The 56,825-nt window shown below is 73.3% G+C and carries 51 protein-coding genes and 3 pseudogenes (1 of these 54 running past the window's edge); 31 read left to right on the top strand and 23 right to left on the bottom strand.

Features of this window, described 5'->3' with window-relative positions:
* The 9 genes in view from pafA to ACYVID_RS11915 are tightly spaced (at most 56 nt apart) and all read left to right on the top strand, a layout consistent with a single transcriptional unit that may run on beyond the window.
* On the top strand, positions 1-810 hold the 3' portion of the coding sequence (gene pafA / locus ACYVID_RS11955; RefSeq protein ID WP_460737279.1) for a Pup--protein ligase. It extends 552 nt beyond the left edge of the window; the window shows 810 of its 1,362 coding nt (coding positions 553-1,362); its start codon lies beyond the left edge, outside the window; it ends in the stop codon at positions 808-810.
* 43 nt (positions 811-853) lie between these two features.
* The gene (locus tag ACYVID_RS11950) at positions 854-1,942 is read left to right on the top strand and encodes an FKBP-type peptidyl-prolyl cis-trans isomerase (RefSeq protein ID WP_460737277.1); all 1,089 of its coding nucleotides are present in this window, start codon (positions 854-856) and stop codon (positions 1,940-1,942) included.
* A gap of 7 nt (positions 1,943-1,949) precedes the next feature.
* Positions 1,950-2,921, top strand: a complete 972-nt coding sequence (locus ACYVID_RS11945) for a helix-turn-helix transcriptional regulator (protein ID WP_460737275.1) — start codon at positions 1,950-1,952, stop codon at positions 2,919-2,921.
* Positions 2,918-3,964: a helix-turn-helix transcriptional regulator gene (locus ACYVID_RS11940; RefSeq protein WP_460737273.1), complete on the top strand. Its 1,047-nt coding sequence runs from the start codon at positions 2,918-2,920 to the stop codon at positions 3,962-3,964. Before ACYVID_RS11945 ends, ACYVID_RS11940 begins: the two co-directional genes overlap by 4 nt.
* A 56-nt stretch (positions 3,965-4,020) precedes the next feature.
* Positions 4,021-4,296, top strand: a complete 276-nt coding sequence (tatA, locus tag ACYVID_RS11935) for a twin-arginine translocase TatA/TatE family subunit (RefSeq protein WP_460737271.1) — start codon at positions 4,021-4,023, stop codon at positions 4,294-4,296.
* A 15-nt stretch (positions 4,297-4,311) separates the two neighbouring features.
* Positions 4,312-5,142 carry a twin-arginine translocase subunit TatC gene (tatC, locus tag ACYVID_RS11930; RefSeq protein WP_460737270.1) on the top strand — a complete coding sequence of 277 codons (831 nt, stop codon included), beginning with the start codon at positions 4,312-4,314 and terminating at the stop codon, positions 5,140-5,142.
* A 10-nt stretch (positions 5,143-5,152) separates the two neighbouring features.
* Positions 5,153-5,599, top strand: coding sequence for a hypothetical protein (locus ACYVID_RS11925; protein WP_460737268.1), 447 nt, complete (start codon positions 5,153-5,155; stop codon positions 5,597-5,599).
* A 37-nt stretch (positions 5,600-5,636) separates the two neighbouring features.
* Positions 5,637-6,551: a diacylglycerol/lipid kinase family protein gene (locus tag ACYVID_RS11920; protein WP_460737266.1), complete on the top strand. Its 915-nt coding sequence runs from the start codon at positions 5,637-5,639 to the stop codon at positions 6,549-6,551.
* A 9-nt stretch (positions 6,552-6,560) separates the two neighbouring features.
* Entirely contained in the window at positions 6,561-9,365 is a 2,805-nt protein-coding gene (locus ACYVID_RS11915) for a DEAD/DEAH box helicase (protein WP_460737264.1), read from the top strand.
* 17 nt (positions 9,366-9,382) lie between these two features.
* Here the strand turns inward: ACYVID_RS11915 and ACYVID_RS11910 are convergent, their stop codons facing one another.
* Together ACYVID_RS11910 and ACYVID_RS11905 are read right to left on the bottom strand one after the other, a co-directional pair.
* Positions 9,383-10,039 (bottom strand): SDR family oxidoreductase, encoded by a 657-nt coding sequence (locus ACYVID_RS11910; RefSeq protein WP_460737262.1) that lies wholly within the window; start codon positions 10,037-10,039, stop codon positions 9,383-9,385.
* Positions 10,040-10,089: 50 nt separating this feature from the next.
* The gene (locus tag ACYVID_RS11905) at positions 10,090-11,016 is read right to left on the bottom strand and encodes a 5'-3' exonuclease (protein WP_460737260.1); all 927 of its coding nucleotides are present in this window, start codon (positions 11,014-11,016) and stop codon (positions 10,090-10,092) included.
* Positions 11,017-11,056: 40 nt separating this feature from the next.
* Between ACYVID_RS11905 and ACYVID_RS11900 the strand changes: the two genes are divergently transcribed.
* A complete protein-coding gene (locus ACYVID_RS11900) occupies positions 11,057-11,515 on the top strand; it encodes an Lrp/AsnC family transcriptional regulator (RefSeq protein ID WP_460737258.1) in 459 nt (152 codons plus the stop codon).
* Positions 11,516-11,536: 21 nt separating this feature from the next.
* On the opposite strand, the gene ACYVID_RS11895 is transcribed toward ACYVID_RS11900, so the two are convergent.
* Together ACYVID_RS11895 and ACYVID_RS11890 are read right to left on the bottom strand one after the other, a co-directional pair.
* Positions 11,537-13,003 (bottom strand): KamA family radical SAM protein, encoded by a 1,467-nt coding sequence (locus tag ACYVID_RS11895; protein ID WP_460737256.1) that lies wholly within the window; start codon positions 13,001-13,003, stop codon positions 11,537-11,539.
* A gap of 102 nt (positions 13,004-13,105) precedes the next feature.
* Positions 13,106-14,638: a potassium/proton antiporter gene (locus tag ACYVID_RS11890; RefSeq protein WP_460737254.1), complete on the bottom strand. Its 1,533-nt coding sequence runs from the start codon at positions 14,636-14,638 to the stop codon at positions 13,106-13,108.
* Between the two features lie 204 nt (positions 14,639-14,842).
* On the opposite strand from ACYVID_RS11890, the gene ACYVID_RS11885 reads away from it, so the two are divergent.
* Positions 14,843-15,649: an SDR family NAD(P)-dependent oxidoreductase gene (locus ACYVID_RS11885; RefSeq protein WP_460737253.1), complete on the top strand. Its 807-nt coding sequence runs from the start codon at positions 14,843-14,845 to the stop codon at positions 15,647-15,649.
* A 41-nt stretch (positions 15,650-15,690) separates the two neighbouring features.
* Positions 15,691-16,892: pseudogene (locus ACYVID_RS11880) on the top strand (NAD(P)/FAD-dependent oxidoreductase).
* Here ACYVID_RS11880 and ACYVID_RS11875 read toward each other — a convergent pair.
* The 4 genes from ACYVID_RS11875 to ACYVID_RS11860 are packed head-to-tail and all read right to left on the bottom strand — an operon-like array spanning position 16,882 to position 21,270.
* On the bottom strand, positions 16,882-17,487 hold the full coding sequence (locus ACYVID_RS11875; RefSeq protein ID WP_460737251.1) for a GNAT family N-acetyltransferase: 606 nt from the start codon (positions 17,485-17,487) through the stop codon (positions 16,882-16,884). The pseudogene ACYVID_RS11880 and the gene ACYVID_RS11875 overlap by 11 nt on opposite strands.
* Positions 17,474-19,096, bottom strand: coding sequence for an amidohydrolase (locus tag ACYVID_RS11870; RefSeq protein ID WP_460737249.1), 1,623 nt, complete (start codon positions 19,094-19,096; stop codon positions 17,474-17,476). The genes ACYVID_RS11875 and ACYVID_RS11870 overlap by 14 nt, the downstream gene beginning before the upstream one ends.
* Positions 19,083-20,531 carry an AMP-binding protein gene (locus ACYVID_RS11865; RefSeq protein WP_460737247.1) on the bottom strand — a complete coding sequence of 483 codons (1,449 nt, stop codon included), beginning with the start codon at positions 20,529-20,531 and terminating at the stop codon, positions 19,083-19,085. The genes ACYVID_RS11870 and ACYVID_RS11865 overlap by 14 nt, the downstream gene beginning before the upstream one ends.
* Positions 20,524-21,270 (bottom strand): enoyl-CoA hydratase/isomerase family protein, encoded by a 747-nt coding sequence (locus ACYVID_RS11860; RefSeq protein WP_460737245.1) that lies wholly within the window; start codon positions 21,268-21,270, stop codon positions 20,524-20,526. Before ACYVID_RS11860 ends, ACYVID_RS11865 begins: the two co-directional genes overlap by 8 nt.
* A 526-nt stretch (positions 21,271-21,796) precedes the next feature.
* On the opposite strand from ACYVID_RS11860, the gene lnt reads away from it, so the two are divergent.
* Genes lnt through ACYVID_RS11845 form a run of 3 tightly spaced genes read left to right on the top strand, consistent with a single transcriptional unit; the run spans position 21,797 to position 24,619 of the window.
* A complete protein-coding gene (lnt, locus tag ACYVID_RS11855) occupies positions 21,797-23,320 on the top strand; it encodes an apolipoprotein N-acyltransferase (protein WP_460737243.1) in 1,524 nt (507 codons plus the stop codon).
* A 19-nt stretch (positions 23,321-23,339) separates the two neighbouring features.
* Entirely contained in the window at positions 23,340-24,089 is a 750-nt protein-coding gene (locus ACYVID_RS11850; RefSeq protein ID WP_460737241.1) for a polyprenol monophosphomannose synthase, read from the top strand.
* Complete coding sequence (locus ACYVID_RS11845; RefSeq protein WP_460737239.1) at positions 24,086-24,619, top strand: FxsA family protein; 534 nt, start codon at positions 24,086-24,088, stop codon at positions 24,617-24,619. Before ACYVID_RS11850 ends, ACYVID_RS11845 begins: the two co-directional genes overlap by 4 nt.
* 10 nt (positions 24,620-24,629) lie before the next feature.
* Here ACYVID_RS11845 and ACYVID_RS11840 read toward each other — a convergent pair whose 3' ends face one another.
* From ACYVID_RS11840 to ACYVID_RS11825, 4 genes are all read right to left on the bottom strand, one after another.
* Positions 24,630-25,013 carry an RNA polymerase-binding protein RbpA gene (locus ACYVID_RS11840; protein WP_460737237.1) on the bottom strand — a complete coding sequence of 128 codons (384 nt, stop codon included), beginning with the start codon at positions 25,011-25,013 and terminating at the stop codon, positions 24,630-24,632.
* A gap of 155 nt (positions 25,014-25,168) precedes the next feature.
* Positions 25,169-26,524, bottom strand: a complete 1,356-nt coding sequence (locus tag ACYVID_RS11835; protein WP_460737235.1) for an MFS transporter — start codon at positions 26,522-26,524, stop codon at positions 25,169-25,171.
* Complete coding sequence (locus tag ACYVID_RS11830; RefSeq protein WP_460737333.1) at positions 26,521-27,354, bottom strand: glycerophosphodiester phosphodiesterase; 834 nt, start codon at positions 27,352-27,354, stop codon at positions 26,521-26,523. The genes ACYVID_RS11835 and ACYVID_RS11830 overlap by 4 nt, the downstream gene beginning before the upstream one ends.
* A 71-nt stretch (positions 27,355-27,425) precedes the next feature.
* Positions 27,426-28,952 (bottom strand): helix-turn-helix domain-containing protein, encoded by a 1,527-nt coding sequence (locus ACYVID_RS11825; protein WP_460737233.1) that lies wholly within the window; start codon positions 28,950-28,952, stop codon positions 27,426-27,428.
* A 101-nt stretch (positions 28,953-29,053) separates the two neighbouring features.
* Here ACYVID_RS11825 and ACYVID_RS11820 point away from each other — a divergent pair, with 101 nt between their 5' ends.
* Positions 29,054-30,091, top strand: a complete 1,038-nt coding sequence (locus ACYVID_RS11820) for a zinc-dependent alcohol dehydrogenase family protein (protein WP_460737231.1) — start codon at positions 29,054-29,056, stop codon at positions 30,089-30,091.
* A gap of 31 nt (positions 30,092-30,122) precedes the next feature.
* The gene (locus ACYVID_RS11815) at positions 30,123-31,901 is read left to right on the top strand and encodes an alkaline phosphatase D family protein (protein WP_460737229.1); all 1,779 of its coding nucleotides are present in this window, start codon (positions 30,123-30,125) and stop codon (positions 31,899-31,901) included.
* On the opposite strand, the gene ACYVID_RS11810 is transcribed toward ACYVID_RS11815, so the two are convergent.
* Entirely contained in the window at positions 31,888-32,064 is a 177-nt protein-coding gene (locus tag ACYVID_RS11810; protein WP_460737227.1) for a hypothetical protein, read from the bottom strand. The two genes, ACYVID_RS11815 and ACYVID_RS11810, sit on opposite strands and share 14 nt — an antisense overlap.
* 183 nt (positions 32,065-32,247) lie before the next feature.
* On the opposite strand from ACYVID_RS11810, the gene ACYVID_RS11805 reads away from it, so the two are divergent.
* The 3 genes from ACYVID_RS11805 to ACYVID_RS11795 all read left to right on the top strand — a co-directional run bounded on the left by ACYVID_RS11805 (position 32,248) and on the right by ACYVID_RS11795 (position 35,271).
* The gene (locus ACYVID_RS11805; protein WP_460737225.1) at positions 32,248-33,072 is read left to right on the top strand and encodes an alpha/beta fold hydrolase; all 825 of its coding nucleotides are present in this window, start codon (positions 32,248-32,250) and stop codon (positions 33,070-33,072) included.
* Positions 33,073-33,168: 96 nt separating this feature from the next.
* The gene (locus ACYVID_RS11800) at positions 33,169-34,377 is read left to right on the top strand and encodes a sensor histidine kinase (protein ID WP_460737223.1); all 1,209 of its coding nucleotides are present in this window, start codon (positions 33,169-33,171) and stop codon (positions 34,375-34,377) included.
* A gap of 9 nt (positions 34,378-34,386) precedes the next feature.
* A complete protein-coding gene (locus ACYVID_RS11795) occupies positions 34,387-35,271 on the top strand; it encodes an aldo/keto reductase (RefSeq protein WP_460737221.1) in 885 nt (294 codons plus the stop codon).
* Positions 35,272-35,277: 6 nt separating this feature from the next.
* Here the strand turns inward: ACYVID_RS11795 and ACYVID_RS11790 are convergent, their stop codons facing one another.
* On the bottom strand, positions 35,278-35,340 hold the full coding sequence (locus tag ACYVID_RS11790; protein WP_460737331.1) for a hypothetical protein: 63 nt from the start codon (positions 35,338-35,340) through the stop codon (positions 35,278-35,280).
* Between the two features lie 506 nt (positions 35,341-35,846).
* Positions 35,847-36,080, bottom strand: a pseudogene (locus tag ACYVID_RS11785) (DNA-formamidopyrimidine glycosylase family protein); the annotation flags it as partial.
* A 95-nt stretch (positions 36,081-36,175) separates the two neighbouring features.
* Here ACYVID_RS11785 and ACYVID_RS11780 point away from each other — a divergent pair.
* The gene (locus ACYVID_RS11780; protein ID WP_460737219.1) at positions 36,176-36,691 is read left to right on the top strand and encodes a CHRD domain-containing protein; all 516 of its coding nucleotides are present in this window, start codon (positions 36,176-36,178) and stop codon (positions 36,689-36,691) included.
* 329 nt (positions 36,692-37,020) lie between these two features.
* On the opposite strand, the gene ACYVID_RS11775 is transcribed toward ACYVID_RS11780, so the two are convergent.
* On the bottom strand, positions 37,021-37,557 hold the full coding sequence (locus tag ACYVID_RS11775; RefSeq protein ID WP_460737217.1) for a GNAT family N-acetyltransferase: 537 nt from the start codon (positions 37,555-37,557) through the stop codon (positions 37,021-37,023).
* A gap of 189 nt (positions 37,558-37,746) precedes the next feature.
* Between ACYVID_RS11775 and ACYVID_RS11770 the strand changes: the two genes are divergently transcribed.
* Together ACYVID_RS11770 and ACYVID_RS11765 are read left to right on the top strand one after the other, a co-directional pair.
* Positions 37,747-39,171, top strand: a complete 1,425-nt coding sequence (locus ACYVID_RS11770) for an HNH endonuclease (protein ID WP_460737215.1) — start codon at positions 37,747-37,749, stop codon at positions 39,169-39,171.
* Between the two features lie 77 nt (positions 39,172-39,248).
* Entirely contained in the window at positions 39,249-39,623 is a 375-nt protein-coding gene (locus ACYVID_RS11765) for a hypothetical protein (protein WP_460737213.1), read from the top strand.
* Positions 39,624-39,670: 47 nt separating this feature from the next.
* Here ACYVID_RS11765 and ACYVID_RS11760 read toward each other — a convergent pair whose 3' ends face one another.
* Positions 39,671-40,075: a hypothetical protein gene (locus ACYVID_RS11760; RefSeq protein WP_460737211.1), complete on the bottom strand. Its 405-nt coding sequence runs from the start codon at positions 40,073-40,075 to the stop codon at positions 39,671-39,673.
* A gap of 101 nt (positions 40,076-40,176) precedes the next feature.
* Here ACYVID_RS11760 and ACYVID_RS11755 point away from each other — a divergent pair, with 101 nt between their 5' ends.
* Positions 40,177-41,640, top strand: coding sequence for an MFS transporter (locus ACYVID_RS11755; protein WP_460737209.1), 1,464 nt, complete (start codon positions 40,177-40,179; stop codon positions 41,638-41,640).
* 12 nt (positions 41,641-41,652) lie between these two features.
* Here ACYVID_RS11755 and ACYVID_RS11750 read toward each other — a convergent pair.
* Positions 41,653-41,973: pseudogene (locus ACYVID_RS11750) on the bottom strand (LLM class flavin-dependent oxidoreductase); the annotation flags it as partial.
* Between the two features lie 104 nt (positions 41,974-42,077).
* Here ACYVID_RS11750 and ACYVID_RS11745 point away from each other — a divergent pair.
* Together ACYVID_RS11745 and ACYVID_RS11740 are read left to right on the top strand one after the other, a co-directional pair.
* A complete protein-coding gene (locus ACYVID_RS11745) occupies positions 42,078-43,154 on the top strand; it encodes an alanine racemase (RefSeq protein ID WP_460737207.1) in 1,077 nt (358 codons plus the stop codon).
* A gap of 44 nt (positions 43,155-43,198) precedes the next feature.
* Positions 43,199-43,930: a peptidylprolyl isomerase gene (locus tag ACYVID_RS11740; protein ID WP_460737205.1), complete on the top strand. Its 732-nt coding sequence runs from the start codon at positions 43,199-43,201 to the stop codon at positions 43,928-43,930.
* An 11-nt stretch (positions 43,931-43,941) separates the two neighbouring features.
* Here ACYVID_RS11740 and ACYVID_RS11735 read toward each other — a convergent pair whose 3' ends face one another.
* Both ACYVID_RS11735 and ACYVID_RS11730 read right to left on the bottom strand, forming a co-directional pair.
* Entirely contained in the window at positions 43,942-44,826 is an 885-nt protein-coding gene (locus ACYVID_RS11735) for an SDR family NAD(P)-dependent oxidoreductase (protein ID WP_460737203.1), read from the bottom strand.
* On the bottom strand, positions 44,823-45,362 hold the full coding sequence (locus tag ACYVID_RS11730; RefSeq protein ID WP_460737201.1) for an OsmC family protein: 540 nt from the start codon (positions 45,360-45,362) through the stop codon (positions 44,823-44,825). The genes ACYVID_RS11735 and ACYVID_RS11730 overlap by 4 nt, the downstream gene beginning before the upstream one ends.
* 140 nt (positions 45,363-45,502) lie before the next feature.
* On the opposite strand from ACYVID_RS11730, the gene ACYVID_RS11725 reads away from it, so the two are divergent.
* Together ACYVID_RS11725 and ACYVID_RS11720 are read left to right on the top strand one after the other, a co-directional pair.
* On the top strand, positions 45,503-45,787 hold the full coding sequence (locus tag ACYVID_RS11725) for a HesB/IscA family protein (protein ID WP_460737199.1): 285 nt from the start codon (positions 45,503-45,505) through the stop codon (positions 45,785-45,787).
* A 55-nt stretch (positions 45,788-45,842) separates the two neighbouring features.
* On the top strand, positions 45,843-46,850 hold the full coding sequence (locus ACYVID_RS11720) for an NADP-dependent oxidoreductase (RefSeq protein WP_460737197.1): 1,008 nt from the start codon (positions 45,843-45,845) through the stop codon (positions 46,848-46,850).
* A gap of 51 nt (positions 46,851-46,901) precedes the next feature.
* On the opposite strand, the gene ACYVID_RS11715 is transcribed toward ACYVID_RS11720, so the two are convergent.
* Positions 46,902-48,701: a SpoIVB peptidase S55 domain-containing protein gene (locus tag ACYVID_RS11715; RefSeq protein ID WP_460737195.1), complete on the bottom strand. Its 1,800-nt coding sequence runs from the start codon at positions 48,699-48,701 to the stop codon at positions 46,902-46,904.
* Between the two features lie 211 nt (positions 48,702-48,912).
* Between ACYVID_RS11715 and pepN the strand changes: the two genes are divergently transcribed.
* Both pepN and ACYVID_RS11705 read left to right on the top strand, forming a co-directional pair.
* On the top strand, positions 48,913-51,423 hold the full coding sequence (gene pepN / locus ACYVID_RS11710) for an aminopeptidase N (RefSeq protein WP_460737193.1): 2,511 nt from the start codon (positions 48,913-48,915) through the stop codon (positions 51,421-51,423).
* A complete protein-coding gene (locus ACYVID_RS11705) occupies positions 51,420-52,265 on the top strand; it encodes a formate dehydrogenase accessory sulfurtransferase FdhD (RefSeq protein ID WP_460737191.1) in 846 nt (281 codons plus the stop codon). The genes pepN and ACYVID_RS11705 overlap by 4 nt, the downstream gene beginning before the upstream one ends.
* 295 nt (positions 52,266-52,560) lie before the next feature.
* Here ACYVID_RS11705 and ACYVID_RS11700 read toward each other — a convergent pair whose 3' ends face one another.
* Positions 52,561-53,043 (bottom strand): DUF4383 domain-containing protein, encoded by a 483-nt coding sequence (locus ACYVID_RS11700; protein WP_460737189.1) that lies wholly within the window; start codon positions 53,041-53,043, stop codon positions 52,561-52,563.
* 205 nt (positions 53,044-53,248) lie between these two features.
* On the opposite strand from ACYVID_RS11700, the gene ACYVID_RS11695 reads away from it, so the two are divergent.
* Entirely contained in the window at positions 53,249-55,606 is a 2,358-nt protein-coding gene (locus ACYVID_RS11695) for an ATP-binding cassette domain-containing protein (RefSeq protein ID WP_460737187.1), read from the top strand.
* Between the two features lie 184 nt (positions 55,607-55,790).
* Here the strand turns inward: ACYVID_RS11695 and ACYVID_RS11690 are convergent, their stop codons facing one another.
* Positions 55,791-56,768 (bottom strand): NAD(P)/FAD-dependent oxidoreductase, encoded by a 978-nt coding sequence (locus tag ACYVID_RS11690; protein ID WP_460737185.1) that lies wholly within the window; start codon positions 56,766-56,768, stop codon positions 55,791-55,793.
* Positions 56,769-56,825 lie beyond the last annotated feature (57 nt).

Below are 56,825 nucleotides of genomic sequence, written 5' to 3'. Positions count from 1 at the left end.
CGCAGCCGCCCGATCATCAACACCCGCGACGAGCCGCACGCGGACGCCGAGAAGTACCGCCGCCTGCACGTCATCGTCGGCGACTCCAACATGAGCGAGACGACCACTCTGCTCAAGGTGGCCTCCGCCGACCTGGTGCTGCGGATGATCGAGGAGGGCGTGGTGATGCGCGACCTCACCATGGAGAACCCCATCCGCGCCATCCGCGAGATCAGCCACGACACGACCGGTCGCCGCAAGGTCCGGCTGGCCAACGGTCGCGAGGCCAGCGCGCTGGAGATCCAGAGCGAGTACCTCGCCAAGGCCCGCGACTTCGTGGACCGCCGCCAGATCTCCACCCCGGTCATCGAGCAGGCGCTGGACCTGTGGGAGCGCGGGCTGAAGGCCGTGGAGTCCGACGACCTCGGCCTGGTCGACAAGGAGATCGACTGGGTCATCAAGTGGAAGCTGATCGACGCCTACCGCGCCAAGCACGGACTGCCCCTGGGCCACGCCCGGATCGCCCAGCTCGACCTGGCCTACCACGACATCCACCGCGGCCGCGGCCTCTACTACCTGCTCGAGAAGCGCGGCCTGGTCACCCGGGTCACCAGCGACCTGAAGACCTTCGAGGCCAAGTCCGTGCCGCCGCAGGACACCCGGGCCCGGCTGCGCGGGGAGTTCATCCGCAAGGCCCAGGAGCGCCGCCGCGACTTCACCGTCGACTGGGTGCACCTCAAGCTCAACGACCAGGCCCAGCGCACCGTCCTGTGCAAGGACCCCTTCCGCGCGTACGACGAGCGGGTGCAGCGGCTCATCGACAGCATGTGACGTAGGGTTCCGGTTGCTCTGCTGCCCTCCCGAAGGAATCCCGGTGCCTCGACGCGTACGCCGACCGCTGGCCCTGCTGGTCGCCCCCGCCCTGCTCCTGCCCGCCCTGGCCGCCTGCGGCTCGGACGAGGACGACGGCTCCGGCGCGGGCCTGGCCGAGGTGGAGGTCACCGGAGAGGTGGGGGAGCCCCCGGTCGTGGAGTGGCCCGAGGACTACACCGCGGGTGACGCGGAGTCCGAGACGCTCGTGACCGGCGACGGCCCCGAGATCCCCGAGGACGGCACCGCCCTGGTGCACTACTGGATCGGCAACGGGTTCGACCAGTCCGAGGCGCTGTCGACGTACACCGCGCTGCCCGAGGCGCTCGACCTCGCCAACGCCGAGCTCCCCGAGGCGCTGACCGACCCCGTGGTCGGCGCCACCGTGGGCTCGCGCGTGGTGACCAGCGTCTCCGCCGAGGAGGTCTTCGGCGAGATCGGCAACCCGACCATCGGGGTGTCCAACGCCGACCCGCTGCTGATCGTCGTCGACGTGCTCGGCCCCACCCCGATCGAGGAGCCCTTCGTCGAGGAGGGCACCGGCTTCGCCCCCGACCTGGTCCTCGGCGAGGACGGCCGCCCCGAGGCGATGCGCTTCATGGGCCGTCCGCAGCCCACCGGCCAGCTCCAGGTGCAGACCCTGGTCGAGGGTGACGGCGAGGAGATCAGGGCCTCCGACGTGGTGATGGTCGACTACCTCGGCCAGGTCTACGCCAAGCCCAAGCCCTTCGACACCAGCTTCGACGGCCAGCCGCTCGTGCAGAGCCTCTCCGGCCTGGTCGAGGGCTGGCAGCAGGCGCTGGTCGGCAAGACCGTCGGCAGCCGGGTCGTCATCGCCGTCCCGCCGCGCCTGGGCTACGGCGCCGAGGGCAACGAGGGCGCCAAGATCAGCGGCACCGACACGATCTACTTCGTCATCGACGTGCTGGGCCGCGCTCCCGAGCCGGTCGCCCCGGAGCCCGCCGAGGAGGAGTCGCCGTCGGCCAGCCCCTCGCCCGACCCGTCCGGCAGCCCGTCGGCCGAGGTGTCGCCGACCGATGCCGCGACCCCGTCGCCGGCGGTCAGCGAGAGCCCCTCCGACGAGGAGTCCTGACCCGCAGATGAGCGTCCGCAAGAGCGAGCGGCTGATGAACCTGCTCATCATGCTGCTCGTCCAGCGGCACTACGTCCCCAAGGGGCGCATCCGGGAGATGATCTACCCCGGATCCTCCGACGAGGCGTTCGAGAAGATGTTCGAGCGCGACAAGGACGAGCTGCGCAGCCTCGGTGTGCCGGTCGAGATCGGCCAGATCGACGCCTACTTCGACGACGAGCCGGGCTACCGCATCCGTCCCGACGACCTGGCGCTGCCCGACATCGACCTCACCCCCGACGAGGCATCGGTGATCGGTCTGGCCACGCGCGTGTGGCAGCACGCGAAGCTCGCCGAGGCCACCACCGACGCGGTCCGCAAGCTCACCGCCCTCGGGGTCCCGGTCGACACCGCGGCCCTCGACATCGTCGAGCCGCGGCTGGCGGCCGAGGAGCCGGCCTTCGACGTCTTCTGGGAGGCCGTGCAGGAGCGCCGTCCGGTGGCCTTCGACTACCGCACCGCCCAGGGCACCGAGACCACGACCCGGCACCTGCAGCCCTGGGGCGTCACCCGCTACGCGGGTCGCTGGTACGTCGTGGGCCTCGACACCGACCGGGGCGAGGAGCGGGTCTTCCGGCTGTCCCGGGTGCAGGGCGAGGCGCGTCCCGACGGTCCGCCTGCGGCGTACGACGTGCCGCCGGGCACCGACGTCTCGGCGCTCGCCCGACGGCTCGCGCCCCAGCCCGTGCACCAGCAGGCGTCGCTGCTCGTGCGGCGCGGGGCCGGCGTGCTGCTGCGCCGTGGCGCCGACAGCGTCGAGGAGGACGTCCCCGGCCCCGACGACCGCACCCGCTGGGACCGCGTCCGCGTGACCCGCGAGTCCCAGGGCCTGGTCGAGGAGGTCCTGACCCACGGCGACGCGGTCCTCGTGGAGGAGCCGGCCACCCTCCGCGCCGAGGTCGTACGCCGTCTGCAGGCCGTCGTGGGGGAGTCCGCGTGAGCCCGGCCGGACCCTCCGCCGCCTCTCCCGGCCCCGGGGCGCGCGACCAGGTGGCGCGGCTGCTCATGCTCGTGCCCTACCTCCACGCGCGCGGGACCGTGCACCTCGACGAGGCCGCCCGCACCCTCGGGACCACCCCGAAGCAGCTGCTCAAGGACCTCAAGGTCCTGCTCATGTGCGGGCTGCCCGGTGGCTACCCCGACGACCTGATCGACGTCGACCTCGACGCGCTCGAGGAGCCCGAGGGCGACGGGGTCATCCGAGTCTCGAACGCCGACTACCTCGCCCGGCCGCTGCGGCTGACGCCTACGGAGGCCAGCGCGATCATCGTCGCCCTGCGTGCGCTGCGCAACAGCGCCGGCACGACGCACGGCACCCGGGAGGTGCTCGACCGTGCGCTGGCCAAGCTCGAGGCCGCCGCGGCCCACGGTGGCGTCGCCCAGATCGATCCCGGCCAGGGCGTCGAGGACGCCGACGTGGCCCTGCTGGCACGCCGGCTGCAGGAGGCCGCCGACGCCGGGCGCCAGGTGCGGCTGCGCTACGTCGTCCCCAGCCGCGACGAGGAGACCGAGCGGGTCGTCGACCCGCACCGGGTCGTGCGCGCGCAGGACGGGGGACGCGCCGGTCAGGGCTACGCCTACCTCGACGCCTGGTGCCACCGCGCCTCCGCCCCGCGGCTCTTCCGGCTGGACCGGGTCACCGAGGCCGAGGTGCTCGACACCCCCGTGGCCACCGAGCCGCCCGCGCCGCGCGATCTCGACGCCGGGCTGCTCGGGGAGGACGAGACCGTGCTGGTGACGCTGCTGCTGGACCGCCAGGCCCGCTGGGTCGTCGACTACTACCCGGTGCTGGCGACCAGGGAGGTCTCCGAGGAGGCCCTCGAGGTCGACCTGAGGGTCGCCGACGTGCGCTGGCTCAACCGGCTGCTGCTCCGGCTGGCCCCGCACGCCAGCGTCGTGCGTCCCGCGGAGTTCACCGATTCTTTCCGCGCCGCAGCTCGATCCGCTCTCGGCCTCTACTCCGAACAACACGTAGACTCCTAGGAGTTCGTGGCGGAGCCGTCCGGCCCCGCACCCTCGACCAGAAGGCAGTGCCTCGCATGTACTCGCTGATCGCCATGCCCCAGGGCGCGGAGTGGCTCGTCATCCTCGCCATCGTCATCCTCGTCTTCGGCGCGGCCAAGCTCCCCGACCTCGCCCGCGGCACCGGTCAGGCACTGCGGATCTTCAAGGCCGAGACCAAGGGCCTCAAGGACGACGACAAGGACGACGAGGGCCCCGCGGCGCCGGCCGAGCTCCCGCCGACCTCGCTGGCCGAGGAGACCAAGGCGGACTCGCCCATCGTCGGCGAGCCCCACCCCGACCAGCGCGGCTAGGCCCGGATGGCCCGCATGGCGGGCGTCGTCGGCCTCTTCGTCGGCAAGCCCCACCACCCCGTCGGCCCCGACGGGCGGATGGCCCTCAGCGACCACCTGCGCGAGCTCCGCGCCCGCATCCTCAAGGTCGCGCTGACGGTCGTCGTCGCCCTCGCGGTGTCGCTGCTCTTCTTCGACCAGCTCTTCGACCTCGTCTACGGCCCCTACGAGCAGGCCGTGGCGCGGCTGCCCGACCAGGAGACCCTGGCGACCACCAGCGGAGCCGGCGGCGGCCTGATGCTCTACCTCAAGCTCTGCGGCTTCGCGGCGCTCGTGGTGACGGCCCCGGTCTGGCTCTACCAGATCTGGGCGTTCATCATGCCGGGGCTGCACCCGCACGAGAAGAAGTGGACGCGGATCTTCGCTGCCGTGGCGACGCCGCTGTTCGCGGTCGGCATCTGGCTGGGCTACGTCACGCTGCCCAAGGGCCTTGAGATCCTCATCGGCTTCAACCCCGACGGCATCACCAACATCCTGGAGTTCCAGGGCTACCTGCAGTTCTTCACCCGCACCCTGCTCGTCTTCGGCATCGCCTTCGAGATCCCCGTCTTCGTGGTGCTGCTCAACCTCGCCGGCGTCGTCAAGGGCCGCCAGCTGGCCGAGCACCGGCCCTGGATCGTCATCGGTCTGTTCGTCTTCGCCGCGGTGGCCACTCCCTCCGCCGACCCGTTCACCATGACCTTCATGGCCGTCCCGATGGTCGTCCTCTTCTTCATCGCCGAGGTCATCGCGCGCTTCAACGACCGGCGTAAGGAGCGGAACAAGCCGTTCGCCGGGCTCTCGCCCGACGAGGCCTCCGTCCTGTGAGGCCCGTCCTGTGACGGGAGCACCCCCGCACCTCGACGAGGTCGACCCGTTCGACCTGCCCGAGTGGCTCGGGACCGGCGAGGTCACCTGGACCTCGGAGTCGGGGCTGCGCTCGGGGCACCTCGTCTCCGGCCTGCTGTACAGCCCCGGGCACCCGGACCTCGCCTGCGACCTCCTGGCGGTCGACGAGGCGTTCCCGGTGCCCGTGGTCGACGACGCCACCCGCACCCGTGCGCACCAGGCCTGGCGGCACGGGCAGGTGCTGTGCGTGCGGCACCCGGTGCCCGACGGCCCGGAGGGCCGGCTGACCCTGGCCATCCCGGGCCGCGACATGACCGCGGGGCGCGTGCTCGACGCGGTGGCGCGGCTGTCCAAGGCCGTGGGTGCCTCCGCCGACGACTGGAGCGTCCTGCTGCGGATCGGCGAGGAGCGCGCGGCGAGCCGCCGGGGTCGCTGAGCCTCGATCCGGGCCGAGGACCGCTAGTTTCGACCTCGTGACCCGCGTCGCGCTGCTGACCAACCCGACCTCCGGCAAGGGGCGCGGCGCGCGCGGTCGGGCCGCGGCTCTCGACGTGCTGCGCGGCACCGACCTCGAGGTGCTCGACCTGGTGGGACGCGACGCCGCGGAGGCGGCCGGGCTCGCACGGGACGCGGTCGCCCCGGCCGGAGGAGACAGGGTCGACGCGCTGCTGGTCTGCGGCGGCGACGGGCTGGTGCACCTGGCCGTGCAGGCGCTGGCCGGTACCGGGACGGCGCTCGGCGTCGTACCTGCCGGGACGGGGAACGACGTCGCGCGCTACCTCGACCTGCCGCGCCGCGACCCGGCCGAGGCCACGCACCTCGCCCTCGAGGCGCTCCGGTCGGGACGTCGACGCACCATCGACCTGGCCCGGTCCGGCGACCGGTGGTTCGTGACGGTGCTGGCGGCCGGCTTCGACGCGGTGGTCAACGAGCGGGCCAACGCGATGACCCGCCCGCGTGGCCAGATGCGCTACAACATCGCCACCGTCGCCGCCCTGCGTACCTTCACCCCGATCCGCTACACCCTCGACCTCGACGGCGAGCAGGTCACGCTCGAGGCGATGATGGTCGCGGTCGGCAACGGCCCGTCGTACGGCGGGGGCCTGCGGATGACCGAGGGCGCCGTCCTCGACGACGGGCTGCTCGACGTCGTGGTGATCGGCCCGATGGGCAAGGCCGAGCTCGTGCGCACCTACCCCCGGCTCTTCACCGGCACCCACACCACGCACCCGGCCTACCGGCACCACCGCGTGCGACGGGTCAGCATCGCCGCGCCCGGCATCACGACGTACGCCGACGGCGAGCGCTTCGGTGCGCTGCCGCTCACCGTCGAGTGCGTGCCGGGCGCCCTGCAGGTCCTCGCGCCGCCGCCCACCACGGCCCCGTAGGTTGGAGGCGTGAGCCACCCCGTCGACGAGCCGACCCCCGCCGAGCGCTATGCGCGGTTCCGGCGCGCCCAGGAGCACCCGGTCCTCGCCGACTTCCGCGAGCTCTACCGCTTCCCCCTGGACGAGTTCCAGATCCAGGCATGCAAGGACATCGAGGACGGCCGCGGCGTGCTCGTGGCGGCGCCGACCGGCTCGGGCAAGACGGTGGTGGGGGAGTTCGCCATCCACCTCGCGCTCTCCCAGGGCCGCAAGGCCTTCTACACGACCCCGATCAAGGCGCTGTCGAACCAGAAGTACGCCGACCTGGTGGCCCGCTACGGCCCCGACGAGGTCGGGCTGCTGACCGGCGACAACACCGTCAACGGGGAGGCCTCGGTGGTCGTCATGACCACCGAGGTGCTGCGCAACATGCTCTACGCCGGCTCCCGGACCCTGGACCGCCTCGGCTTCGTGGTGATGGACGAGGTGCACTACCTCGCCGACCGCAGCCGCGGGGCGGTGTGGGAGGAGGTGATCATCCACCTGCCGGAGTCGGTGGGCCTGGTCGCCCTGTCGGCCACGGTCTCCAACGCCGAGGAGTTCGGCGAGTGGCTGGAGACCGTGCGCGGGGACACCTCGACCATCGTGGAGGAGCGCCGACCGGTGCCGCTCTTCCAGCACGTCATGGTCGGCCGACGGCTGCTGGACCTCTTCGCCTCCTCCGACGTCGACGCCGCTGCCGGCTTCGTCAAGGAGGGAGCCCCGGTCAACGAGGAGCTGCTCAAGGTCGCCCGCGACGACTGGGCAGCCTCGCGGATCCGCGACCGGCGCAGCCCGCGCGACCGCAAGGGCCCGCGGCGACCGGCCGCGCAGTCGGGCAACGGCCGCCGCGTCTGGGTGGCCAGCCGCCCCGAGGTCATCGACCGGCTCGAGCGCGACGGCCTGCTGCCGGCGATCGTCTTCGTCTTCAGCCGGGTCGGCTGCGACGCCGCGGTCACCCAGTGCCTGGCAGCGGGCATCCGGCTGACCGATCCCGAAGAGCGCGACGAGATCTTCGCCTTCGTCGAGGACGCCACCAAGCACCTCTCCCGCGAGGACCTGCACGTCCTGGGCTACCACGACTTCCTCGACGGCCTGACCCGCGGCATCGCGGCCCACCACGCGGGCATGCTGCCGGCGTTCAAGCAGATCGTCGAGGAGCTCTACGTCCGCGGCCTGTGCAAGGTCGTCTTCGCCACCGAGACCCTGGCGCTGGGCATCAACATGCCCGCGCGCACCGTCGTCATCGAGAAGCTCTCGAAGTGGAACGGCGAGACGCACGCCGACATCACGCCGGGGGAGTACACCCAGCTCACCGGTCGCGCCGGGCGCCGCGGTCTCGACACCGAGGGCCACGGCGTCGTGATGTGGCAGCCCGGCACGGACCCGCGCGAGCTCGCCGGCCTCGCCTCGACCCGCACCTACCCGCTCCGCTCCTCCTTCCGCCCCAGCTACAACATGGCGGTCAACCTCGTCGACCAGTTCGGCCGGGTCGTCGCGCGTGAGCTGCTGGAGCAGTCCTTCGCCCAGTTCCAGGCCGACAAGGCCGTGGTCGGGCTGGCCCGGCAGCTGCGCAAGGCCGAGGAGGCGCTCGACGGGTACGCCGAGGCCGCGACCTGCGACCAGGGCGACTTCCTGGAGTACGCCGAGCTGCGACGCCGGATCAGCCAGGTCGAGAAGGGTGCCAGCCGCCAGCGCAAGGAGGACCAGCGCCAGGAGGCCATCGCCTCGCTCAGGCTCCTCAAGCCCGGGGACGTCATCGAGGTCCCCACCGGCAAGTTCAGCGGGTACGCCGTGGTCATCGACCCCGGCTGGTCGCCCGAGGGTCCGCGCCCCTACGTCGTCACCCTTGAGCGGCAGGCGCGCCGCCTGGCGATGATCGACTTCCCGGTCCCGGTCGAGGCGGTGACCCGGATGCGCGTACCGAAGACCTTCAACCCCCGCAACGCCCAGATGCGCCGCGACCTGGCCGCCCAGCTGCGGGACCGCACACGGGACCTCCCGCCCCGCAAGGGCGGTCCCAGCCGTCGTACGACGCAGCCGGCCGCGTGGGAGCAGGAGGTCGCCGACCTGCGCCGGCAGCTCAAGGCGCACCCGTGCCACGGCTGTCCGGACCGCGAGGACCACGCCCGCTGGGCCGAGCGCTGGCACAAGCTCGACAAGGACGCCGCCACGCTGCGCCGTCGCGTCGAGAACCGCACCAACACCGTCGCCCGGCAGTTCGACCGGGTCTGCGACGTGCTGACCTCGCTCGGCTACCTCACCCCCGACGGCGACGACACCCGGGTGACCGTCGAGGGCCAGCACCTGCGCCGGCTCTACTCCGAGCTCGACCTGGTCGCGGCCGAGTGCATCCGCCGCGGCCTCTGGGAGGGACTGGACGCGCCCGGCCTCGCCGCGGCCCTCTCGACGCTGTGCTTCGAGGCGCGCCGCCCTGACGACGCCCGCTCGCCCCGAGTGCCCGGCGGCGCGACGAAGGAGGCGATCGGCGCGACGATCCGGTTGTGGGGCGAGCTGGACCGCCTGGAGAAGGAGAACCGGCTCGACTTCCTGCGCCAGCCCGACCTCGGGTTTGCCTGGGTGGCCTACAAGTGGTGCGAGGGCGACGACCTCGACGAGGTCCTGGCCGAGACCGAGCTGTCGGCCGGTGACTTCGTGCGCTGGATGAAGCAGCTGCTCGACCTCGCCGGCCAGGTCGCCGACGCGGCCGGCGACTCCCCGCTGCGCCACACCGCCCGCGAGGTCGTCGAGCGCCTGCGCCGCGGGGTCGTCGCGATGTCCGGGCTGGCCGAGTAGGGCCGGGCGAGGGACGGTCAGACCAGGGCGGCGACGGCGTCGGCGACCCGGTGGGTGCCGTTGACCAGGTCGAGCTGGCGACGGATGGTGGCGGGCTCGTCGAGGACGGCGGCCAGGACGGCGGCGACGTCGGCGCGGCTGATCTCGCCCGGCTCGACGTCCTCGGCCAGGGTCACCGCGTCGCGGGCGGGCTCGTCGGTGAGCCGGCCGGGGCGGATGATCGTCCAGTCGAGTCCGGAGTCGCGCAGCGCCGCGTCGGCGTCGCGCTTGGCCTCGACGTAGGCGCGCCACACCGGCTCGGTGTCCTCCGGGACCGGGTTGTCCACTCCGATCGCCGAGACCTGCACGAAGCGGCGGATGCCGGCCTGCTGGGCCCCCTCGATCGACTTCAGCGACCCCTCGAGGTCCACGGTGCGCTTGCGCTCGATGTCGCCGTCGGCACCACCGCCGGCGGCGAAGACCACGGCGTCGCAGCCCTCGAAGGCCGCGGCGAAGCCGGTGGCGTCCTGGGCCTCGATGTCCAGCATCCGCACCTCCGCCCCGAGGCCCTCGAGCTCCTCGCGGTACTCCTCGCGACGCACCAGCGCGACCGGGGTGTGCTCCGAGCGGCGCAGGGCGATGAGGAGGTGCTTGGCCACCTGTCCGTGGCCTCCGACGACAGCGATCCGAGTCATGGTCCCGACGCTACGGGTCCTGCCGGCTCAGCCCCGACCCGAACGGGTGGCTACCGGCCGCCCAGGACCGTGAGGAGCCTCTCCACCGGGCCCTCGAGGTTCCGCTCGGCCGCGAGCGCCGCGAGCCGCGCCGGGTCCGCGGGCTCCTGGGGGAGGGTGAAACCGGTGCGCGGGACGTCGAGGGTGCGGCGTACGGCGACGACCTCGGGCGCGACGGCGAGGTAGTCGGCCGAGGCCTGGACCTTGGCCCGGACCCCCGGGGCCATCTCGGCAGCGGGGTCGGCCGCGGCGGCGACGATGCCGTCGAGGTGCTCGAAGCGCTGCAGCAGCGTGGCGGCGGTCTTCTCCCCGACCCCCTTCACGCCGGGCAGTCCGTCGGAGGTGTCCCCGCGCAGGGTGGCGAAGTCGGCGTACTGGCGGGCCTCGACGGCGTACTTCTCCCGCACCCACTCCTCGGTCACGCGCTCGTGGTTGCCCACGCCGCGGGCGATGTAGAGCACCCGGACCTCGGCCGCGTCGTCGACGAGCTGGAAGAGGTCGCGGTCGCCGGTGACGATGTCGACCGGGAGCCCGGCGTCCGTGGCCAGCGTGCCGATCACGTCGTCGGCCTCGGCCTCGGGGGCGCCCACGACGGCGATGCCGAGCGCCTCGAGCACCTCCAGGATGATCGGGACCTGCACCTCGAGCGGGTCGGGGACCTCCTCGACGTCCGGCCCGGCGTCGACCACCTCCACCACGCGGTGGGACTTGTAGGTCGGGACGAGGTCGACCCGCCACTGCGGTCGCCAGTCCTCGTCCCAGCAGCAGACCAGCTCGGTCGGCTCGTACTGCTCGACCAGGCGCGAGATGAAGTCCAGCAGGCCGCGGACCGCGTTGACCGGCGTGCCGTCGGCGGCCAGGATCTCCGGCACCCCGAAGAAGGCCCGGAAGTACATCGAGGCGGTGTCCAGGAGCATGAGGCGGTCGGTTCTCGGCACGCGGCCACCCTAGGGCGTCGCGCCCCCTAGGCTGTCGCGCGTGAGCCAGTCCGCCGTGGAGTCCACCGACCGCAAGATCCTGCAGCTGCTCGCCACCGACGGCCGGATGTCCTTCACCGACCTCGGCAAGGCCACCGGCCTGTCCACCTCGGCGGTGCACCAGCGGGTCAAGCGGCTGGAGCAGCGCGGCCTGATCCAGGGGTACGGCGCCACGATCAACCACGCCGAGATCGGGCTGCCCCTCACGGCGTTCATCTCCATCCGCCCGATGGACCCCTCCCAGCCCGACGACTGCGCCGCCCGGCTCGAGCACGTGCCCGAGATCGAGTCGTGCTGGTCGGTCGCGGGGGAGGAGTCCTACGTGCTCAAGGTCCGCTCCACCTCGCCGGCCGCGCTCGAGGACCTGCTCGCGCGCATCCGGGCCGCCGCCAACGTCTCGACCCGCACGACGATCGTGCTCTCCACGTACTACGAGAACCGGCCGGTCACGGGGGAGTAGCCCCCACGACCGGCCGCAGCCTCACCAGGCCTGGAGCGCCGCCGTGCGCCGGGACGCCTCGGCCACCTCGGCGGCCTTGAGCGCGGACTCGTCGAGCCGGCCGTGCTGCTCCCACCAGGCCTGGCCCTCGGCGGGCAGGGTGTGGATCGGGTCGTAGTAGGTGTAGGTGCGGTTCAGCGCGTCCGGGTCGCCGGCCTCGATGGAGGTCCGGTAGTTCTTGGTCCAGTGCGAGATGCCGCGCTCGGTGTCGTAGCCCGCGAGCTGGTGGACCCAGCGCTTGCCGACGAAGGGGACGTCGCAGACGATGCGCGGGGTCGCGTAGCCCGGCAGGTAGCCCATGATGTGGTGCTGGAGGCGCTGGGCGTCGGCGACCGAGACCCGCCAGTGCTCCGAGAACGGGATCATGTCGCACATGTAGAAGTAGTACGGCATGATCTGCGCGCCGTCGAGCAGCGAGAAGCACAGGTCGAGCAGGGCGTGCGGGTCGGCGTTGACGCCGTTGAGCAGGACCCCCTGGTTGCGCACGTCGCGGAGGCCGGCGTCGAGCATCGCCTTGGCGCCCTCGGCCACGAGGGGGGTGATCGACTGCGCGTGGTTGGCATGGGTGTGCATCGCCAGGTTGACCCCGCGCTCGCGGGCCATGGTGGCGACCCGGCCGACGCCCTCGACGACGTCGGGCTGGAGCCAGTGCTGGGGCATGCCGACCAGAGCCTTGGTGGCCAGCCGGATGTCGCGGATGTTCTCCACCGTCATCAGCTCGGTCAGGAACGCCTCGAGGCGGGGCCAGGGCATGTTGGCCACGTCGCCGCCCGAGACCACCACGTCGCGCACCGAGGGGGTGCGGCGCAGGTAGTCCAGCATCGCGGTGAGCCGGTCGTTGGGCTTGCCGGTCAGCTTGAGCTTCTCCACGACCGGGGTGGAGTTGCCGACCAGGTCCATGCGGGTGCAGTGGCCGCAGTACTGCGGGCAGGTCGGCAGCAGCTCGGCGAGCACCTTGGTGGGGTAGCGGTGGGTCAGGCCCTCCACCGCCCACATGTCGTGCTCGTGCAGGCTGTCGCGCGTGGCGTAGGGGTGGCTGGGCCAGTCGGTGCGACGGTCGGAGAAGACCGGCAGCATGTAGTGGCGCACGGGGTCGGCGTAGAAGGCGTCGGTCAGGCTGCCGGCGCCGCGCGGGGTGACGTGCGGCGCCATCGTGTTGAGCATCTGCGGCGGCACGAGCATCGACATCGTGGCGCGCTCGGCCTGGTCGCGCTCGAGGTCGGCATAGAACCGCTCGTCGAGCAGGTCGCCGACGACCTCGCGCAGCTGCTTGAGGTTCTTGACGCAGTGGCTGCGCTGCCACTGCACCGACTCCCACTCCTCGACCGTGACGTCCTTCCACCCCGGGAAGCGGGTCCAGTCGGGCTCGACCAGCTCGGTGCGCCGGTAGGGGTAGGGCTGGCCCGTCTCGCCCTCGACCAGGGTGGCGATGGAGGTCTCGATGCTCATGCGCTCCAGGGTGCCAGAGGATTTCCTGCTAGTCGAATGTCCGACAGGACGATCTTCGGTCGTGTCGCCCCTACACGGCGTACGACGCCGTCGTACCCGCCCTCAGCCGGACCGCTCGTCGCCCGGACGTCGCGGGGCGCGCTCCTCGCCGAGGTGGTCGACCCAGCCGGCGAGCCGACCGTGCTCGCCGACGGCCCTGATCCGTCGCTGCACCTGGTCGACGAGCCGGCGGTCGGTGACCACCAGGGCGTGGTCGCCCACCCGCAGCCCGGTGGAGAGGTCGGGGACGAACACCTGACCCTCGCGCAGCACGAGGCTGACCCCGGACCCCGGCGGGAGCCGCAGCTCACGGACCTCGACGCCGGCCAGCCGCGATCCCTCGGGGATGCTGACCTGGAGCAGGACCGCGTCGACGTCGTCGAGCGGGGAGGACTCCACGCGCAGGCTGCGCGACTGGCCGGGCCGCACGGCGCCGGTGCGCCGCGCGACCCAGGGCAGGGTCGGCCCCTGGACCAGCGTGAAGATCACGACCAGCAGGAAGACGACGTCGAAGATCCGGGTGGCCCCGGGCAGTCCCAGGCTCATCGGGATGGTCGCCAGCACGATCGGCACCGCCCCCCGCAGCCCGGCCCACGAGACGAAGACCTGGTCGCGCCAAGGGACCCGGAAGGGCGTGAGGCACAGCGCCACCGAGATCGGTCGCGCGACCAGGGTGAGCGCGGCCCCCACGAGCAGCGCCGTGGGCAGCGCGTCCAGGAGCCGGGCGGGGCTCGCGAGCAGTCCCAGCAGGACGAAGAGGCCGATCTGGGCCAGCCAGGCCAGCGACTCAGCGACGCCCTCCGTCGTGGTGCGGTGGGGCAGGTGGGTGTTGCCGAGGACCAGCCCTGCGACATAGATCGCCATGAGGGCGCTGCCGGCGATGAGGCCGGAGGTGGCGTAGGCGACGAAGCACAGGGCGAGGACCGCGAGCGGGTAGAGGCCCGAGGACGGCAGCGCCGCGCGGGCCAGCGTCCGGGCGCCGAGGTAGCCGACCGCACCGCCGACCAGCACCCCGACCACCAGCTGGTAGCCGATCTGGCCCACCAGGGACCACGGGCTCGAGCTGCCCCACGCGTCGGAGGTGACGACCGTGACCAGGATGATCACCGGCGGGTCGTTGAAGCCGGACTCGGCCTCGACCAGACCGCGCAGCCGCGTGCGCAACGGCATGGACCGCAGCACCGAGAAGACGGCCGCGGCGTCGGTCGAGGAGGCCACCGCTCCCAGCACGATGGCCGTGCGCAGGTCCACGTCGAGCAGCCAGAAGACCGCACCCGTGGTCACGGCGACGCTGGCGAAGACGCCCACGGTCGCGAGGACCGCCGCCATCGGCGCCACGGGTCGCACCGAGGACCAGTCGGTGCTCAGCCCACCCTCGGCCAGGATGACCGCCAGAGCGAGGTTGCCGATGAGCTGGGTCAGCTCGGCGTCCTCGAACTGCAGGCCCAGACCGGCCTCGCCGATCGCCACCCCGATCGCGAGGTAGAGCAGCAGGCTGGGCAGGCCGGCACGGGAAGCGACGCGCACCGCAGCCGCCGCCGCCAGCAGCACGAGACCGGCGACGAGCACGACGGCGTTGAGGTCAGCAGGGTCCACCAGCAGCCCCGTCCCGGGCTCGCACCCCGCCGCGCCGACCCGTCATGGGTCAAGCCAACACCACGCGGGCGCTCCCACCAATCAGGCACCGAAGGTCCGGAGGTGGCGTGCGCGGATCCTCGCTCCCCACGCGGGGGGACACCACCCGGTCGCGGACACCCCTCCTGGTGACGTGGAACGCGGCCGAGCGGGCAGAAGGCCTGCATGGACCTCGGACTCGCAGGACGCACCGCCCTCGTCACGGGCGGTGACTCCGGCATCGGCTGGCACACCGCACGACTGCTCCTGGAGGAGGGCGCCACCGTCGTCCTCAGCGACCAGGACGCCGATGCCTTGGAGAAGGCAGCCGCCGAGCTCGGCGCCGACCCCGCGCGTCTGCACACGGTCGCCGCCGACCTCAGCACCGACGCCGCCGCGCAGGAGCTCGGCAGGGCGGCGGCGGAGGTCGCGGGGGACCAGGGCCTCTCGATCCTCGTCCACGCCGCCGGGGTCACCGGCGCCCAGGGGAAGTTCCACGAGATCGACGACGACGGCTGGGTCGACACCCTCACCGTCGACCTGCTGGCACCGGTGCGCCTGACCCGTGCCGTGCTGCCGTCCCTGCGCCGGGGCGGCTGGGGGCGCGTCGTCTACCTCACCTCCGAGGACGCGGTGCAGCCCTACGACGACGAGCTGCCCTACTGCGCGGCCAAGGCGGGCGTGCTCGCCTTCGCCAAGGGCCTCTCGCAGACGTACGCCGACGAGGGACTGCTCGTGAACTGCGTGTCCCCGGCCTTCATCCGCACCCCCATGACCGACGCGATGATGGACAAGCGCGCGGAGGAGCGCGGCACCTCCTTCGACGAGGCCGTCGAGAGCTTCCTCGAGGAGGAGCGCCCGCACATGGAGCTGGGCCGTCGCGGCGAACCCGAGGAGGTCGCCGCGGTCGTGGCGTTCCTGTGCTCCGAGCGCGCCAGCTTCGTCAACGGCTCCAACTGGCGGGTCGACTCCGGCTCCGTCGCGCACATCTGACCCGCCCTACTCCCAGACCCCCACGCAGGAGGCAGCACCGCATGAGCACCGAGCACCACCAGTTCGTCGTCGTCGGCGCCGGGATGGCCGCCGACGCCGCCGCCCACGGCATCCGCGACCAGGGCGCCACCGGGTCGATCGCGATCCTCGGCGAGGAGCCGACGATCCCCTTCCCGCGCCCGGCCCTGTCCAAGAAGCTGTGGACCGACCCCGACTTCACCGTCGAGAACACCGCACTCGACACCGTCCGCGAGACCGACGCCGTGCTGCACCTCGAGACACGCGTGGTCGCGGTCGACCCGGACGAGCACGAGGTGCGCACCGAGGACGGCCGGACCGTCCGCTACGACAAGCTGCTGGTCACCACCGGCGGTCACCCCCGCACCATCGAGGGCCTCCCTCCCGGCGACCGGGTGCTCTACTACCGCACGCTCACCGACTACCAGCGCCTGCGCGGGCTGGTCGAGGGCGGCGAGGGCCCCACGTCGCGGTCGTCGGCGGGGGCTACATCGGCACCGAGATCGCCGCCGCGCTCGTCCAGCACGGCTGCCGGGTGACGTTGCTGCACCCCGGCGAGGTGCTCGGCGGAGCGATGTTCCCCCCGTCGCTGGCGCAGGACTTCCAGCGCCGCTTCATCGACGCCGGCGTCGACGTGCGCGGCGGGTCCCGGGTCGCCGCTGGGGCCGAGTCCGCCGACGGCGTACGACTGGAGCTGGAGGGTGGCGGGACCCTGGAGGCGGACCTGGCGGTCGTCGGGCTGGGCATCGAGCCCGCGACCTCCTTCCTCGCCGGGGTCGTGGACCTCGCCGAGGACGGGGGAGTGCTGGTCGACGAGCGGCTGCGCACCTCCGCGCCCGACGTGTACGCCGCCGGCGACGTCGCGACCTACCCCGACCCGGTCCTGGGCCGCACGCGGGTCGAGCACGTCGACAACGCGACGACGATGGGCGAGGTCGCGGGCCGCATCCTCGCCGGGTCGGAGGAGACCTACGACCACACGCCGATGTTCTACTCCGACGTCCTCGACCTGGGCTACCAGGCCGTCGGCACGCTGGACTCCTCGCTGGAGACCTTCGTCGACGAGGTCGAGGGCGGTGCGGTCGCCTACTACCTCTCGAGCACCGAGGTCGTCGGCGTGCTGCTGTGGAACCTCGACGAGGGGGTGGACGAGGCCACGGAGCTGCTGGCGAAGCACACCCGACCGGCCGACGCCGCCGACCTCGCCGGGACGATCACCCCGTAGACCCGGCGGAGATGCTCGCCAGGGCCCGCAGCACCGCCGGGTGCTGCGGGTCCAGGTCGTAGCGCAGCGTCATCGCCGCGAGGAGCACGTCGCGCACCGGGGGCACCTCGTCCCCCGCCAGCGGCAGGCACATCAGCCGCAGGTGGGGCACGTGGTCACCGAGGTCGTCGCCGTGCGGCGGTGCGTAGTCCGTCACGGGCAGCAGCACCCCTCCGGCCCGCTCGTAGAACGCGATCCGCCGCCGGTGCTCGACCACGTGCTCGTCGGAGAGACCCGGCTCGTCGGGGTCCTCGACGTCCCACACCAGCAGGGACCCGCCCTCGGCGGCGAGCAGGTCGGCGAGCTCGCCGAGCATCGCCGTGCCGACCCCGCCGCCACGCACGCCGACGGCGTAGTAGCGCAGGAAGGTCCACCCCGTGGCGCCCAGCGGCCGCAGCACCGCGAGACCCTCGGGGGTGCCGTCGTCGGCCACCCGCACGACCAGCCGGTCGGCCAGCAAGCTGTCGAAGTCGGCGCTGAGCTCGGGTGGGAAGGCGTCCTCGTAGATCGCCCGCACCCGCGCCAGCTGGTCGGGGGACAGCTCAGTCGTCAGCACGCCACACCTCCTCGCCTCCGAGGTAGGTCCGCAGCACCTCGATGTCCTTGATCGCCGTCGGGTCCACGGTCCCCGGGTCCTCGGAGAGCACGACGAGGTCGGCCAGCTTGCCGACCTCGATGCTGCCGCGCTCGTGCTCCTGGTGGGAGGCGTAGGCCGACCCCAGCGTGTACGCCGTCAGCGCCTCGAGCCCGGTGACGGCCTCCTCCGTGCCGCACCCGGCGCCGGAGTCGGTCAGGCGGTTGACCATGTCGTGCATGCCGCGCAGGGGTGCCCCGTCCACGACCGGGCGGTCGCTCGACCCGGGGACGGTGATCCCCGCGTCGAGCAGCGACCGGTAGCGGTAGGCCCAGCCGGCCCGCTCGGGGCCGAGCGCCCGGAGCATGCCGTCGCCGATCTCACCGACGAAGCGTCCCTGGGGCACCGGCACCACGCCGAGCTCGGCGCAGCGCCGTACCTGGTCGGGCCGGGAGACCCCGAAGTGCTCGATCCGGTGCCGCACGTCGGGGCGGGGCCAGCGGCGCTGCGCCTCCTCGTAGGCGTCGAGCACCAGGTCGATCGCGGCGTCACCGATCGCGTGGGTGGCGACCCGCCACCCCGAGCGGTGCGCGTCGAGGATCCGGGTGCGCAGGGTGTCGGGGTCGTCCTGGAGGTAGCCGCGCTCACCGGGGGTGTCGGCGAACTCCTCGGTGAGCGCGCAGGTGTGCCCGATGAGCGAGCCGTCGCTGAAGACCTTCGTCGGCCCGATCCGCAGCCGGTCGTCACCCAGCCCGGTGCGCAGCCCCAGGTCCAGCCCGAGCGGCAGCCCGTCCGACTCGTGCGCCGACAGCGCGTGCAGCGCGTCGGCGGCGACCATCAGCTCGACCCGCAGCGGCAGCCGGCCCTCGTCGCGGGCGGCCTGGTAGGCCGCGAGCTCGACCGGGCTCTTGCCGATCCACCCGCCGCCGATGCCGGCCTCGACCACCGAGGTCAAGCCCTGCGAGAGCGCGACCCGGCCGCCGCGCTCGATCGCGTCGACCAGCGTGGCGACGGGGTAGGGGAGGACCAGCGGGGTCAGCAGCTGCTGGGCCTGCTCCTGGAGCAGACCCGTGGGGCGGCCGGCGGCGTCGGTGACGACCAGCCCGCCCGGCACGTCGACGGCCGCGTCGGACAGGCCGAGGTCGGCCAGCACCGCGCTGCTGACCACGCACATGTGGCCGCTGGTGTGCTTGAGCCAGACGCGCCGCCCGCCCGCCGCGCGGTCGAGCGCGTCGCGGTCGGGGTGCGCGCCGAGCTTGTTCTCGTCGTACCCCGCACCCACGACCCACTCGTCGGGCCGGAGCCCGGCCGCCCGCTCGGCGACCGCGGCGTAGACGTCGTCCAGGGTCGGCAGCCGCAGGTCCACCTCGGCCAGCGAGAGCCCGAACCACGCCAGGTGCTGGTGGGCGTCGTGGAACCCGGGCGCCACGACGGCGCCGTCGAGGTCCACGACCCGGTGGGCCGGCACGTCCTCGTCCACGGCCACGACCCGGTCGCGCCAGATCGCCACCGACCGCGCGACGTACCCGTGGTCGGGACCGTCGAGGGTGCGGACCCAGGCGTTGGTGAGCAGCAGGTCAGCCCGCAGCACCGGCCACCTCCCGGCGCAACGCCGCCTTCTCCACCCGGTGCGAGGCGGTGAGCGGCAGCTCGTCGCGGAAGCGCCACACGCTCGGCACCTTGAACGGCGCGAGCCGCTCGGCGCACCACGCGGTCAGCTCCTCGGGCGTGGCGCCCGGCGCGACGACGTACGCCGCCACCTCCTCGCCGCGCACCTCGTCCGGCACCCCGATGACGGCCGCGAGCCGCACGGCCGGGTGCCCGAGCAGGACCTCCTCGACCTCGACGGCGGCGATGTTCTCCCCCGAGCGGCGGATCATGTCCTTGAGCCGGCCGGCGAGGTAGAGCCGCCCCTGCTCGTCGGTGCGCGCCAGGTCCCCGGTCGGGAACCAGCCGTCCTCGTCGAAGGGCGAGGGGTGCCCGAGGTAGCCCTGCATCATCCCCGCGCCACGCAGCCACAGCTGGCCTGCCTCGTCGATCCGGGCCTCGCGGTGCGCGGCCGGGCGACCCAGGCAGCCGGTGCCGACCAGCTCGTCGTGCTCGGCGGCCGACACCCGGATGTCCGCGCCGGTCTCGGTCATGCCGAACGCCTCGCTCCACGGCGCGCCCCACCGCTCCTCGAGCTCGGCGTGCAGCGCCGGGGGGATCGCCGAGCACTGGACCGCACGCACCCGGTGGTCGCGGTCGGCGGCGTCGGGCGGCATCTTCAGCAGCAGCACCGGCATCGAGGCCAGGCAGTAGAAGTAGGTCACTCCGTGCTCGCGGACCTTGGCCCAGAACGTCGAGGGGTGGAAGCCGTCGAGCACCACCAGGTGCGCGCCGGCCATCAGCGCGGCCACGACGTTCCACTGCGGGTCGACGTAGCTGAAGGGCTGCGCGGTGAGCAGCACGTCGTCGGGGCCCAGGTGCGGGTGCTCGGTGAGCATCGACCCGCCGAGGGTGGTCCAGTAGGTGTGGTCGAGCAGGCAGCCCTTGGGCCGGCCGGTCGTGCCGGAGGTGTACTGCACGTTGACCACCGTGCGCGGGTCCAGCGGCGGCTGCACCCACGGGTGGTCGGGGTCGGGCACGAGGTCCTCGGGCCCCACCACCTCGGCGTACGCCGACAGCAGCCCCTCGTGCTCGGGGCGGGCCACCACGAGCCGGACCGCGGCGTCGGTGAGCAGGTGGGCCACGTCGTCGATGCGGTAGCGGGTGTTGAGCGGGACCATCGCCGCACCGAGCCGCGCCAGCGCCAGCCAGGTCAGCGGGAACTCGACGGTGTTGCCGAGCATCACCCCCACCCGGTCGCCCGGCACGACCCCGCGGTCGCGCAGCGCCGCGGCGAGCTCGCCGGTGCGCCGGGCGACCTCGGCGAAGGTGAGGGTCGTGGGAAAGGAGCCGGGCAGGTCGACGGTCCAGGCGGGCCGGTCGGGGGTGTCGGTGGCGGCACGGTCGAGCAGGTCGACGAGGGTGGTGGGCTCAGCCACGGCCGAAGTCCTCGCGCGGCGCCTGCCCCTCTCCGGAGAGGGAGGTCAGCAGCGCGTGCTCGACCTCGCGGGCCATCGCCCCGTCGACGGTGGAGTCCAGCCCCGCGTCGAGGGCCTGCTTGGCCAGGGAGAGCGACAGCGCGGGGCGCTCGGCCATCCGGCGCGCCAGGTCCAGGGCCGCCGTCTCGTGCTCGCCGCTGGGCACGCAGCGTGCCACCAGACCCATGGCTGCCGCCTCGCTGCCGCCGACCCGCTCGCCGAGCAGCAGCAGCTCCTTGGCCCGCGCCCAGCCGACGAGCTGGGGGAGCAGCTTGGAGATGCCGCCGGTGACCGAGAGCCCCACGGAGACCTCCGGGAAGCCGAAGACGGCGTCCTCCCCGGCGACGACGACGTCGCAGCACAGTGCGAACTCCGCACCCGCGCCCAGGGCGTAGCCGTGCACGGCCGCGACGACCGGCCCGGGCAGGCGGCGCACCAGCCGGGTCACCTCCTGGATCTCCTCGAGCCGGTCGCGGGTCTGGAGCGCCGTCTCGACCACGGGCTCCTCCTTGAGGTCGTGGCCGGCGCAGAAGGCGCGCCCCCGCCCGGCCAGCACCACGGCCCGGGCCCCGTCGTCGCCGGCGCGCCGCAGCGCGGCGACCAGGTCGCGGGTCAGCCCGGCGTCGACGGCGTTGAGCCGCTCGGGGCGGGCGAGGTGCACGACGGCGACGCTGCCGTCGTACGCGTAGTCCACGGGCACGGGGGTGTCCTCCTGGGTCGGGGCGGGCGCGGGTGCGGGTCCGCGGGGGCGACAGCATTCCACGCCGCCCCGCCCCGTCCGACCTCCGCCGCCGGTCGTTACCGTGCGGCACCCGGCGTGTCGCCTAGGACACGCCGGGGCGATCCAGACATTTTCTGGCCAGTGACCGCCGAGGACGACCGCGCTGACCTGCGCAGACGCGCGTCTTCGCAGGTCAGCGACCGGTTGACAGGTCCCGCCCGTGGCGCGAGTGTGAGCCGTCCGCTCGTGCAGATCGCGGGAGACGGACCGGCGTCCGAGTGGCCGCCTCGGAGGGTGGGGGTGCCAGCCACCTGTCCGGGGTTGTTCGCGGAGGTCGGTTCGTCCTGCGAGGGCGGACACGAGAGGGTCCGGCTCCCCCTAGACAACAGCCCGCCCCGGCAGCCTGTCGGGCACCGGGCTGGACCGAAGGTGACCCGGACCCTCTCGTCGCTCTGCACGGGCCGACCCGCCGTCGCGCTGGGAGCCGTCGTCTAGGTTGGGCGCCGTGCTCCGCCTGGCCCTCGTCGTCGCCTCGGGGCTGCTGCTCTCCCTGGCCTTCGAGCCGGTCGCGTGGTTCGCGGTGCTGCCGCTGGCGGTCGCAGGCTTCCTCGGCGCGGTGCACGGGCGCGGTGCCTGGGCGGGGTTCGGGCTCGGACTGGCCTTCGGGGCCTCGTTCTACCTGACCCACATCTGGTGGATGCGCGCCGTCGCGACGGCGGCCTGGCTCGGGCTGTCGGCGCTGGAGACCTTCTTCTACGGCCTGACCGGCGCCGCGGTCGCGCTGCTGAGCAGCGCCGGGCCGACCCGGCGCTGGTGGCCGCTGTGGGCCGCCGCCGCGTGGACGGCCCTGGAGATGGTGCGCAGCACCTGGCCCTTCAGCGGCATGCCCTGGGGCCGGCTGGCCTTCGCCACCGTCGACACCCCCGTGGCGCGGCTGCTGCCGTGGATCGGGATGGTCGGCGTCTCGCTCGTGCTGGCGCTGGCGGCGGCACTGCTGGCCCACCTGGTGCTGACGCGGGTCCGCAGCTGGCGCGCCGACGCCGCCGGGCTGGGGCTCGTGGCGGCTGCGACGGCGGCGGCCGCGCTGGCGCCGTACGACCCCGGCCCGCCGGAGGGGACCCTCACCGTCGCCGCCGTCCAGGGTGACGTGCCCGGCCCCGGCAACGACATCCTCTTCGACCACCGGCAGGTCACCCTCAACCACGTCGAGGAGACCGAGCGGCTCGCCGAGGCCGCGGCGGCCGGTGAGGTGCCGCGCCCCGACCTGGTGGTCTGGCCCGAGAACTCCACGGCCGTCGACCCCTTCCTCGACGTGCAGACCCGTGCCGGCATCGAGCGCGCGGTCGCCGCGGCCGGCGTGCCGGTGCTGGTCGGCGCGATCGTCGACGACGGCCCCCACCACGTGCTCAACCAGGGCATCGTGTGGGACCCGGAGACCGGGCCGGGGGAGCGCTACACCAAGTGGCATCCGGTGCCCTACGGCGAGTACATCCCCTTCCGGGAGTACGCCGACTTCAACTTCGGCGAGCTCGCCCGGATCCGCCGCGACATGCGCGCGGGCTCGCGCACCGAGCCGCTCGAGGTCGCCGGGGCCCGGATCGCCGACGCGATCTGCTTCGACGTCGCCTACGACGACGGCATCCATGCCCAGGTGCGCGAGGGCGCGGACCTGCTGACGGTCCAGACCTCCAACGCGACCTTCATCTTCACCGACCAGGTCGACCAGCAGTTCGCCATCACGCGCCTGCGCGCCCTCGAGGCCGGCAAGTGGCTGGTCGTGGCCTCCACCAACGGCCTGACCGGCATCGTCGACCCCGACGGCGAGGTCGTGGAGACCGTCGACCGGCGTACGACGGCCAGCGCCGTCGCCGAGGTCGGGCTCCACCGCGGCGCGACCCCGGGCATCGTGCTGACGCCGTGGTTCACCCGCGGGGTGCAGCTGGCCACCGTGCTGGGGCTGCTGCTGGTCCTGCTGGCCCGCGTGCGATCTCGGCGCGGTGCGCCCCGGGTCGAGGAGCCGTCGGCCTGACTCCCGTAAAGTCGCGGTGGTGCGCGTGATCATGGTCGTGCCGACCTACCAGGAGGCCGAGAACGTCGCCTGGATCCTCCAGCGGCTGCGGACCGCCCGTCCCGACGTGGACGTGCTCGTGGTCGACGACAACTCACCCGACGGCACCGGCCGGATCGCCGAGCAGGTAGCGGCGCGGGACCCGCAGGTGCACGTGCTGCACCGGGTCAACAAGGGCGGCCTCGGTGCGGCGTACCGGCACGGCTTCGCGCACGCCCTCGAGGCCGGCTACGACGTCATCGGGGAGATGGACGCCGACGGCTCCCACCAGCCCGAGCAGCTGCACCGGCTGCTGGACGCCCTGGAGGGGCGCGACGGCGGGACCCCGGCCGACCTGGTGATCGGGTCGCGCTGGGTGCCGGGCGGCACCGTGGTCAACTGGCCGCGGCGGCGCGAGGCGCTCTCGCGCGGTGGCAACCTCTACGTCCGCGTGCTGCTCGGGATCGACGTCAGGGACGCCACCGCCGGCTTCCGGCTCTTCCGGCGCGAGGCGCTGGAGAGGCTCGACCTGGCCTCGGTCCGCTCGACCGGCTACGTCTTCCAGACCGACATGGTGGTGCGGGCGCTGCGCGCCGGCCTGGTCGTGCGGGAGGTCCCCATCGACTTCGTGGAGCGGGTGCGCGGGGACTCCAAGATGAGCGGCCGGGTCGCGGCGGAGTCGCTGCGCCGGATCACGCTGTGGGGCCTGCGCGAGCGCCGCGAGCAGCTGCGACGGGCGTGGGGCCGATGAGCGGCGCGTGGCCCGGTGCCGGGGGTGGTGCCGGGGGAGCGCGTCCCCGCCGGCGCGGTCGACTCGGGTGGGTCCTGGTCCTGCTCTTCGTGGGCATGCCGCTGCTGGAGCTCTACGTCCTCATCCAGGTGGGGCAGGTCATCGGTGCCTGGTGGACCATCGCCCTGCTGGTGCTGGCCAGCGTCGTCGGTGCCGCGATCGTGCGGCGTGAGGGTGCTCGTGCGTGGCGAGCGCTGGTCGAGGCGCTCACCCAGGGGCGGATGCCGCACCGCGAGCTCGCCGACGGGGCGCTGGTGCTCATCGGCGGGACGCTGCTGCTCACCCCGGGGTTCGCCACGGACCTGCTGGGGGCGCTGCTGGTGCTGCCGCTGACCCGGCCGGTCTTCCGTGGCCTGCTGGCGCGGGTGGTGGCCTCGCGGCTGCTCGTGGTCCCGGGGGGACGCTTCCCCGGCTTCCCCCGAGACGCAGGTCGCCCCGGACCGGTGGTCCGGGGCGACGTGGTGGACCCCGACGAGGGGCCCCAGCGCTGAGGCGCGTGCGTCAGGCGGTGGCCTTCTTCTTCTTGTTGGCGCGGTGCAGGTGCGCGGGGCCGATCTCGCCCCCGCGCAGCAGCTCGAGGCGCTCCTTGAGGATCTCCTCGAGCTCCTTCTCCGAGCGACGCTCCAGCAGCATGTCCCAGTGGGTGCGAGCGGGCTTCTCGGCCTTGACCTCGGGCTGGATGCCGGCGGTGCTCAGCGCCTCGGCGCCGCACCGCGGGCACTCCCAGATCGCGGGGATCTCGGCCTCGACCGACATGGTGACCTCGAACTCGTGGTCAGCCTTGCAGCGGTAGCCGACCTGCTGCCGCGCGGCGAACTCGATGCCGCGCTCGTCCTCGAAGCTCTGGCCTCCGAGTCGCGCTCCCCGTAGTGTGCGCTCTGCCATCTGAGCCCTCCAGTCTCCGTCGTCGACGCCGCGGTGGCGCTGCGTCTCAGATTTTCAACGGTAGCGAGGCGGCAAAGATTCCGACAATCGCCGCTGGGGGTGGTCCAGCCGTGATTCTCAGGCGGTTCTCAGGCTGACCTACGGCGTGCTCGCCGTCAGGCGGCGGAGCCGCGCGCCACCCCGCCGGTCCGCGCCTGCTCGATGCCCTTCGCGGTGTCGACCCGCGACAGGATCAGTCCGCCGATGACGAAGAAGGCGATGAGTGCGAAGACGGCCGGCCGGTAGGACCCGCTGAGGGTGTAGACCAAGCCGAAGACCAGGGTCCCCAGCCAGGACGTGCCGCGCTCCATGGCGTGGTAGAAGCTGAAGTACTCCGCCTCCTTGCCCTCGGGGATGAGCAGGGAGAAGTAGGAGCGGGAGAGCGACTGGGTGCCGCCGAGCACGATGCCGATGGCCGTCCCGAGCAGCAGGAACGGCACCAACGCCCCGGCCGGCAGGAAGAGCGCGGCGGTCACGATGAGCATCCAGATCACCAGACCGACCAGGATCACCGGCTTGGCGCCGTACGCCGCCGCGGCCCGGCCGAAGCCCAGCGCGCCCACGACGGCGACCGCCTGGACCAGCAGGTAGGTGGCCAGGACCGTCCCGGTCGCGAAGCCGAGCTCCTCGACGCCGTAGATCGACGCCGAGGAGATGACGGTCTGGATGCCGTCGTTGAAGAAGAGGTAGGCCACCAGGAAGGTCAGCGCCACCGGGTAGCGACGCATGTCCTTCAAGGTCGCCCACAGCTGGCCGAAGCTGCGCTGGAGCACCCCGCCCTCCGCAGGCTCCACCGCCAGCGGCGGCCGGTCCTTGATGCCGAGGACGGGCACGAGGGTGAACGCCGCCCACCAGATCGCCGCGGACAGCAGCGAGAGCCGCACGGCCATCCCCTCGGTGAGGCCGAAGGTCTCGTGCATGCTCACCACGACGAAGTTGACCGCGAGCAGCAACCCGCCGCCGGCGTACCCCGCAGCCCAGCCGCGCGAGGAGACGCCGTCACGCTCGTCGGGCTCGGCGATCAGGCACAGGATGGAGTCGTTGACCACCGCAGCCGCACCGAAGCACAGGTTGGCGACCATGAAGGAGACGACGCCGAGCTCCCAGTTGTCGCCCTGCACGAAGAAGAGCAGCGCGGCCGCCGCCGCGCCCGCCCAGGCGAACCCGCCGAGGAGCTGGCGCTTCTTGGCGGTGCGGTCGGCCACGGCGCCCAGGAGCGGGAGCAGCAGCGCGGAGAGCAGCGTCGAGGCGGTGATGGTGAACGACGGCAGCGCCCCGGGGGCGACCGAGACCCCGAGGACCGAGATCCGGTCGTCGACGGCCGCCTCCTCGGCGATCGCGATGAGGTAGGGCCCGAACAGGACGCCGGCCACCGTGGTGGAGAACGCGCTGTTGGCCCAGTCGTAGGTGTACCAGGCGCGGTGCTCGCGCCGGCGCTCCGGCGTCAGCACCGTCGGGGTCGTGGTGGTCATGCTGGTCCCTCCCCAGGACGTCGTTGCCAGAGTCCCTGCTCCTGCAGCACCTGGCGCAGCAGGTCGGTGCGGTCGGTGAAGAGGCCGTCGACGCCCTTGTCGAGGAGCTCCCGCATCTCGTCGGGGTCGTCGATGGTCCACACGTGCACGTGCTTGCCGGCCGCGTGCGCGCGGCGCACGAACCCCCGCGTCACGACAGGCACTGTCACGGCCGGCAGCGTGACTCCCCTGCCGGCGAGCCGGAGCGTACGCCGGTGCGGGACCTGCAGGGCGGCAACACGGCGCCGCGTCACCAGGTCGGCCAGCCGGCCGCTGGGCAGCAGCAGGAAGGCCAGCACCTCGAGCGGGTGCGCCGAGGTGGCGACCCGCCCCTCGGTCAGCTGCCGGAAGCGCGCCAGGCGGCTGGGCGAGAAGGAGCCCACCAGCAGCCGGTCCCACTCGTCCCGGTCGCGGACCAGGCCGGCGAGCGCCGGCACCGAGGCGTCGGACTTGAGGTCGATGTTGAACCGGGCGTCAGGGAAGGCGTCGAGCAGCTCGACCAGCGTCGGGACCTCCTCACGGCCGCCGACCCGCGCCTCGCGCACCTCGGCGTGGGTCATCTCCGCCACGGCGCCCCGGCGGTCGGTGACCCGGTCGAGCACGGAGTCGTGGAAGGCCAGCAGCACCCCGTCGCGGGTGACGTGGACGTCGGTCTCGAGGTAGGTGTAGCCGAGCTCGACGGCGTGTCGGAACGCCGCGAGCGTGTTCTCGAGCCCCTCGATCTCGGGGTGGTAGGCGCCGCCGCGGTGGGCCAGGGCCAGCACCGGTCGTGCCCGCGCCCCGACGGGCACCGCGGCACCGTCGAGGTAGGGGTGCCCTGTCACCGGAGTGGTCACGTGCCGATCATGGCGCGTGCGCGGGTTCAGATGTCGCGGAAGGGCTCGATCTGCGCGCCGAGCTCGTTGAGCCGCTCGGCGAGGTCCTCGTACCCGCGGGCGATCACGTAGGTCGAGCGCAGCACCGAGGTGCCCTTCGAGGCGAGCATCGCCAGGAGGATCACCACGGCCGGGCGCAGCGCCGGGGGGCAGACGATCTCGGTGCCGGAGAAGTGCGTGGGCCCCTCGATCATCACCCGGTGCGGGTCGAGCAGCTTGACCTGCGCGCCGAGCTTGGTGAGCTCGGTCAGGTAGATCGCGCGGTTCTCGTAGACCCAGTCGTGCAGCAGGGTCTGGCCGGTCGCGACGGCCGCGATGACTGCGAAGAACGGCAGGTTGTCGATGTTGAGGCCGGGGAACGGCATCGGGTGGATCTTGTCGAGCGGCGCGTGGAGGTCGGAGGGGTGCGTCGTGATGTCGACCAGGCGCGTGTGGCCGTTGGCGGCGACGTACTCCTCGGAGCGGTCGTAGCGGAAGCCCATCTCCTCCAGCAGGGCCAGCTCGATCTCGAGGAACTCGATCGGGACCCGGGTGATGGTGATCTCCGAGCGGGTCACGATCGCGGCGGCCAGCAGCGACATCGCCTCGATCGGGTCCTCGGCCGGGGCGTAGTCGACGTCGACGTCGATCGACTCGCGGCCGGTGACGGTCAGCGTGGTGGTGCCGACGCCCTCGACGGTGACGCCGAGGCGCTGGAGGTAGAAGCAGAGGTCCTGGACCATGTAGTTGGACGAGGCGTTGCGGATCACCGTCGTGCCCGGGTGCAGGGCGGCGGCCATGAGCGCGTTCTCGGTGACGGTGTCGCCGCGCTCGGTGAGCACGATCGCGCGGGTCGGCTCGATCGCCCGGTTGACGCTCGCGTGGTAGCTGCCGTCGGTGGCCTTGACCTCCAGGCCGAAGGGCCGCAGCGCGGCCATGTGCGGCTCGACGGTGCGGGTGCCGAGGTTGCAGCCGCCGGCGTAGGGCAGGTCGAAGGTGTCGGCGCGGTGCAGCAGCGGGCCGAGGAACATGATGACCGAGCGGGTACGCCGGGCGGCGGCCTCGTCGATGGCGTCGAGGCGCAGTTGCTTGGGCGGGACGATCTCCAGGTCGCCCTCGTCGCCGAGCCAGCGGGTCTGGACGCCGAGGCTGCCGAGCACCTCGAGCAGCCGGTTGACCTCCTCGATCCGGGCGACCTTGCGCAGCGTCGTACGCCCCTGGTTCAGCAGGGAGGCGCACAGCAGCGCGACCCCGGCGTTCTTGGAGGTCTTGACCTCGATCGAGCCCGACAGCGTCGTGGGGCCGGTGATCCGCAGGTGCGTGGGGCCTGCGCCGAGCGCGACGATCTCGGAGTCGAGCGCGGCGCCGATGCGCGCGATCATCTCCAGGGAGAGGTTCTGCGCGCCCTTCTCGATCCGGTTGATCGCGCTCTGGCTGGTGCCGAGCAGGTCGGCCAGCTGTGCCTGGGTGAGCCCGCGGTGCTTGCGCGCGTCGCGGATCAGCAGGCCGATGCGTCCCTTGTAACCCTCCGTCATGACGACGACGGTAACTCACATGTGAGATAGCGCAGAACCGGCGCGCTGGTGCCGTCCGGAGGGTGGGCGACAGGCCACCGCCCGGGTGCGATGCTCGCGACATGCGAGCCACCACCATCCACGCGCCCCGCGACATCCGGCTGTCGACCGACGTGCCCGACCCCCGCATCGAGAAGCCCACCGACGCGATCGTGCGTGTCACCACCGCGTGCATCTGCGGCTCGGACCTGTGGCCCTACCGCGGTGAGAACGACATCACCGCCGGCGCCACGATCGGGCACGAGTGCATCGGCTTCGTCGAGGAGGTCGGCTCGGAGGTCCGCGACGTGAAGGTCGGCGACTTCGTGGTCGTCCCCTTCGACCACTGCGACAACACCTGCGCCCACTGCACGGCCGGCACGCACTCGGCCTGCGTGGACCTGTCGATGACGTCCTCGGGGCAGGGGGAGTACGCCCGGGTCGGTCAGGCCGACGGCAGCTTGGTGAAGGTCCCCGACGTGGGGTCCGCCGGTCCCGACGCCGACCTGGTCCCGCACCTCATGGCGCTCTCCGACGTGATGCCGACCGGTTGGCACGCCGCGGTCGCGGCCGGGGTCCGTGAGGGCGGCACGACGGTGGTCGTCGGCGACGGCGCCGTCGGGCTGTGCGGCGTCCTGGCCGCGGCGGCCATGGGCTCGGAGAAGGTCGTGCTCATGTCGCGCCACGAGCCGCGCCAGGAGATCGGCCGCGCGTTCGGCGCCACCCACGTCGTCGCCGAGCGCGGCAAGGAAGCCGCCGCCGCGGTCAAGGAGATCACCGGTGGCGTGGGCGCGGACGCGGTCCTGGAGTGCGTCGGCACCGACCAGGCCATGGGCACCGCGTTCGCCGTGGCGCGGCCGGGCTCGATGGTCGGCTTCGTCGGCGTCCCGCACGGCGTGGAGCTGCCGGTGCGCCGGATGTTCCAGAAGAACGTCGGGCTGCGCGGCGGGATGGCGCCCGTGCGCGCCTACCTGCCCGACCTGCTCGCCCGCACCCTGGCCGGCGAGATCGAGCCGGGCAGGGTCTTCGACCTGAGCCTCCCGCTGGACGAGGTGGCCGAGGGCTACCGGGCGATGGACGAGCGACGCGCGGTCAAGGTGCTGCTCGACGTGGCCCGCTGAGCGCCGGCGCCCTGGGGAGGGAGGCACGCGCGTGAGCGGGGAGACAGGCACCGGGGAGCTGGTGGTCGGGCCGTTGCTGCGGCACGTGGACGAAACGTCCGCGACGCTGTGGGTCGAGGTCGACCGGGCGGCCACGGTCAGCGTCGAGGCGGACGGGCGTCGGTGGTCGGCCCCGACGTTCGCGGTCCACGGGCACCACTACGCCGTGGTGGCCGTGGACGGGCTGGGACCGGGGGAGACCCACCCCTACGTCCTGCGCGTGGACGACCGGCAGGTTTGGCCCGAGCCGGCGTCGGCGTACCCGTCCGTGGTGCTGCGCACCCACGACCACGAGGCGCCGCTGCGGATCGCCTTCGGCAGCTGTCGGGTCAGCGTGCCGCACGACGCCGAGCACCACGCGAGCTTCGGCGTCGACGCGCTGCGCACCTACGGCATGCACCTGGCGACGCACCCTGACGGCTCCGACGGCTCCGGCGGCTCCGGCGGCTCCGACCGGCTCGAGGAGCGTGCGCCGGACCTCCTGCTGCTCCTCGGCGACCAGGTCTACGCCGACGAGACCAGCGAGGCGATGCGCGAGTTCATCGCCGCGCGCCGCGACCCGGAGCAGGCGCCGTGGTGGGAGCTGAAGGACTACGAGGAGTACGCCGAGCTCTACCGCCTCGCCTGGAGCGACCCGGCCACGCGGTGGCTGCTCTCGACGGTCTCCTCGGCGATGATCTTCGACGACCACGACGTCCGCGACGACTGGAACACCTCGGCCCGCTGGCGCGCGGAGATGGCCGAGAAGTCCTGGTGGCACGACCGGATCGTCGGCGCCCTGGCGTCCTACTGGGTCCACCAGCACCTGGGGAACCTGTCCCCGGCCGAGCGGGCGACCGACCCCGTCTACCGGCTGGTCCTGGAGCACGAGGGTCCTGACGAGCTCGACCTCTCCGCGGTGCTGGACCGCTTCGCCGAGCGGGCCGACGAGGAGCCTGCGTCCTACCGCTGGTCCTTCGCCCGCGAGCTGGGGCCGCAGGCGCGGCTCGTGGTCGTGGACTCCCGGGCAGCGCGGGTGCTGGAGCCGGAGCGGCGCTCGATGATCGATGACGAGGAGATGGCCTGGCTCGACAGCCAGCTGCACGGCGACGTCCGGCACCTGCTCATCGGCACCTCGCTGCCCTACCTGCTCTCGCCGGGCCTGCACCACCTGGAGGCGACCACCGAGGCGCTGGCCGAGGGGCTCCTGGGCCGACCCGGCCACGAGCTGGGTGAATGGGTGCGCCGGGCCGCCGACACCGAGCACTGGGCGGCCTTCCAAGGCGGCTTCCGCCACGTGGGGGAGATGATCGTGGAGACCGCCACGGGCGGGCGGGGACGGGCGCCTGACTCGGTGGTGCTGCTGTCCGGGGACGTGCACCACTCCTACGTCGCGGAGGCGTGGCCCGACCCGGCGTCCGAGGCGGCGCGGCGACCCGGCCCGCACAGCCGGGTCCTGCAGGCGGTCTGCTCGCCGATCCGCAACCCGCTGCCGAGGTTGATGAAGGCGGGGGTCCGGCTCGCCGGCCGCGGTCGCGCCCGGCCGACGGGGCGGCTGCTGGGGCGCCTGGTGCCGCGCTCGCCGCTGCACTGGGAGGTCACGCAGGGGCCATGGCTCGACAACCTGCTCGCGGTGCTGGAGGTCGACGGCGCCGACCTGCGGATCCGCTGGTCGACGGGCGAGGTCGTCGACGGGGACCACGACCGGCCCCGCTGGCGCACCCTGGTCGAGCTCGGACCGCGACCCGACGTACCCGCCGGTCGGAGGACGGTCTCGCTCAGGCGACGTTGACGGCCGCGGGCTCGCAGCCGCAGGCCGCGTCGCAGGCCAGGAACGTGTGCATCGCGTGACCGCACCGCACGCACGGCCGGTCGTGGGAGAGGTGGACCCCCTCCGGGTCGGCGCCGTGACCCGACGACGGGTCCTGCCACGAGTCCTGCACGGTGTCCCACATGAGCCTTGTCCTTCGAACGAATCCCCTACGAGTGACGGTAGGCACCTGATCGGCCGCCGGGCCGGTGATCTGCGCCCAACGCGCCGACCGGGGCCCAGGTCGGTCCCTCCGGGGCAGGCCGCATGGTCCGAACGGATCATGCCCGGCACGGTCGGCGTGGCCCAGGACTCCTAGGGTGGCCGGGTGACCACCGAGGGGACCACCGAGGACGTGCCGGCACTGCACCACACCGAGATCGGCGAGCCGGGCACCGGCGAACGCGTGGTCTTCCTGCACGGCCTCTTCGGCCAGGGGCGCAACTTCACCCAGGTCGCCAAGGCGCTGCTGCCCGAGCTGGTCTCGACGCTGGTCGACCTGCCCAACCACGGACGCTCGCCCTGGACCGGCTCGGTCGACTACGTCGAGGTCGCCGACACCGTGGCGGCCTGGCTCCGCGCGACGTACGACGGCGAGCCGGTGCACCTGGTCGGGCACTCGATGGGCGGCAAGGTCGCGATGGTGCTGGCGCTGCGCCACCCCGAGCTCGTCGACCGGCTGGTCGTGGTCGACATCTCCCCGACGACCAGCGACGGCGCGGGGGAGTTCGAGCACCTGCTGACCTCGCTCACCTCCCTCGACCTGGCCGCGCTGGAGCGCCGGGCCGACGCCGACGCGCAGCTGGCCGGCCCGATCGCCGACGAGCGGGTGCGCGGCTTCCTGCTCCAGAACCTCCGCTCGAGCGGGGAGGGCTTCCGCTGGCAGGCCGACCTCGACCTGCTGCTGCGCGACCTGCCCGTGATCGGCGGGTTCCCGGACGACCGGCTGGAGCCGGGCCGCACCTTCGACCACCCCGTGCTGTGGATGGCCGGCGAGCGCTCTCCCTACGTGCGGCCCGAGCACGAGGCCCGGATGCGGGAGCTGTTCCCTCGGGTCTTCAGCGTGACGATCAAGGGCGCGGGGCACTGGGTGCACTCCGAGCAGCCGGAGGCCTTCGTCTCCGCGCTGCGGGTCTTCCTCCTGGCCGGGTGACGGCGACTGGTCCAGACCTCCCGCGAGGGATCCGTCGAAGACGGCTGGCCGGACGTCGGTCGAGGGTGACGATGGGGGGAGGGAAGGGGTCGATGGATGGGCGGAGTGCGCGAGGCCACGCGACCGACCGGGACGCGCGAGGTGCGAGAGGCCCTCGAGCGCGGGGGCCAGGACCTCCAGGGCCTCGTCGACCTGCTCCGCGACACGACCGGCGTGGCGATGGCGACCGTCACCGTGCTCGACGCGGGGACCTTCTGCTTCACCACCGTCGCGGGCGCCGCACCCTTCGAGACCGAGCACGACCAGGCCGTGTGCCGCTGGTCGATGCCGCACGACAGGGTCTTCAGCATCGAGGACCTCTCCACCGACCCGCGCACGGCGACCCTGCCGTTCGTCGACGGCCGGCGCCACAGCCTGAGGTTCTACGCCAGCGCACCGCTGCACGCCCCCGACGGCGACCCGGTCGGACGGCTGTGCCTCTTCGGCACCGAGCCGCGCGCGCTCGCGCCGCTGGAGGCGCGGTTGCTCGAGGTGCTGGCACGGGACGTGTCCGCGATCATCGCACTGCGTCTCGCGGACGCCGACCGGGACGCGGCAGGGACCCCGGACGAGGCGCTGGTCGACTTCGCGCGGCTGGTCCACGAGCTGCGCACCCCGCTGCTCACCCTGCGCGGGAGCCTGCAGATGGCGAGGGACGCGCTGGACCTGGACGCCGAGTCGCTGGCCGGGCGGATGCTGGCGATGGCCCAGCGCTCCAGCGCACGGCTCGAGGAGCTGGTCGACGCCGTGCTGCGCCTGGCCAGCCACCAGGCCCCGGAGGTCGCCACGGTCGACCTCGACGCCCTCGTGGCCGGGGTGCTCGAGGGGATGGCCGACACGGTGTGCACCGCGGGCGCCCAGGTCCTCGTCGAGCCGCTCGGGGTCGTGCGGGGCGACCCCGCGCAGCTCGGCGTGGTGGTGCAGAACCTGGTGGGCAACGCGTGCAAGTTCACCCGCCCCGGCGTACCTCCAGTCGTGCGCATCCGGGCCGTCGACCGACCCGGAGCACGCCGGGTCGAGGTGCTCGACAACGGTCCCGGTGTCCCCGACGAGCAGGGGGAGTCGGTCTTCGGTCTCTTCCGGCGCTACTCCCGCGCCGAGGGCTACGGCATCGGGCTGTCCACCGTCGCCGTGGTCGTGCGGGGGCACGGCGGCTCCGTCGGGGTCGGGCCGAACCCCGACGGACCCGGCTCGTGCTTCTGGTTCGAGCTGCCCCACCCGGGGCCCCACCCGGGGGGTGGGTGGGCCGAGGGGGCCGTTGGGTAGACAGGAGTCATGCAGACGCGAGAGATCGGCAACGAGACCGTCGGCCGGGTCACGGTGGGTGCCGTGGGCCTGGGCCTCATGACGTTCGACCAGACCGGTGCCCAGCCCCGCGAGCAGCTGCTCGACACCGTGCGGGCCGCGCTCGACGCGGGCGTGACCCTCTTCGACACCGCCGACGCCTACGGGCCCGGTGAGGAGAAGGGAGCGGGCGCGCAGGGCGAGAACGAGAAGCTGATCGCCTCCCTGCTCGACGAGCTCGGCGTGCGCGACCAGGTGTTCCTGGCCACCAAGGCCGGGCACGTGCGCACCGAGGGCGGGGGCTGGGACACCGACAGCTCAGCTGCGCACCTGGAGTCCGCGGTCGAGAAGAGCCTGGAGCGGCTCGGTGGTGACCACATCGACCTGTGGCAGCACCACCGCCCGGACCCGAAGGTCCCCTACGAGGAGGTCGTGCAGACCCTCAAGCGGGTCCACGACGCCGGCAAGGTCCGGATGGTCGGGCTCTCCAACGCCGACCCCGCGCAGATCCGCCTGGCCCACTCGGTGCTGGGTGACGCGCTGGTGAGCGTGCAGAACCAGTTCTCCCCGGCGTTCCGCTCCAGCGCGCCGGAGATCGAGGTGTGCGCCGAGCTCGGGCTGGTGTTCCTGCCGTGGAGCCCGCTGGGCGGCCTCAGCAACGCCAAGGGCCTGGGGGAGTCGCACCCCGCCTTCGCCGAGATCGCCTCCGAGCGAGGGGTCTCGCCGCAGCAGGTGGCGCTGGCCTGGGAGATCGCCCAGGACCCGTGCGTCATCCCGATCCCCGGCGCCAAGCGGCCGTCGTCGATCCAGGACTCCGCGGCCGCGGCCGACCTCGAGCTCAGCAGCGAGGAGCTGGCACGGCTCGACGCCAGCTGAGGACGCTCAGCCCGGCTGGCAGACCGGGCACCAGAACAGGTTCCGGGCTGCCATGACCTCGGCCTGCACCGGCGTACCGCAGCGGCGGCAGGGGAGCCCGGCCCGGGCGTAGACGTAGTGCGCGTCGGCCCGGGTCGGTCGGCCGGCCGGGCGGCGCCGGTCCTCGGGCTCGGTCGTGATGATGCGGCCGGCCCGCACACCGGCACGCAGCAGCACCGACAGGTCGTCCCACACCGCCTGCCAGGTCTCGCGGCCGACCTCGCGTCCCGGCGTGAAGGGGGAGAGCCCGGCGCGGAAGAGCGCCTCGGCGCGGTAGACGTTGCCGACCCGGCGATCACGGCCTGGTCCATCAGGAGCGTGCCGGCGGGGGCTCGGCTGCGCCCGACACGGTCAAGGAACCGCTCCACGTCTGCGCCCTTGCGCAGGGGATCGGGTCCGAGCCGGGCGGTGCGGGCCGCCACCTCCTGCGGGCTGAGCAGCTCGCACGCGGTGGGCCCGCGCAGGTCGGCCCAGTGGTCCTGGGTCACCAACCGCAGCCGCAGCGCGCCCTTCGGCTCGGGCGGCTCGCCGGTGCCGTCGCGCCACTTGCCGTAGAGCCCCAGGTGCACGTGCAGCACCAGGTCCTCGGCTTCGCCGTAGTGGTGGAACAGGTGCTTGCCCCAGGCGTCGGTACGCCGCAGCACGGCGCCGTCGATGAGCGCGGCGCCCTCGGCGAACCGGCCCTGAGGGCTGCTCGCGCGGACCTCCGCGCCGGCCAGCAGCTTCTGGTGGCGCCGGGCGAGGCGGTGGATGGTGTGTCCCTCTGGCACCGCTCCATCGTGTCCAGCCGGGGTTTCACCCCATCGGATGAGCGACCCGCTCCGAATCCAGCACGGAAGAGATCCACACCACACGAGGAGACCTCATGAACGCCAAGCGCAAGACCCTCGCCGGCCTCGGTGCCGCCGCCCTCGCCGCCTCGATCGCCCTGCCGGTCACCAGCGCGTTCGCCGGACATGAGAACACCGTCGCGAAGGCCAGCCTCAACGGCAAGAACGAGGTCGACGACATGTCCGACCGCCGCATCGTGGGTGACCGCAACGGTCGCGGCAGCGCCGTGGTCTTCGGCATCGACGGCGACGCGAACACCCTGTGCTACTCGCTGCTGGTCAAGAAGATCGGCCCGGCCACCGGCGCCCACATCCACGAGGCCGCCGAGGGCGAGAACGGCCCGGTCGTGGCGTTCCTGGCCCCGCCGGCCGACGGCACCGCCGGCGACTGCCTGACCGAGGGCGAGGAGGGCAAGTTCGCCACGGGTGAGGACGGCGAGCCCCTCACCACCGTCGCCGAGATCCTGGCCAACCCCGAGGACTACTACGTCAACGTGCACAACGAGGCGTTCCCGAACGGCGCGATCCGCGGCCAGCTCGTCAAGCAGTGAGCCCTCGGGCGCACCTCGCCTGACCCGCACCTGACGCACCACCTCGACGTCCCGCAGGCCCGCCCGGGCCTGCGGGACGTCGCGCGTCCGCACCCGCCCGACGTCGTACGCCGCTGCGCGCGCCGCGCGCCCGACGGCTGACTGCAGTGGCAGGCTGCCGCCCATGACCGGCTACTACTCCTGCATGGCGTGCGGGCACGAGTTCGACCCGATCGCGACGCGCTGGTTCTGCCCCTCGTGCAAGTTCAAGGCGAACTGCTGCGAGGGCGAGCCGCTCTGATCCACGGCCAGCGCCCGACCCAGGGCCAGAGCCCGGCCTAGCGCCGGCGTCAGCGCAGCCGCAGCTCGTAGCGCAGCACCGGCACCTCGGCACCCCCCACGTCGTGCGTCCCGGCCGGGCCGCGCAGCACCCACCCCGCACGACGGTAGAACGCCTCGGCGCGGGCGTTGCCCTCGAGCACGAGCAGGTGCGCCCTCGTGACGCCCCACGTGCCGAGGGCGTCGACCACGCCGCGCATGAGCGCCTGGGCCACGCCGGTGCCGTGGTGCGAGGGCAGCACGTGCAGGGCGTTCAGCTCGGCACCGGCGCGATCGTCGGGCGTGGCCGGCACGAAGGCCACCGCGAAGCCGACGGGTAGCGCGCCCGCCTCGGCCAGGAGCGAGACGTACGGTCGACCCTGCGCGGCGCCGTCGCGCAGCCCGGCCCACCGTGCGCGCCACACGGCCTCCTGGGACGCGGGGGAGACCCGTGCCAACGCGACCGGGTCGACCAAGTCGGCGTACGCGTGGTGCCGACTCACGGCATGCAGCCGGCCGATGGTGGGCAGGTCGTCGTCATGCCACTCACGGACGTGCAGCTCGGTCACGACCCCAGTCTGCGGCGCAATGAGCGACGTCGCGGACACTCAGGACGGCGATCTTCGCGGCGGCACCGAGGGCCGGGCGTCGCCCACACCGACGCTTCGGACCACGTGCTGACAGCCGCCGGGGAGGCGGGGCATCAGGGCCACGGACCCGTGCTTGACGCTTCGAACACGTGTTCGATACACTTCAGCATGGCTGCTCCCGACCTCCTCGTCGAAGCTCGCCACCTTGTGTCGGCAGCCGCCGAGCAGCTCGCGGCGATGGCACCGGGGGAGCGGGACCGTGCAGCAGTCGAGCTGCTCGCTGCGGCCGAGTCGCTGAAGAACACGCTCGCGGCCGCACAGGCTCGAGCGGCAGCGGCACTGATGGAGTCGCGGGTAGCGCAGCGGTCCCACCAGTCAGCCGCCATGCGTGAGCGGGGGATCGGCGCGGAGGTCGCGCTGGCGCGGCGGGAGTCGCCGCACCGCGGCGGCATCCACCTGGGGTTGGCGGTGGTGCTGTGCGCCGAGCTGCCGCACACGTTGGCGGCGATGGAGGCCGGCTGGTGCTCGGAGTGGCGGGCCGTTCAGGTCGCGCAGGGCACGGCGTGCCTGTCGCTGGCCGACCGCACGAGCATCGACGCGGAGCTGATGGCCGACCCGGCCACGACGCAGGGTTGGGGTGATCGTCGGTTCCGCGCCGAGGTGGACCGCCTGGCGTACGTCGCGGACCCGGTGGCCGCGGTCGAGCGCCGGGCGAAGGCGGTGGCGCAGCGCCACACCAGTCTGCGTCCGGCGCCGGACGGTATGACGAGGTTCTCGGCGGTGCTGCCGCTGGAGCAGGGTGTGGCGATCCACGCGACGCTGGGCCGCGTCGCTGACATCGCCCGGGCTGCGGGGGACGAACGGACCCGGGGACAGGTGATGGCCGACGCGCTGGTCGCCGCGGTCCTCGGGGGTCGTGCCGACGACGGGCAGCCGCGGCCGGGCTCGGTGGTCGAGTCGGTGGCTGCTCGCGCGGGCACCTGGGGCCAGACGGTCGTCCCGACCGCACTGGGGGCGCCGGTGGTGCCGGTCGCGGTGCAGGTCGTCGTCTCGGACGCGACCCTGCTCAACCTGCCCGGCGCTGCCGGTGACGAGCCGGGCTGGGTCTCGGCTCCCGGCGTCGCGCCGGTCCCGCTGCCGGCCGACGACGTCCGGGACCTGGTCGCCCGCGCCCAGGAAGCAGGGCTGGCCAGCCTGCGCCGGCTCTACGCCGACCCCGACGGGCAGCTCCTGGCCATGGACTCCCGCTCCCGCGTCTTCCCAGCCGGTCTGGCCCAGTTCCTGGCCACACGCGATCGGTCCTGCCGCACGCCGTACTGCGACGCCCCCGTCCGCCACCGCGACCACGTCCGGCCCTGGGCCGACGGCGGCCCGACGACCGCGACCAACGGCCAGGGGCTGTGCGAGGCCTGCAACCAGACCAAGGAAGCCACCGACTGGTCCGCCCAGGTCACCGACACCGACCCGCACACCGTCGAGACCACGACCCCCACCGACCACCGCCACCGATCACGTGCCCCAGGACTCCCACCGCCCCGCAGCCGAACCAGCCGGCTCGAGATCTACCTTGCCGACATCGTCCTCGCTGCCTGACCGGGCCGCTCATCCGATGCCGCGAGGCCTGTGGACGACGCGCGGCGCCCCGCGACGGAATTGCCTAGCGTCCTGGCATGCAGACGAACGACACCCTGTTCTGGGACGACCCGACCGGCGAGTTCGGCATGGACGCCAATGGGCGCCTGACCCAGCTGACCCAGGTCGGCGACGTGCCGGTGCTCATCCACTACGACGACATCCCCGAGTCAGACATCCAGACCCACCATGGCCTCCGCGTCACCACGCCGCTCAGGACGACGATCGACCTGGCCGCCGAGCTGTCGACCGAAGAGCTCGAGGACTTGCTCGACTTCTTCCTCGGCAACCGATCCTTCACGACCGATCAGGCCCTCGAGAGGATCGCGCAGCCCGACATGAGGATGCATCGGGGCGCTCACGTCCTCAGCGCGCTGATCGTGCGACGACGGCTCAGCAGGCATCTCGAGTGAGCCAGAGCAAGACGTAGACAGATCGCCGATAAGCGACATTATGTCAACTACTGCGCTTCAGTACCGCTGGGGTCCTCCTCCAGCGCAGCCAGGTCGCGCAGGGCGTAGCGCAGGTGCTCCCACTCCTCGGCGAGGATCGTGTGCAACGACTGCAGCACCTGCCGCGGCACGTCCGGTGCCCACACGTGCAGCGCCGGCCCCGCGAGCTGAGCGTCGTCCAGCGCAGCCAGGTGGTCACGCAACCGGCGGTACAGCTCGGCCTCCACCAACGGCACCACGTCCACGCCGTTGACCACCAGCACCTCGCCCGGCCGCCCCAGCCAGGGGTCGTCGACCTCGAGCCCACCCACGGCACTCCCCCGCACCACGGCCCCGGTCAGGTCGCACCGCTCGAAGCGCGCGCCCGCCAGGTCCTCCTCGACGAAGCTGCGCGCGCCCTGCCCCTCTCCCATGACCGGCACCCTGCCACCGCGCGCCGACAGCCGCCACGTGCGACGCACGTCACTGGGGCCGATAGTTGCTTCTAGCAACCATCATGTGACTTCATGTCCCGGTGACGACCTCAGCGAGCGCCCCGGCCCCCGACCGTGCGACCCACCCCTGGGCCGCCGTGGTGGCACTGTGCTCCGGCGGTCTGGCGGCCTCGCTGACCCAGACGATGGTCATCCCGATCCAGGGCGAGCTGCCCCGGCTGCTCGACAGCACTGCCTCCAGCACTGCGTGGGTCGTCACCATCACGCTGCTCGCGGCCGCCGTGACCATGCCGGTCATGGGCCGGCTGGCCGACATCGTCGGCAAGCAGCGGGTGCTCGTCGCCAGCGCCGTGCTGCTGGTCGCCGGCTCCGTCGTCTGCGCGCTCTCGGACTCCCTGGCCCCCATGCTCGTCGGCCGTGCGCTGCAGGGCCTGGCGATGGGCTACATCCCCGTCGGCATCGCCCTGCTGCGCCAGGTCGTGCCGCCGCGCCTGGCCGGCTCGGCCATCGCCGCGATGAGCGCCACGCTGGGCGTGGGCGGTGCGATCGGGCTGCCGCTGTCGGCCTGGATCGTGCAGGTCGGCGACTGGCACGTGCTCTTCTGGGTCGCTGCCGGTCTCGGCGCGGCCGTGCTGGCCGCGATGCTGGTGCTGGTCCCCCGCGACGTCGACACGACGCCCGCCCGCTTCGACGTCGGCGGCGCGCTCGGGCTGGCGCTGGGCCTCGTCCTCTTCCTCGTCGGCATCTCGAAGGCCAGCGAGTGGGGCTGGACCTCGGGCCGCACCCTCGGCTTCGTCGTGGCCGGACTGCTCGTGCTGGTCGCCTGGGGCGCCGTGGAGCTGCGTACCCCGGAGCCGCTCGTCGACCTGCGCGCCACCGCCCGCCTCCCCGTGCTGCTCACCAACGTCGCGGCCGTGGCGGTGGGCATGGGGATGATGGCGCAGGCCGTCGTGGTCCCCCAGCTCCTGCAGCTGCCGGAGGTGCTCGGCTACGGCCTGGGCCAGTCGATCCTCGCCGCCGGCCTCTGGATGGCGCCGGGTGGGCTGATGATGATGGCCTTCGCGCCCGTCTCCAGCCGCCTCATGCGCACCCTGGGCCCGAAGGTCACCCTGATGATCGGTGCCGCCGTCCTGGGTGGTGGCTACCTCCTGGCCCTGGTGATGACGGCCAGCGCCTGGCAGCTCGCCGTCGCCTCGATCGTCATCAGCGTCGGCGTCGGGATCGGGTACGCCGCGATGCCGGCGCTCGTGCTTGACGCCTCTCCCCCGCACGAGGCCGGCTCGGCGGTCGGCGTCAACGCGCTCTCCCGCTCGCTCGGCACCACCCTGGCTGCCGCCCTCATGGGCACGGTCCTCACCAGCAGCACCGTGGACCTGGGCGGGATCGGCGTCCCGACCGAGGGCGCCTTCCAGGCCTGCTTCGTGATCGGGGCGGCAGCCGCCTTCCTGGGCGTGGCGATCGCGGCCCTCATCCCCCGCGCCGCCCGACCGCTCGAGGCAGCAGGCGCCACGGCGTCGGCGGACGGGCAGCTCGCCCGTTCCTGACGGCGACCGGTCTCAGAGCGTGTCGAGCCGGGGCACGCCCAGCCCCTCGTGCTCGCGGCCGTACCAGGCGGCGCCGATGCCCAGCATCCCCCGGCCGCCGGACAGCACGTCGAGCGTGGTGACGGTCTTGGCCAGCAGCCCCGGCCAGCGGTAGGTGGTGCCGGTGACCAGCAGCCCGAGGCGCAGCCGCTCGGTGACGGCCGCCAGGTAGCCGAGGGTCGTGTACCCCTCCAGCATCGGCTCGGCGGGTCCTCCGAGGTCCTCCATCTGGAACCAGTGGTCCATGACGGTGAACCACTCCACGCCGCCCTGGTCGGCGACGCGGGCGGTGGCCGCGAGGCGCTCGACGAGGCGGGTCTCTCACTGCGGGTGGCTGAAGCTGGCGTAGTGCACTCCGACTCGCACGCAGGCACGGTACGCCGGTTACGGTGGCGGGCATGCCCGTCGAGACGCCGCACCTGCGCGTCGACCTCGGACGGCTGCGCCGCAACGTGCGCCACGTCGCCGAGCAGGCGGCCAGCGCCCGGATCGCGCTGCGACCGCACGCCAAGACCCACAAGAGCCTCGAGATCGCGCGGCTCCAGCTGTCCAGCGGCGCGGTCGGGCTGACGGTGGCGACGGTCGGCGAGGCCGAGGCGTTCGTCCGCGGCGGCTGCACCGACGTCTTCATCGCCTACCCGATCTGGGTCGACGAGGCCCGCGCCCAGCGGCTGCGCGACCTCGCCGAGCAGGCCCGGGTCGCGATCGGCGTGGACTCCGTGGAGTCCGCCGCCAACGGCGGTCGCCGCCTCGGCGGCTCCGGCATCGAGGTGCTGGTCGAGGTGGACTCGGGGCACCACCGCACCGGCGTGCCCCCGAAGGACGCCGGGCACGTGGCGAGGGCCGCCTCGCGCGTCGGGCTGCCGGTCCGCGGTGTCTTCACGTTCCCGGGCCACGGCTACGCCCGCGGGGCCGCCGACGTGGTGGTCGCGGCGGAGGCGACGGCCCTGCGCGTGGCCCGGGAGTCGGTGGAGGCCGCGGGCCTGGACTGCCGCGTCGTGTCCGGGGGCTCGACCCCCACGCTGGCCGCGAGCCTGGGCAGCGCCGGGGCCAGCGGCGACCTGGGGCGGGTGACCGAGCTGCGCCCCGGGGTCTACGTCTTCGGCGACGCCCAGCAGTGGGAGCTCGGGACGGTCGACCCCGACGACATCGCGCTCACCGCCCGGGCGACGGTGGTCAGCCACGCCGGCGGCCGCGTCGTGCTGGACGCCGGGTCGAAGGTGCTGGGCGCCGACCGCGCGGCGTACGCCACCGGCTACGGGCGGATCCTCGAGCGTCCGCGGGCGCGCGTCGTGTCGCTGGCCGAGCACCACGCGGTCGTGGAGTGGCCCGGCCGCCGCCCCCGCCTGGGGAGCCAGGTCGACGTCGTGCCCAACCACGTGTGCGCCGCGGTCAACCTCGCCGACGTGCTCTGGGTCGAGGAGGCCGGGCGGCTGCGCGCCTGGGACGTGGCGGCCCGCGGGCTCAACTCCTGACTGTCCTCAGCGGCCTCCCAGGTGGGCTGTCTACGATCGGCGCCATGCTGACCCGCCGCTCCCCCCGCTCGACGACGCGCGCCGTGGCCGCGCTCACCACCCTCGTCTGCCTCGGCGCGCTCTCCGCGTGCGGGGACGACGGCGAGGAGACCGCGACCGACACGCCTGCGGCCTCGGCCAGCGAGAGCGGCGACGCAGGCTCCTTCGAGCCGCCCGCCGAGGGCGAGTGCGCCTACCCCGCCGACGGCAGCCCGTCGGTAGAGGGCATCGAGCCCCCGCCGGCTGACCCCGAGGTCGAGGGCGAGGTCGACGTCACGATCGCCACCAGCGCCGGTGAGATCGCAGCGACCCTCGACGCCGAGCGCACGCCCTGCACCGTGGGCTCGTTCGTGTCCCTGGTGGAGCAGGGCTACTTCGACGGCACCGAGTGCCACCGCCTCACCACGCAGGGCATCTTCGTCCTGCAGTGCGGCGACCCGACGGCCACCGGCACGGGCGGCCCCGGTTACACGATCCCCGACGAGCTGACCGGCGACGAGACCTACCCCGCAGGCACGCTGGCGATGGCCAAGACGCCCTACCCGGACTCGGGCGGCTCGCAGTTCTTCATGGTCTACGAGGACACCCCGCTGCCGGCGGAGTACACCGTCTTCGGGCAGGTCGACAAGGCCGGCGTGGAGGTGCTGCGCGAGGTGGCGGCCGACGGCACCTCGACCGGCCAGCCCGACGGTCCGCCGGCGACCCCCGTGGTGCTGGAGACCGTCAGCGCAGGCTGACCCCGGGCGGGTCAGCGCGGGCCGAGGTCCACCCCGCTGAGCCGCACCGAGGCGTCCCAGCAGGCCCGGGCGAGGTCCGGGTCGGAGGCACGGGCGCTGCGCCCCACCAGGGTCGGCCAGCCGAAGAACTCCTTCAGGCCGTCGGGACCGACGTAGGAGTTCCCCGGCACGTCCATGGTGGCGGCGTACAGCGTGGGCAGCGCGCCGCGCCAGGCCGGCATGCCGACCAGGCCGTGGCCCCACGAGCCGATCCAGCTCAGCCAGCCGCGACCGCTGCTGGCGGTGATGGCGGTGGCGGTGGTGCCGGGGTGCGCGCCGGTGACGCGGAGCGAGGAGCCCTGCGCGGTGAGCCGGCGCTGCAGCTCGAGCAGGAACAGCATGTTGGCCAGCTTGGAGGCGGCGTACGCCGCGTAGGGCTGGTAACCGCGCCGGGACCAGTCCAGGTCGGTCACGTCGAGGTCGCCGTGGTGGTGGGAGTTGCTCGAGACGACCACGACCCGGTCGCCGATCCGCGGCAGCATCCGCAGCGCGAGCGCGTGGTGGCCGAGGTGGTTGGTCGCCAGGTGCAGCTCGACCCCGTCGACCGACGTGCCCTGCGGCACCCCGAGGATGCCGGCGTTGTTGACCAGCACGTCCACGTCGCCGATGCGGTCGGCGAAGGCCTCCACCGAGGACAGGTCGGAGACGTCGAGCCGCTCCACCACGGCCCGACCGGGGCCGGTCATGCCCGCCGCGGCCTCCGCACCCTTGTCGGGGTTGCGCACGGCCAGCACGACGTCGGCCCCGCGGTGGACCAGCACCCGTGCGGTGAGCAGGCCGATGCCGCTGGTGGCGCCGGTGACGACGAAGCGCCGCCCGTGCTGGGCCGGGACGGCGGTCCAGGGCGCGCCGGTCACGGCTGCGCGGGATCCTCTCCAGGGGCCGGGGCGGGGGCCGGGGCGGGCCGCGTCGCGACCGAGTCGTCGGACGGCTCGAGGAGATCACCGGACAGGTCGCCGGTGCGGTACTGCACCGGGTCGCCGAGCGTGACGGTGCGTCCGACGGTGCACAGCCGGTCCTGGATCTGCTGCACCGAGCGGGCCAGCGAGTCACGTGCCGCGTCACCGCCCTCCCCCTCGGGGAAGGTGACGTCGAAGGTGACGGTCAGGCCGGTGAGGTGGTTGCCGCCCTCGTCGCGGACCTTGTGGCCCGAGGCGTGCGCAGCGAAGGAGGCGAAGGGTGCGCGCTTGCCGGTCAGGAAGTCGAGGTCGATCGCCCCGCACCCGGCCAACGCCGCCAGCAGCAGCTCGACCGGGGTGAAGTCGGGGTCCTCCCCGGAGCCGATCGGCAGCACTCCCCCGCGACCGTTGGTCGCCTTGTAGCGCTTCTCGCCGATCCGGACCATGTCGATCTCGCGCAGGGTCTCGTCGCGCCCTGCCTGCTCCTCAGCCATGGGCACAGCGTGCCAGAGCGGGCCGCCGTCGACCGCCGAGGTCCCCGACCGGGTGAACGACACGGCGCCGACTTGATCGAGCCGCGCGCCCCCGGCACGGTGGAGATCCGACCGAACGCACGCGAGACGGAAGGCGAGCCATGCTCACCCTCACCCAGAACGCCACGCTCATCGTCAAGGAGATCGCCGACCAGCAGGGCGGCGCCGCGGGATCCGGTCTCCGGATCTCCGCCGAGCCCGGCCCGGAGGTGGGCCTCAACGTCACCACGGCCGAGACCGCCGAGCCCGGCGACCAGGTCCTCGAGCAGGACGGCGCGACCGTCTACCTCGACGAGAACGCCGCCAGCATGCTCGACGACAAGGTCCTCGACGCCGCCGTCGACGAGGGCGGCCGCGTCGAGTTCGCCCTGGGCGTCCAGGGCTGAGCCGGGACGCCTCCCACCCGGTCGGGGCGGCAGGACGCTGGCAGGATCGGCGGGCATGAGCACCGCGACCCGCGAGATCCACCTCGTCCGCCGCCCCGTCGGGCGTCCCACCACCGACGACTTCCGCACCGTGGAGGTCGAGCTCCCCGACCCAGGTCCCGGCCAGGTGCTGGTGCGCAACACCGTGCTGTCGGTGGACCCCTACATGCGCGGCCGGATGAACGACACCGAGTCCTACGTCGCGCCGTACGCGCTGGACGCCCCGCTCGAGGGCGGGGCCGTCGGCGAGGTCCTGGCCAGCGGCGTGGACCACCTCTCCCCCGGTGACGTCGTCACCCACATGGCCGGCTGGCGCGAGCACGCGCTGGTCGAGGCGACCGAGGCGCGGAAGGTCGACACCAGCCTCGCTCCCGCCTCGGCGTACCTCTCGGTCCTGGGCATGCCCGGGCTCACGGCGTACGTCGGGCTGACCCGCATCGGCAGGCTGCAGGAGGGCGAGGTCGTGCACGTCTCCGGCGCGGCCGGCGCCGTCGGCTCACTGGTGGGCCAGATGGCCCGGTTGCTCGGCGCCTCGCGCGTCGTCGGCTCGGCCGGCTCTCCCGAGAAGGTGCGCTGGCTGACCGAGGAGCTCGGCTTCGACGCCGCCTTCGACTACCGCGAGGGCTCGCTGGTGCGCCGGCTCGGCACCGCGCTCGACGGCCGCCGCATCGACGTCTACTTCGACAACGTCGGCGGCGACCAGCTCGAGGCCGCGATCGAGCACATGGCCGACTTCGGCCGGGTCGCGGCCTGCGGCGCCATCGCGACGTACGACGCCACCGAGATGCCTCCCGGACCCCGCAACCTCGTGCGGCTGGTGCAGCGCCGGTTGCGGCTGCAGGGCTTCATCGTCTCCGACCACCGCGAGGCGGCCGGGGAGTTCTACCGGACCGTCGGGGGCTGGCTCGCCGACGGCAGCCTGGTCGCCCGGGAGACGACCTTCGACGGCCTGGACCGCTGCGTCGAGGCGTTCCTGGCCCTGGGCACCGGCGGCAACACCGGCAAGATGCTCGTGCGGCTCTGACCCCCGTCCGCTGCCGGGGAGCCAGAGCCGCACGAGTGGCTGGTCAGGGCCTCAGCAGCCCCGGCACTCCGGACCGCCGCGCCCGCCGCGCCCGCCGCCGACGGACACGAAGTAGCCCTTGCGTCCGGTGACGACCGCGGTCTGCTCCTCGCTGGGGGCGACGACCTTGCCGCCGTTGCCCTTCATCCGCAGGTTGAAGACGACCTGGTCGTTGCTGGCGGCCTCGGCGTAGGCCTCCTGGATCTCGGCGACCGACTTCGCGCCGTAGACGTTGATCCAGTCCGAGGCGCCACCCATGACGTTGAGGAAGCCGCTCTGGGCCTTCTTGCCGATCCGGGTCGAGAACGGGACGTAGCTCAGCGTCTCGTCGGCGGCCTTGAGGACCGCGCGCACCCGCAGGAGCTCGCCGCGCTCGGCCTTGATGCCGTAGCGACGCCCGACCTTGGTCCACTCACCGCCGCGCAGCTGCTCGACGGCCACCAGCTTGATCGAGGAGTTGTCGTCGTCGACCGCGGCGTCGGTGGTGATGGAGTCGATCGACACGTCCGGCAGCCGCGAGATGTTGTAGACGGTGTCGGCGAGGTCCCAGGACGCCTCGAAGGTGATGTCGAAGTCGGAGATGTAGCGGTCGGCCCAGCTCAGGGTGAACGGCGCGCCGGTCTCGTCGGTGCCCTCGATCGTCCAGGACAGGTCCTCGCCGCCGGCGGTGATCCCGTCGATGACCCGGTCGTGGTTGACGATCTGCTGGCCGAAGGTGACGTCGGCGCTGAACGGCGTGAAGTAGATGTCGGAAGAGCCGGTGCGCGAGCGCTCGCCGTAGGTGACCGTCGAGGTGACCGTGGCGGCGTCGGGCAGCGTGCCGAAGACACCGCTGATGCCGGTGAGCCGGTCGTTGTCGATCATGCCGGTCGGCGGCGCGATGTTGGCGACCTTGAACGGCGCCCCGAGGGAGTCCGGCTGCACGTAGAGCGCGTCGGCCGGGTGCAGGCCGAGCGTCGTGGCACCCAGGAAGTTGAACGGGTGGCCGAAGCCGACGACCTCGCCGTCGCACACCGAGGTCACGGTGCCGACGCCGGCGTAGGAGACGTCGCCGTAGGAGATCGAGGCGGCCATGTTGCCGCCCGCGACCACGCTCTCCGGCGCCGCGGCCTGCGCGGTGTCGCGGCCGATCCGGCCGGCGGCGTACGTCGAGGGGGCGAGGTAGCCCTTGCCCTGGTCGGCGGCGAAGCGCTGGGCCTGGGCCAGGCGCGAGGCGGACATGCCCGCGACGCCCATCGGCACCGGCAGCTGGGAGAACCCCTGCGCGGCCTGCGAGCGGCTGACGTCGCTCTCGGCGGCGATCGTGCGGGCCTGACGGTCCGAGACCGCGACCTTCGCCGACGGGCGCTGGGTGGAGCGGCCGAGGTAGTCGTCCATCTCCGAGAACGGCGTGACGCCGGCGATCGGCGAGGGGCCCCAGCTCAGGCCGTAGGCCACGGCGCCGACCAGCTGGTCGCCGACGTAGACCGGCGAGCCGGACATGCCCTGCCAGATGCCGCCCGCGCGCTGGATGGCCTCGGAGTCCAGCTCGATCATGATCATGTCCAGCCCGGCGGCGATGCCGTCGTCGAGGACACCGATGACCTCGCCGGTGAACGCCTCGGGGGTGGTCCCCTCGTCGACGGTCAGGCCGGTGACGGCGTCACCGCGCTGCAGCAGGCTGGCGTCGTACGGCGCCGCGCAGTCGGCTGCCGGCTCCGCCGAGACGGCCGTGCCGGTCGTGCCGGCGACGGCGAGCGTGCCGAGCGCCAGCCCGGCCGCGGTGGTGGCAGCCAGGGCCCGAGCCCGACGTGCCTGGATCGAACGCGTCATCGCGCTGTGTCCTCCCTCGAGTGCGGACGCGGAGTGCGTCCGTCGTCATGGTGACGTCCCGGGCGGCCCGTTGGTTGCCCGACATGAGAGAAATGTCTGGACCTTTACGTGACCGTGTCCTGTTGCGGCCCACCGGCACCCGTCCCGCGGCCGCGTCGGCCCACCCGGGTGGGCCGGTCTGCGGTGGCCACCGCGGTCGTAGGGTCGCCCCGTGCCCACCAGCGAGGACAGCCCTGCCACCCCGACCCCGCCCGCCCGCGGCCTGCAGCGCAGCGAGGCCCAGCAGCGCGCGGCCCTGCTGCGGGTCGAGGAGTACGACGTCACCCTCGACCTCGCGAACAGCGAGGAGACCTTCGGGTCGCTGACCCGCATCACCCTCGACTCCCGGGCCGGCCAGACCTTCCTCGACCTCAAGCCCACCGCGGTGCGCTCGATCCACCTCGACGGCGCCCCGCTCGACGTCGACGCGCTGCACGCCGGCCGGCTGCCGCTGTCGCTGACCGAGGGCCGGCACGAGCTGGTCGTCGACGCGGTGATGCCCTTCCGCAACGACGGCGAGGGCCTGCACCGCTCGGTCGACCCCGCCGACGGCCGCCACTACGTCTACGGCATGTCCTTCATGGACGCCGCGCCGAGCATCTTCGCCTGCTTCGACCAGCCCGACCTCAAGGCGCCCTACACCTTCCACGTGCGCGCGCCCGAGGACTGGGTCGTGGTCGGCAACGCTCCGGCCACCAACCCCGAGCCGGGCGTGTGGGAGCTGGAGCGGTCCCAGCCGCTGTCGACGTACTTCGTCACCCTGGTCGCCGGTCCCTACCACCTGGTGCGCGACGAGCACGACGGGATCGCGCTCGGGCTGTCGTCGCGGCAGAGCATCGCCGCCGACCTCGAGCGCGACGCCGACGAGCTGTTCACGATGACCAAGCAGTGCTTCGACGAGTTCCACCGGCTCTTCGACATCCGCTACCCCTTCGGCGACTACCACCAGGCCTTCGTGCCGGAGTTCAACGCCGGGGCCATGGAGAACCCCGGCTGCGTCACCTTCCGCGACCCGCTGGTGTTCACCAGCAAGGTCACCCGCGCGGTGCGGATCCAGCGCGCCACGACGGTGGCCCACGAGATGGCCCACCAGTGGTTCGGCAACATCACGACGCCGCTGTGGTGGGACGACCTCTGGCTCAACGAGTCCTTCGCCGAGTACATGGGCGTGCGGGTCACCGCCGACGTGACCGAGTACGACGACGCGTGGGTGCAGAACTCCTTCGCCCGCCGCCAGTGGGGGCTGGTCGCCGACCAGCGCCCGAGCACCCACCCCGTCGCCGGCAACGGCGAGGAGGACGCGCTGGCGGCACTGCAGAACTTCGACGGCATCTCCTACGCCAAGGGCTCCAGCATCCTCAAGCAGCTCGCCGCCCGGCTCGGCGACGACGTCTTCCTGGCCGGGGTGCGCGACCACCTGACCCGGCACCGCTTCGGCAACGCCACGATGCACGACCTCTTCGACTCCTGGACCCGAGCCGGCGCCGGCGGCTTCGAGCGGTTCTCCCGCGACTGGCTGGTCACCGCGGGCCCGGACCGCATCCGCCTGGACCGCGTCGCCGGCGAGCTGGTCCGCACTCCCCCGGCCGAGCACCCCGCCGACCGCTCGCACGCGCTGCGGCTGGCGGCCGCCCCCGCGGGCGGCGACTGGTCCGCGACCCCGGTGGAGGTCACCGGCGAGCGGACCCCCGTCGACGTCCCGACCGGCCAGGCCGTGCTGATCGACCCCTGGGAGGACACCTGGGCGGTCTGCGAGCCCGACGAGCTGACCCTGGCGCTGCTCCCGGGGCTGGTCGCCACCACCACCGACCCGATGGTGCGCGCCGGGGCGTGGAACTCCGTGCGCAGCGGCTTCCACCACGCCGAGGTCGCCCCCGACGCGGTGATCGACCTCGCCGAGGCCTGGCTGCCGGTCGAGACCCAGGACTCCGGCCTCACCTACACCGTGCCGTGGCTGCTGCGCTCGGCCGTGCCGCTGGCCGGCGACCCGGCCGAGGCGGCCGCCCGACTGCACCGGGTGGCCCTGTCGGCGGCCCGGGCGCACGAGCCCGGCTCGACCCTCCAGCTGGGCACCGTGCAGGCCGCGGTCGCCACCGCTGCCGACCCGGCGCTGCTGCGCGGATGGCTCCTGGGCCGCGACCTGCCCGACGGCCTGGAGCCCGACCTCGAGCTGCGCTGGCGGATCTGGGTGCGGTTGGCCGTCCTCGGCGAGACCGACCGCGAGGAGCTGGACGCCGCCCTGGCCGCCGAGCCGACCGCGGTCTCCCGGGTCGAGCACACCCGCGCGGTCGCCTCGATGCCGACGGTCGAGGCCAAGGAGTTCGCCCTCGAGCGCTTCACCGGCGCGGTCTCGGTGCCCAACTACGAGCTCGAGGCCGCCGGCACCGGCATGTGGCGCGAGAGCCAGCGCGCACTCCTGGAGCCGTACGTCGAGCGGTACGCCCACGGGCTGGCGGCCGCGGCCGCCGCGCACTCGGGGTGGGTGCAGGCCGACGTCGCCGAGGACTTCTTCCCCTCCTGCATGGTCGGGGACGAGGCGATGGCGCTGCTGGCCCCGCTGCGCACCGACGAGCGACTGCCCGCACCCGTGCGCCGTCGCCTGGTCGACGCCGTCGACGACCTGGAGCGGCGCAACGCGGTGGCCGCGCGCTACCCGAGCCTCGCCGCCGGGGGGCGCGCGTGACCCGTCGCCCCGGCCCGACCGTCCGCACGCGGGTGGTCGAGCACCTCCTCGACGACAGCGGGGACGAGGTCACCCGCCGCCACGAGGACCGGCTCGTCGGCGAGGAGCCGCTGGAGCTGCGGCTCACCTGGCCCGGCGCCGCGCCCCGGCGCGCCTGGGTCACCATGCGCACGCCCGGGCACGACTTCGAGCTGGCCGCAGGCTGGGTGCGCCACGAGGGCCTGGTCGACGACACCCCCGGTGCGGTCGCGGGCGTCGCCTACTGCACCGACGCCGACCTCACCGAGGAGCAGGCCTACAACACGGTCACGGTGACGCTGGCCGCTCCCCCGCTGCGCGACCTCGCGCACCGGCACGAGGCCTCCTCGGCCGGGTCGTCGGCGTGCGGGGTCTGCGGCGCCGACAGCCTCGCCGACGCGCTCTCGGTCGCTGCGCCCGGCGGCTGGACCGGACCGCTCCCGGCGCCCGAGGTGGTGCGGTCGCTGCCGGACCGGCTGCGGGCCGCCCAGGCGGTCTTCGACCGCACCGGCGGCTCCCACGCCGCCGCCCTCTGCACCGCCGACGGCCAGGTGCTCGTGGTGCGCGAGGACGTCGGGCGGCACAACGCCGTCGACAAGGTGGCCGGAGCCCGGGTCCTCGCCGGGCTCTCCCCCGCCGAGGCCTGCCTCGTGGTCTCCGGCCGCGCCGGCTTCGAGCTGGTGCAGAAGGCCGTCGCGGCCGGCACCGGCTCGCTCGTCGCCGTCGGCGCACCGACCTCGCTGTCCGTGCGGCTCGCCGCCGAGCACGGGCTGGCACTGTGGGCCTTCACCCGGCCAGACCGGGTGGTGCGGTACGCCGGCTGACCCACCCCCGCGGGACCAGCCGGCGCACCACGACCCTCAGCGGCGGGCGAACCTGCCCAGCAACCCGCGGACCCCGCGACCGACCGCCGCGTCCGTGGCACTCCCGCCCGCGGGACGGCGCGTGCGACCGACCGGGGCCGCCCCCCGGCGACCTCCGACGAACCTGGAGACGATGCTCTGCAACACGGTTGACTCCCTCCTCCGGGCGGCATCGGCGCCGGCCCGGTCCTGTGACCGTGCCCGGGCCGCGTGGCGCCCATCCCACCCGTGCGGATGAGTGGCCGGACGGGACCGATCAGGTCCAACCGCCCTCGCCGGTCACGTTCCCGCGTGCCAGGCGCTGACCCAGCAGTCCGAGCCCGACCATGCCGAGGCCCAGCCCCAGGTGGAGCCAGTTGTCGGCGTCGTTGAGCGGGACGACGTTGGCGTCGCCGTGCGGGTCGACGGCCAGCCCGTAGACCCACAGGCCGAGGTAGGCCACGCCGCCGACCACGAGGTAGGCGACGGCCGCACCCGGGCGCCGCGCCGTCGCCAGACCTGCCACGCCGAGCACCAGGTGGAGCACGTTGTGCAGCACCGAGACCTGGAAGACCCCGAGCAGCTTCGCCTCGCTCTCGTGACCAGCGAGCTGCAGCGAGTCGTAGTCGGTGGTGAGTCCCGGGACGAACCCGGCGATGCCCACCAGGACGAAGGTCGCGCCCGTCACGAGGGCGACGGTCCGCACGAAGCGGCCCCGTTCCTGGATGGTCGGGTCGGTGCGTGCGTGGTGCGTGGTCATGGGTCCTCCTCGATCGACGGGACTGACCCCGCTCCGGTGCCCGGTCCCGCCGGGACGAGCGCCCACGGAGGGGTGAGTCGGCTCGCTCGGCCTCGCGCCGATGAGTCCGGGGCGCGGCGTGGGTCGGTGCCGTCGTACGCCACCGGCGCCGGTCGGTGGTCCGTGCCACGATCAGCCCGCACCGCCCGCAGCCCGAGGAGCCGCCGTGACCACGCACCCCGCCGACAGCCACGACCTGATCCGGGTCGTCGGCGCCAGGGAGAACAACCTCAAGGACGTCAGCATCGAGATCCCCAAGCGCCGCCTGACGGTCTTCACCGGGGTCTCGGGGTCCGGCAAGAGCTCGCTGGTCTTCGGGACGGTCGCCGCCGAGAGCCAGCGGCTGATCAACGAGACCTACAGCAGCTTCGTGCAGGGGTTCATGCCGAGCCTGGCGCGCCCCGACGTCGACGTGCTTGAGGGGCTGACCACGGCGATCATCGTCGACCAGGAGCGGATGGGGGCCAATCCGCGCTCCACGGTCGGCACCGCGACCGACGCGCACGCGATGCTCCGGATCCTCTTCAGCCGCCTCGGCGACCCCTACGTCGGTCCGCCCACGGCGTACTCCTTCAACGTGCCGACCCGCCGCGCCGGCGGCGTGATGACCACCGAGAAGGGCGGGAGGGTCGAGAAGAAGGTGGTCAAGCAGGAGGTCTACCTCGGCGGCATGTGCCCGCGCTGCGAGGGCACCGGCTCGGTGAAGGACATCGACCTCACCGCCTTGTACGACGCCGACAAGTCGTTGGCCGACGGCGCGCTGACGGTGCCGGGCTACTCGATGGACGGGTGGTACGGCCGGCTCTTCGCCGGCATGGGGCTGCCGATGGACAAGCCCATCAAGAGCTTCACGAAGAAGCAGCTCGACACGATGCTGTGGGCCGAGCCGACCAAGATCAACGTCGACGGGGTCAACCTCACCTTCGACGGGATCATCCCGAAGATCCAGAAGTCGATGCTCTCCAAGGACCCCGAGGCGATGCAGCCGCACGTGCGGCGCTTCGTCGACCGGGCCGTGACCTTCCAGACCTGCCCGGAGTGCGAGGGCACGCGGTTGACCGAGGCGGCGCGCTCCTCGCGCATCCGGGGTCGGTCGATCGCGGACCTGTGCGCGATGCAGATCAGCGACCTCGCCGCCTGGATCCGGGAGCTGGACGAGCCGTCGGTCGGCCCGCTGCTCGCCGTGCTCGGGGAGACGCTGGACTCCTTCGTCGCCATCGGCCTTGGCTACCTCTCGCTCGACCGTCCCAGCGGGACGCTGTCGGGCGGCGAGGCCCAGCGGACCAAGATGATCCGGCACCTGGGGTCCTCGCTCACCGACGTCACCTACGTCTTCGACGAGCCGACGATCGGGCTGCACCCGCACGACATCGAGCAGATGAACCAGCTGCTGCTCCAGCTGCGCGACAAGGGCAACACCGTGCTGGTCGTCGAGCACAAGCCCGAGACGATCGCGATCGCCGACCACGTCGTCGACCTCGGGCCGCGCGCCGGCTCGGAGGGCGGAGAGGTGGTCTACGAGGGCGACGTCGCCGGCCTGCGCAGCAGCGGCACCCTGACCGGCACGCACCTCGACGACCGGGCCCGGCTGAAGGAGACGGTGCGGTCGCGCACCGGGGTGGTCGAGGTCCGCGGTGCCTCCACCCACAACCTGCAGGACGTCGACGTGGACGTGCCCCTGGGCGTGCTGTGCGTCGTGACGGGCGTCGCGGGGTCGGGCAAGAGCTCGCTGGTGCACGGATCGCTGGCCGGGCGCGAGGGCGTGGTCGTGGTCGACCAGGGCGCGATCAAGGGCTCGCGGCGCAGCAACCCGGCGACGTACACCGGGCTGCTCGAGCCGATCCGCAAGGCCTTCGCCAAGGCCAACGGCGTCAAGCCGGGGCTCTTCAGCGCCAACTCCGAGGGCGCCTGCTCCACCTGCAACGGCGCCGGGGTGATCCTCACCGAGCTCGGGGTGATGGCGACCGTGGAGTCGCCGTGCGAGGAGTGCGAGGGCCGCCGGTTCCGCGCCGAGGTGCTCGAGCACACCCTCGGCGGCAAGGACATCGCCGAGGTGCACGAGATGTCCGTCACCGAGGCGCGCGAGCACTTCTCCGAGGGCGAGGCCCGCCTGCCCGCCGCGCTCACGATCCTCGACCGGCTCGCCGACGTCGGCCTGGGCTACGTCACCCTCGGCCAGCCTCTCTCGACCCTGTCCGGTGGCGAGCGGCAGCGGCTCAAGCTCGCGGTGCAGATGGCGGAGAAGGGCGAGGTCTACGTCCTCGACGAGCCCACCACCGGCCTGCACCTCGCCGACGTCGAGAACCTGCTCGCCCTGCTCGACCGGCTCGTCGACTCCGGGCTCTCGGTCGTCGTCATCGAGCACCACCAGGCCGTCATGGCGCACGCGGACTGGATCCTCGACCTCGGCCCCGGCGCCGGCCACGACGGCGGCCGGGTCGTCTTCGAGGGCACTCCGGCCGAGCTCGTCGCCGACGCCTCCACCCTCACCGGGCAGCACCTGGCGGCGTACGTCGGGGGGTGAAGGGGGGCTTGCGTCGGGACGGGCCGCCCCGTAGGACGCGACCTCTGCCGCCCTCGACGGACAGGACGACGTGAAGCACCACTGGGAGCGACGTCCTGGACGCTCAGGGAGATCGCCGCCGCGATCCGCGGGTCCTCGGCGGCGGTGACGAGCACGTGCCCGCCGCTGAAGGAGGTACTCACGCTCAGCCGAACCGGCGCACCAGCTCCTGCCCGAGCGCGGTGCCCGAGAGCCAGGCGCCCTCGACCCGCGGCTTCTCCGACCAGGAGTCCCCGCAGGCGCCCACGCCGGTGTCCGTGAGCAGGAAGGTCTCGGGGCGACCGTGCGCGGGCTTGGCGAAGGTCCAGCGGTGGACGGCACTGTGCACGGGGTCGCGGTCGGTGCCGGCGTACTCCCTCAGGACGGCGAGCATCGCTGGCCCACCGGCCGGCGGGTCGGCGAGGTGCGGGCGGGCGTGGGCGTCGGTGGAGTGGGCGACGAGCACGGGTCCGCCGTCGCAGCGGCGCCGCCCGTCGTCGGCGATCCACGACAGCACCGGGTCGTCGTTGACGAACAGCCCGTCGGGCAGCTCCTCCCAGCACCGCTCGTCGAACACTGCGGTCAGCGCCAGCACCGCCTCGTACGCCGTCGTCAGCCCCGCCACCGCGTCCGGGTGCGCCGGGGGGTCGACCAGTCGCGCCGCCTGCGGGTCCGGCATGGCGAGCACGACGGCCCGGACGGGGCGGTCCTCGAGGGTCGGCGTGCCGTCGCGCAGGGAGACCGCGCCCTCGCCGACCTCGTGGGCGTGGGTGATCGGCAGGTCCACGGCGAGGGCCTCGACCAGGGAGCGGATGCCGCCGGTGGTGCCCCACCGCACGGGGCCACTGGTGGTGGAGCGCTCGCCCGCGGCGGAGACGACCCCGAAGGTGTCGGTCCAGGGGCGCGCCAGGTCGGCCTGCTCCCACCGCCGCACGACCTCCTCGAACGCGGGGTCGGAGACGGTGAAGTAGGAGGCGCCGATGTCGGCGGGGCGGCCCTCGTGGCGGCGCGAGGCCATCCGGCCGCCGGGCCGGCGCCCGCGGTCGACCAGCTCGACCGGCACCCCGGCCTCGGTCAGGACCCGCGCGCACGCGACCCCCGAGATCCCGGCTCCGACCACCACCACCGGCTCGTCCACTCGCACCCGGACATCCTGCCCGGGGGGTGGTCGGCGTGGGTCCACCCCGATGTCGGTGGCCCC

It is taken from the genome of Nocardioides ginkgobilobae (assembly GCF_054781275.1).
This window is presented reverse-complemented; position numbering and strand designations above follow the sequence as displayed.

Bases quoted from the DNA above. Each gene is read 5' to 3' on its own strand.
- ACYVID_RS11945 (WP_460737275.1), top strand. From the start codon at position 1,950: ATGAGCGTCCGCAAGAGCGAGCGGCTGATGAACCTGCTCATCATGCTG.
- tatA (WP_460737271.1), top strand. From the start codon at position 4,021: ATGTACTCGCTGATCGCCATGCCCCAGGGCGCGGAGTGGCTCGTCATC.
- tatC (WP_460737270.1), top strand. From the start codon at position 4,312: ATGGCGGGCGTCGTCGGCCTCTTCGTCGGCAAGCCCCACCACCCCGTC.
- ACYVID_RS11910 (WP_460737262.1), bottom strand. From the start codon at position 10,039: ATGACTCGGATCGCTGTCGTCGGAGGCCACGGACAGGTGGCCAAGCAC.
- ACYVID_RS11895 (WP_460737256.1), bottom strand. From the start codon at position 13,003: ATGAGCATCGAGACCTCCATCGCCACCCTGGTCGAGGGCGAGACGGGC.
- ACYVID_RS11885 (WP_460737253.1), top strand. From the start codon at position 14,843: ATGGACCTCGGACTCGCAGGACGCACCGCCCTCGTCACGGGCGGTGAC.
- ACYVID_RS11845 (WP_460737239.1), top strand. From the start codon at position 24,086: ATGAGCGGCGCGTGGCCCGGTGCCGGGGGTGGTGCCGGGGGAGCGCGT.
- ACYVID_RS11840 (WP_460737237.1), bottom strand. From the start codon at position 25,013: ATGGCAGAGCGCACACTACGGGGAGCGCGACTCGGAGGCCAGAGCTTC.
- ACYVID_RS11835 (WP_460737235.1), bottom strand. From the start codon at position 26,524: ATGACCACCACGACCCCGACGGTGCTGACGCCGGAGCGCCGGCGCGAG.
- ACYVID_RS11825 (WP_460737233.1), bottom strand. From the start codon at position 28,952: ATGACGGAGGGTTACAAGGGACGCATCGGCCTGCTGATCCGCGACGCG.
- ACYVID_RS11820 (WP_460737231.1), top strand. From the start codon at position 29,054: ATGCGAGCCACCACCATCCACGCGCCCCGCGACATCCGGCTGTCGACC.
- ACYVID_RS11810 (WP_460737227.1), bottom strand. From the start codon at position 32,064: ATGTGGGACACCGTGCAGGACTCGTGGCAGGACCCGTCGTCGGGTCAC.
- ACYVID_RS11800 (WP_460737223.1), top strand. From the start codon at position 33,169: ATGGGCGGAGTGCGCGAGGCCACGCGACCGACCGGGACGCGCGAGGTG.
- ACYVID_RS11795 (WP_460737221.1), top strand. From the start codon at position 34,387: ATGCAGACGCGAGAGATCGGCAACGAGACCGTCGGCCGGGTCACGGTG.
- ACYVID_RS11780 (WP_460737219.1), top strand. From the start codon at position 36,176: ATGAACGCCAAGCGCAAGACCCTCGCCGGCCTCGGTGCCGCCGCCCTC.
- ACYVID_RS11770 (WP_460737215.1), top strand. From the start codon at position 37,747: ATGGCTGCTCCCGACCTCCTCGTCGAAGCTCGCCACCTTGTGTCGGCA.
- ACYVID_RS11765 (WP_460737213.1), top strand. From the start codon at position 39,249: ATGCAGACGAACGACACCCTGTTCTGGGACGACCCGACCGGCGAGTTC.
- ACYVID_RS11760 (WP_460737211.1), bottom strand. From the start codon at position 40,075: ATGGGAGAGGGGCAGGGCGCGCGCAGCTTCGTCGAGGAGGACCTGGCG.
- ACYVID_RS11745 (WP_460737207.1), top strand. From the start codon at position 42,078: ATGCCCGTCGAGACGCCGCACCTGCGCGTCGACCTCGGACGGCTGCGC.
- ACYVID_RS11740 (WP_460737205.1), top strand. From the start codon at position 43,199: ATGCTGACCCGCCGCTCCCCCCGCTCGACGACGCGCGCCGTGGCCGCG.
- ACYVID_RS11730 (WP_460737201.1), bottom strand. From the start codon at position 45,362: ATGGCTGAGGAGCAGGCAGGGCGCGACGAGACCCTGCGCGAGATCGAC.
- ACYVID_RS11725 (WP_460737199.1), top strand. From the start codon at position 45,503: ATGCTCACCCTCACCCAGAACGCCACGCTCATCGTCAAGGAGATCGCC.
- ACYVID_RS11720 (WP_460737197.1), top strand. From the start codon at position 45,843: ATGAGCACCGCGACCCGCGAGATCCACCTCGTCCGCCGCCCCGTCGGG.
- ACYVID_RS11715 (WP_460737195.1), bottom strand. From the start codon at position 48,701: ATGACGCGTTCGATCCAGGCACGTCGGGCTCGGGCCCTGGCTGCCACC.
- ACYVID_RS11700 (WP_460737189.1), bottom strand. From the start codon at position 53,043: ATGACCACGCACCACGCACGCACCGACCCGACCATCCAGGAACGGGGC.